Origin of the sequence: Micromonospora sp. NPDC047670 (assembly GCF_043204915.1) — a bacterium.
Classification (GTDB): domain Bacteria; phylum Actinomycetota; class Actinomycetes; order Mycobacteriales; family Micromonosporaceae; genus Micromonospora.
The window spans coordinates 282,307-338,829 of record NZ_JBIDDA010000007.1 but is presented as its reverse complement, the minus strand read 5'-3'; the positions used below and the strand labels follow the sequence as shown (position 1 = coordinate 338,829).

53 protein-coding genes and 1 tRNA gene (2 of these 54 cut by a window edge) are annotated in these 56,523 nt (G+C 73.9%); 31 read left to right on the top strand and 23 right to left on the bottom strand.

Annotated features, from left to right (window positions below; all coding sequences use genetic code 11):
• Positions 1–924 carry the 3' portion of a globin domain-containing protein gene (locus ACGF7U_RS19905; RefSeq protein ID WP_393108578.1) on the top strand. The gene continues 195 nt to the left of window position 1, outside the view, so 924 of the gene's 1,119 nt are visible here — the last part of the coding sequence; its start codon lies beyond the left edge, outside the window; it ends in the stop codon at positions 922–924.
• A 212-nt stretch (positions 925–1,136) separates the two neighbouring features.
• Here ACGF7U_RS19905 and ACGF7U_RS19900 read toward each other — a convergent pair whose 3' ends face one another.
• Positions 1,137–2,654, bottom strand: coding sequence for a peptide deformylase (locus tag ACGF7U_RS19900; protein WP_393108576.1), 1,518 nt, complete (start codon positions 2,652–2,654; stop codon positions 1,137–1,139).
• Positions 2,655–2,936: 282 nt separating this feature from the next.
• Here ACGF7U_RS19900 and ACGF7U_RS19895 point away from each other — a divergent pair, with 282 nt between their 5' ends.
• Positions 2,937–3,719 (top strand): IucA/IucC family C-terminal-domain containing protein, encoded by a 783-nt coding sequence (locus ACGF7U_RS19895; RefSeq protein WP_393108668.1) that lies wholly within the window; start codon positions 2,937–2,939, stop codon positions 3,717–3,719.
• A gap of 13 nt (positions 3,720–3,732) precedes the next feature.
• On the opposite strand, the gene ACGF7U_RS19890 is transcribed toward ACGF7U_RS19895, so the two are convergent.
• Positions 3,733–5,553: a hypothetical protein gene (locus tag ACGF7U_RS19890; protein ID WP_393108574.1), complete on the bottom strand. Its 1,821-nt coding sequence runs from the start codon at positions 5,551–5,553 to the stop codon at positions 3,733–3,735.
• Positions 5,554–5,765: 212 nt separating this feature from the next.
• Here ACGF7U_RS19890 and ACGF7U_RS19885 point away from each other — a divergent pair, with 212 nt between their 5' ends.
• Positions 5,766–6,476: a class I SAM-dependent methyltransferase gene (locus ACGF7U_RS19885; RefSeq protein ID WP_393108572.1), complete on the top strand. Its 711-nt coding sequence runs from the start codon at positions 5,766–5,768 to the stop codon at positions 6,474–6,476.
• 105 nt (positions 6,477–6,581) lie between these two features.
• On the opposite strand, the gene ACGF7U_RS19880 is transcribed toward ACGF7U_RS19885, so the two are convergent.
• Positions 6,582–7,115, bottom strand: coding sequence for a YbhB/YbcL family Raf kinase inhibitor-like protein (locus tag ACGF7U_RS19880; protein WP_393108570.1), 534 nt, complete (start codon positions 7,113–7,115; stop codon positions 6,582–6,584).
• A gap of 152 nt (positions 7,116–7,267) precedes the next feature.
• Here ACGF7U_RS19880 and ACGF7U_RS19875 point away from each other — a divergent pair, with 152 nt between their 5' ends.
• Positions 7,268–7,975: a hypothetical protein gene (locus tag ACGF7U_RS19875; RefSeq protein WP_393108568.1), complete on the top strand. Its 708-nt coding sequence runs from the start codon at positions 7,268–7,270 to the stop codon at positions 7,973–7,975.
• A gap of 140 nt (positions 7,976–8,115) precedes the next feature.
• Here ACGF7U_RS19875 and ACGF7U_RS19870 read toward each other — a convergent pair whose 3' ends face one another.
• Positions 8,116–9,015: a 2-hydroxyacid dehydrogenase gene (locus tag ACGF7U_RS19870; protein ID WP_393108566.1), complete on the bottom strand. Its 900-nt coding sequence runs from the start codon at positions 9,013–9,015 to the stop codon at positions 8,116–8,118.
• Between the two features lie 84 nt (positions 9,016–9,099).
• Positions 9,100–9,576, bottom strand: a complete 477-nt coding sequence (locus tag ACGF7U_RS19865; protein WP_393108564.1) for an Rrf2 family transcriptional regulator — start codon at positions 9,574–9,576, stop codon at positions 9,100–9,102.
• Between the two features lie 79 nt (positions 9,577–9,655).
• Here ACGF7U_RS19865 and ACGF7U_RS19860 point away from each other — a divergent pair, with 79 nt between their 5' ends.
• Positions 9,656–10,408: a hypothetical protein gene (locus ACGF7U_RS19860; protein ID WP_393108562.1), complete on the top strand. Its 753-nt coding sequence runs from the start codon at positions 9,656–9,658 to the stop codon at positions 10,406–10,408.
• Between the two features lie 139 nt (positions 10,409–10,547).
• Here ACGF7U_RS19860 and ACGF7U_RS19855 read toward each other — a convergent pair.
• A tRNA-Ser gene (locus tag ACGF7U_RS19855) sits at positions 10,548–10,636 on the bottom strand.
• Between the two features lie 84 nt (positions 10,637–10,720).
• Here ACGF7U_RS19855 and ACGF7U_RS19850 point away from each other — a divergent pair.
• Both ACGF7U_RS19850 and ACGF7U_RS19845 read left to right on the top strand, forming a co-directional pair.
• Positions 10,721–11,272 carry an AAA family ATPase gene (locus ACGF7U_RS19850; protein WP_393108560.1) on the top strand — a complete coding sequence of 184 codons (552 nt, stop codon included), beginning with the start codon at positions 10,721–10,723 and terminating at the stop codon, positions 11,270–11,272.
• A 9-nt stretch (positions 11,273–11,281) separates the two neighbouring features.
• A complete protein-coding gene (locus ACGF7U_RS19845) occupies positions 11,282–12,259 on the top strand; it encodes an NAD(P)H-quinone oxidoreductase (protein WP_393108558.1) in 978 nt (325 codons plus the stop codon).
• A 92-nt stretch (positions 12,260–12,351) separates the two neighbouring features.
• Here ACGF7U_RS19845 and soxR read toward each other — a convergent pair whose 3' ends face one another.
• Positions 12,352–12,816, bottom strand: a complete 465-nt coding sequence (soxR, locus tag ACGF7U_RS19840) for a redox-sensitive transcriptional activator SoxR (RefSeq protein ID WP_393108556.1) — start codon at positions 12,814–12,816, stop codon at positions 12,352–12,354.
• A gap of 46 nt (positions 12,817–12,862) precedes the next feature.
• Between soxR and ACGF7U_RS19835 the strand changes: the two genes are divergently transcribed.
• Complete coding sequence (locus tag ACGF7U_RS19835; protein WP_393108554.1) at positions 12,863–13,606, top strand: transketolase; 744 nt, start codon at positions 12,863–12,865, stop codon at positions 13,604–13,606.
• Between the two features lie 2 nt (positions 13,607–13,608).
• Complete coding sequence (locus ACGF7U_RS19830; RefSeq protein ID WP_393108552.1) at positions 13,609–14,505, top strand: transketolase family protein; 897 nt, start codon at positions 13,609–13,611, stop codon at positions 14,503–14,505.
• 10 nt (positions 14,506–14,515) lie between these two features.
• Here the strand turns inward: ACGF7U_RS19830 and ACGF7U_RS19825 are convergent, their stop codons facing one another.
• Positions 14,516–15,223 (bottom strand): glycosyltransferase family 2 protein, encoded by a 708-nt coding sequence (locus ACGF7U_RS19825; protein ID WP_393108666.1) that lies wholly within the window; start codon positions 15,221–15,223, stop codon positions 14,516–14,518.
• A gap of 122 nt (positions 15,224–15,345) precedes the next feature.
• Between ACGF7U_RS19825 and ACGF7U_RS19820 the strand changes: the two genes are divergently transcribed.
• Positions 15,346–17,634, top strand: a complete 2,289-nt coding sequence (locus ACGF7U_RS19820; protein ID WP_393108550.1) for a hypothetical protein — start codon at positions 15,346–15,348, stop codon at positions 17,632–17,634.
• 154 nt (positions 17,635–17,788) lie between these two features.
• Complete coding sequence (locus ACGF7U_RS19815) at positions 17,789–19,387, top strand: ricin-type beta-trefoil lectin domain protein (protein WP_393108548.1); 1,599 nt, start codon at positions 17,789–17,791, stop codon at positions 19,385–19,387.
• Between the two features lie 137 nt (positions 19,388–19,524).
• Here the strand turns inward: ACGF7U_RS19815 and ACGF7U_RS19810 are convergent, their stop codons facing one another.
• The 6 genes from ACGF7U_RS19810 to ACGF7U_RS19785 all read right to left on the bottom strand — a co-directional run bounded on the left by ACGF7U_RS19810 (position 19,525) and on the right by ACGF7U_RS19785 (position 26,117).
• Positions 19,525–20,115, bottom strand: a complete 591-nt coding sequence (locus tag ACGF7U_RS19810) for a hypothetical protein (protein ID WP_393108546.1) — start codon at positions 20,113–20,115, stop codon at positions 19,525–19,527.
• A 56-nt stretch (positions 20,116–20,171) separates the two neighbouring features.
• Positions 20,172–20,807: a response regulator gene (locus tag ACGF7U_RS19805; RefSeq protein WP_393108545.1), complete on the bottom strand. Its 636-nt coding sequence runs from the start codon at positions 20,805–20,807 to the stop codon at positions 20,172–20,174.
• Positions 20,808–20,875: 68 nt separating this feature from the next.
• Positions 20,876–21,388, bottom strand: a complete 513-nt coding sequence (locus ACGF7U_RS19800; RefSeq protein WP_393108543.1) for a hypothetical protein — start codon at positions 21,386–21,388, stop codon at positions 20,876–20,878.
• A gap of 128 nt (positions 21,389–21,516) precedes the next feature.
• A complete protein-coding gene (locus ACGF7U_RS19795) occupies positions 21,517–23,127 on the bottom strand; it encodes a glycoside hydrolase domain-containing protein (RefSeq protein WP_393108541.1) in 1,611 nt (536 codons plus the stop codon).
• A gap of 203 nt (positions 23,128–23,330) precedes the next feature.
• Positions 23,331–24,929, bottom strand: coding sequence for a glycoside hydrolase domain-containing protein (locus ACGF7U_RS19790; protein WP_393108539.1), 1,599 nt, complete (start codon positions 24,927–24,929; stop codon positions 23,331–23,333).
• Positions 24,930–25,115: 186 nt separating this feature from the next.
• Entirely contained in the window at positions 25,116–26,117 is a 1,002-nt protein-coding gene (locus ACGF7U_RS19785; protein WP_393108537.1) for a phosphotransferase, read from the bottom strand.
• Between the two features lie 144 nt (positions 26,118–26,261).
• Between ACGF7U_RS19785 and ACGF7U_RS19780 the strand changes: the two genes are divergently transcribed.
• Positions 26,262–26,915, top strand: a complete 654-nt coding sequence (locus ACGF7U_RS19780; protein ID WP_393108535.1) for a class I SAM-dependent methyltransferase — start codon at positions 26,262–26,264, stop codon at positions 26,913–26,915.
• Between the two features lie 24 nt (positions 26,916–26,939).
• Here ACGF7U_RS19780 and ACGF7U_RS19775 read toward each other — a convergent pair whose 3' ends face one another.
• The gene (locus tag ACGF7U_RS19775; protein ID WP_393108533.1) at positions 26,940–28,112 is read right to left on the bottom strand and encodes a thiolase family protein; all 1,173 of its coding nucleotides are present in this window, start codon (positions 28,110–28,112) and stop codon (positions 26,940–26,942) included.
• 88 nt (positions 28,113–28,200) lie between these two features.
• Here ACGF7U_RS19775 and ACGF7U_RS19770 point away from each other — a divergent pair, with 88 nt between their 5' ends.
• On the top strand, positions 28,201–28,632 hold the full coding sequence (locus ACGF7U_RS19770) for a PH domain-containing protein (RefSeq protein ID WP_393108531.1): 432 nt from the start codon (positions 28,201–28,203) through the stop codon (positions 28,630–28,632).
• Positions 28,633–28,640: 8 nt separating this feature from the next.
• On the opposite strand, the gene ACGF7U_RS19765 is transcribed toward ACGF7U_RS19770, so the two are convergent.
• Positions 28,641–29,555, bottom strand: coding sequence for a rhomboid family intramembrane serine protease (locus tag ACGF7U_RS19765; protein WP_393108530.1), 915 nt, complete (start codon positions 29,553–29,555; stop codon positions 28,641–28,643).
• 94 nt (positions 29,556–29,649) lie between these two features.
• A complete protein-coding gene (locus tag ACGF7U_RS19760; RefSeq protein ID WP_393108529.1) occupies positions 29,650–30,180 on the bottom strand; it encodes a peptidylprolyl isomerase in 531 nt (176 codons plus the stop codon).
• Positions 30,181–30,264: 84 nt separating this feature from the next.
• Between ACGF7U_RS19760 and ACGF7U_RS19755 the strand changes: the two genes are divergently transcribed.
• Positions 30,265–31,077, top strand: a complete 813-nt coding sequence (locus ACGF7U_RS19755; RefSeq protein ID WP_393108527.1) for a hypothetical protein — start codon at positions 30,265–30,267, stop codon at positions 31,075–31,077.
• Positions 31,078–31,152: 75 nt separating this feature from the next.
• Here the strand turns inward: ACGF7U_RS19755 and corA are convergent, their stop codons facing one another.
• From corA to ACGF7U_RS19735, 4 genes are all read right to left on the bottom strand, one after another.
• Positions 31,153–32,301 carry a magnesium/cobalt transporter CorA gene (corA, locus tag ACGF7U_RS19750; protein WP_393108525.1) on the bottom strand — a complete coding sequence of 383 codons (1,149 nt, stop codon included), beginning with the start codon at positions 32,299–32,301 and terminating at the stop codon, positions 31,153–31,155.
• 357 nt (positions 32,302–32,658) lie between these two features.
• A complete protein-coding gene (locus tag ACGF7U_RS19745; protein ID WP_393108523.1) occupies positions 32,659–33,753 on the bottom strand; it encodes a PLP-dependent aminotransferase family protein in 1,095 nt (364 codons plus the stop codon).
• A gap of 106 nt (positions 33,754–33,859) precedes the next feature.
• Entirely contained in the window at positions 33,860–34,318 is a 459-nt protein-coding gene (locus ACGF7U_RS19740; protein ID WP_393108521.1) for an ester cyclase, read from the bottom strand.
• A gap of 92 nt (positions 34,319–34,410) precedes the next feature.
• Positions 34,411–34,803: a cyclic nucleotide-binding/CBS domain-containing protein gene (locus tag ACGF7U_RS19735; RefSeq protein WP_393108519.1), complete on the bottom strand. Its 393-nt coding sequence runs from the start codon at positions 34,801–34,803 to the stop codon at positions 34,411–34,413.
• Between the two features lie 116 nt (positions 34,804–34,919).
• Between ACGF7U_RS19735 and ACGF7U_RS19730 the strand changes: the two genes are divergently transcribed.
• The 8 genes from ACGF7U_RS19730 to ACGF7U_RS19695 all read left to right on the top strand — a co-directional run bounded on the left by ACGF7U_RS19730 (position 34,920) and on the right by ACGF7U_RS19695 (position 44,014).
• Positions 34,920–35,369, top strand: coding sequence for an NUDIX domain-containing protein (locus ACGF7U_RS19730; RefSeq protein ID WP_393108517.1), 450 nt, complete (start codon positions 34,920–34,922; stop codon positions 35,367–35,369).
• On the top strand, positions 35,366–36,136 hold the full coding sequence (locus ACGF7U_RS19725; protein ID WP_393108515.1) for a hypothetical protein: 771 nt from the start codon (positions 35,366–35,368) through the stop codon (positions 36,134–36,136). The genes ACGF7U_RS19730 and ACGF7U_RS19725 overlap by 4 nt, the downstream gene beginning before the upstream one ends.
• A 79-nt stretch (positions 36,137–36,215) precedes the next feature.
• The gene (locus tag ACGF7U_RS19720) at positions 36,216–36,947 is read left to right on the top strand and encodes a sugar phosphate nucleotidyltransferase (protein WP_393108513.1); all 732 of its coding nucleotides are present in this window, start codon (positions 36,216–36,218) and stop codon (positions 36,945–36,947) included.
• On the top strand, positions 36,935–38,002 hold the full coding sequence (locus ACGF7U_RS19715; protein ID WP_393108511.1) for an iron-containing alcohol dehydrogenase family protein: 1,068 nt from the start codon (positions 36,935–36,937) through the stop codon (positions 38,000–38,002). The genes ACGF7U_RS19720 and ACGF7U_RS19715 overlap by 13 nt, the downstream gene beginning before the upstream one ends.
• Positions 37,977–38,699: a CDP-alcohol phosphatidyltransferase family protein gene (locus ACGF7U_RS19710; RefSeq protein WP_393108509.1), complete on the top strand. Its 723-nt coding sequence runs from the start codon at positions 37,977–37,979 to the stop codon at positions 38,697–38,699. The genes ACGF7U_RS19715 and ACGF7U_RS19710 overlap by 26 nt, the downstream gene beginning before the upstream one ends.
• 209 nt (positions 38,700–38,908) lie before the next feature.
• Positions 38,909–39,466: an RNA polymerase sigma factor gene (locus ACGF7U_RS19705; RefSeq protein WP_393108507.1), complete on the top strand. Its 558-nt coding sequence runs from the start codon at positions 38,909–38,911 to the stop codon at positions 39,464–39,466.
• Positions 39,463–40,686, top strand: a complete 1,224-nt coding sequence (locus tag ACGF7U_RS19700; protein ID WP_393108505.1) for a CU044_5270 family protein — start codon at positions 39,463–39,465, stop codon at positions 40,684–40,686. Before ACGF7U_RS19705 ends, ACGF7U_RS19700 begins: the two co-directional genes overlap by 4 nt.
• A gap of 22 nt (positions 40,687–40,708) precedes the next feature.
• Positions 40,709–44,014 carry a S8 family serine peptidase gene (locus ACGF7U_RS19695; RefSeq protein ID WP_393108503.1) on the top strand — a complete coding sequence of 1,102 codons (3,306 nt, stop codon included), beginning with the start codon at positions 40,709–40,711 and terminating at the stop codon, positions 44,012–44,014.
• Positions 44,015–44,225: 211 nt separating this feature from the next.
• Here the strand turns inward: ACGF7U_RS19695 and ACGF7U_RS19690 are convergent, their stop codons facing one another.
• Positions 44,226–45,494, bottom strand: a complete 1,269-nt coding sequence (locus ACGF7U_RS19690) for a glycosyltransferase family 4 protein (protein WP_393108502.1) — start codon at positions 45,492–45,494, stop codon at positions 44,226–44,228.
• A 24-nt stretch (positions 45,495–45,518) separates the two neighbouring features.
• Here ACGF7U_RS19690 and ACGF7U_RS19685 point away from each other — a divergent pair, with 24 nt between their 5' ends.
• From ACGF7U_RS19685 to ACGF7U_RS19670, 4 genes are all read left to right on the top strand, one after another.
• Positions 45,519–46,379 carry an Fpg/Nei family DNA glycosylase gene (locus ACGF7U_RS19685; RefSeq protein ID WP_393108500.1) on the top strand — a complete coding sequence of 287 codons (861 nt, stop codon included), beginning with the start codon at positions 45,519–45,521 and terminating at the stop codon, positions 46,377–46,379.
• A gap of 264 nt (positions 46,380–46,643) precedes the next feature.
• Positions 46,644–48,215 (top strand): sugar transferase, encoded by a 1,572-nt coding sequence (locus ACGF7U_RS19680; RefSeq protein ID WP_393108664.1) that lies wholly within the window; start codon positions 46,644–46,646, stop codon positions 48,213–48,215.
• Positions 48,216–48,254: 39 nt separating this feature from the next.
• The gene (locus tag ACGF7U_RS19675) at positions 48,255–49,505 is read left to right on the top strand and encodes a sensor histidine kinase (RefSeq protein ID WP_393108498.1); all 1,251 of its coding nucleotides are present in this window, start codon (positions 48,255–48,257) and stop codon (positions 49,503–49,505) included.
• Between the two features lie 26 nt (positions 49,506–49,531).
• Positions 49,532–50,293, top strand: a complete 762-nt coding sequence (locus ACGF7U_RS19670; RefSeq protein ID WP_393108662.1) for a LytR/AlgR family response regulator transcription factor — start codon at positions 49,532–49,534, stop codon at positions 50,291–50,293.
• Positions 50,294–50,364: 71 nt separating this feature from the next.
• On the opposite strand, the gene ACGF7U_RS19665 is transcribed toward ACGF7U_RS19670, so the two are convergent.
• A complete protein-coding gene (locus tag ACGF7U_RS19665) occupies positions 50,365–51,183 on the bottom strand; it encodes a hypothetical protein (protein ID WP_393108496.1) in 819 nt (272 codons plus the stop codon).
• A 423-nt stretch (positions 51,184–51,606) separates the two neighbouring features.
• On the opposite strand from ACGF7U_RS19665, the gene ACGF7U_RS19660 reads away from it, so the two are divergent.
• The 5 genes from ACGF7U_RS19660 to ACGF7U_RS19640 form a co-directional block, all read left to right on the top strand.
• Positions 51,607–51,957, top strand: a complete 351-nt coding sequence (locus ACGF7U_RS19660) for a hypothetical protein (RefSeq protein ID WP_393108660.1) — start codon at positions 51,607–51,609, stop codon at positions 51,955–51,957.
• Between the two features lies 1 nt (position 51,958).
• Entirely contained in the window at positions 51,959–53,599 is a 1,641-nt protein-coding gene (locus ACGF7U_RS19655; RefSeq protein WP_393108493.1) for a cation acetate symporter, read from the top strand.
• 116 nt (positions 53,600–53,715) lie between these two features.
• Complete coding sequence (locus ACGF7U_RS19650) at positions 53,716–54,480, top strand: ABC transporter ATP-binding protein (RefSeq protein ID WP_393108491.1); 765 nt, start codon at positions 53,716–53,718, stop codon at positions 54,478–54,480.
• Complete coding sequence (locus ACGF7U_RS19645) at positions 54,465–56,165, top strand: ABC transporter permease (RefSeq protein ID WP_393108489.1); 1,701 nt, start codon at positions 54,465–54,467, stop codon at positions 56,163–56,165. The genes ACGF7U_RS19650 and ACGF7U_RS19645 overlap by 16 nt, the downstream gene beginning before the upstream one ends.
• A gap of 100 nt (positions 56,166–56,265) precedes the next feature.
• Positions 56,266–56,523, top strand: the 5' end (the start) of a protein-coding gene (locus ACGF7U_RS19640; RefSeq protein ID WP_393108487.1) for a SigE family RNA polymerase sigma factor. It continues 297 nt past the right edge of the window; only the first 258 of its 555 coding nucleotides appear in the window; the start codon lies at positions 56,266–56,268; its stop codon lies beyond the right edge, outside the window.

Genomic DNA, 56,523 nt, shown 5'->3' with positions numbered 1-56,523 from the left:
CCGGAGAGCTTCGACGAGTACCTGCGCTCGCTGGGTCGGGACCACCGGAAGTACCACGTCGAGGCGACGCACTACGAGACCATGGGCGTCGCGCTGCTGGACGCGCTGCGCAGCACCGCCGGCGACGGCTGGAACCTGGAGTACGACCAGGCGTGGCGGGACGCGTACGCGGCGATCTCGGAGAAGATGCTGGCCGGCGCGGCGGCCGACGACAACCCACCGTTCTGGCACGCGGAGGTGCTGACCCACGAGCGGTACGGCACGGACACGGCGGTGCTGACCTGCCGCGCGTTGCAGCACCCGCTGCCCTGGAAGGCCGGCCAGTACGTCAGCGTCGAGGTGCCCCGTCACCACCCCCGGGTGTGGCGCACCTACTCGGTGGCGAACGCCCCGAACGACGACAACCTGCTGGAGTTCCACGTCCGTACGCCCCCGGGGGCCGGCTGGGTGTCGGGGGCGCTGGTCCGCCGGGTGAAGCCGGGTGACCTGCTCCGGGTCGCGGCACCGATGGGGTCGATGACGCTGGACCGCTCCTCGGAGCGCGACGTCCTCTGCGTGGCGGGCGGGGTCGGGCTCGCCCCGATCAAGGCGCTGGTGGAGGAGTTGGCGAGCTACAACCGGACCCGGTGGGTGCACGTCTTCTACGGCGCCCGTACGGAGGCGGACCTGTACGGCCTGGCCGGGCTCCGGGAGCTGGTGGCGGCGCACCCGTGGCTGTCGGTCACCGCGGCGTGCAGCGAGGACCCGGACTTCGACGGCGAACTGGGCGACATCTCCGACGTGGTCAGCCGCTACGGGCCGTGGACGGCGCACGACTGCTACGTCTCGGGTTCGGCCCGGATGGTCCGGGCCACGCTGCGCGTCCTCGCCGAGGACGGCGTGCCGCCGCAGAACACCCGCTACGACACCTTCGGCAACCTCTAGAAGCGTTCCTCCCCCCATACCGGGGCGCGTGCCCCTGCCCCCTGGGGCACGCGCCCCGGTCCCCGACGGGCGGACCGGCACCGCCCTGCCCGACCACGTCCGCCCGGCCGTCCCTCCCACCCGGGCGGACGTGGTCGCGCCCGGGAGGCCGCCGGCGCAGGGGGCCGCCCGTCCCGCGAGGCGGGTCGTGCATCCGCACCAGCGCGTGAGGGTCAGTAGCGCCAGGGGTGGCCGGTCTCGCGGTACTCCTCGACCGGCACCAGCGGCACGCCGGGCGCCATCCGGTCCACGTAGAGCCGGCCCTCCAGGTGATCGATCTCGTGCGCGACGAGCCGGGCCATGCCGAACTCGAACGAGGTGATGATGCGGCTGCCGTCGTACTGGGCGTGCTCCACGTCGATCCGGAGCGGCCGGGGCACCAGCCCACGGTGGTCGAAGAAGGAGAGGCAGCCCTCGTACTGCTCGTCCGTGTCGGGGGAGGCGTCGACCACCCGGGGGTTGAGCAGCACGACCGGCTCGGCAGACCGGTCGGGAGGCCGGACCACCGCCGCGGCCCGGCCGAGGCCGAGCTGCGGGGCGGCGATGCCCACGCCCTTGCTGAAGGGGTGCAGCTCGTCGAGGCGGACCAGGGCGGCCGAGAGGCGGTCGACCACCTCCCGGGCCACCTGCTCCTCGCGGGGCAGGTCGAACGGGCGCGCCGGCTGGCGGAGCAGGTCGGTGCCGCGCTGCACGATGCCGATGCCGCGCATCCGGTCGCTGGGCCGGACCCGCCCGACCTCCTCCGGTTCGGCGTCCGGCCGGGCGCGGAACCGCCACTGCAAGCGGTAGCGCGCGTTGAGCGGCGGGTCGTCGGTGGTCCAGTCGAAGATCACCCGGTCGCCGTCGTCGCGGCGGGTCACGGGGGTGCGCAGCGGGCCCTCCTCCGCCGAGAGCGAGGTCTCCGCGCCCCAGACCTGCGGGTCGAGGGCCACCGGGAGGTCCAGGCGGACGGCCATCTGCCGGGTCGGCAGCCGGACGGCCCGCTGGAACCAGGGGCCCCACTTGTCGTGCCCGACGCAGTACGCGTACTCGATGGTGGCCCGGTCCCCGGGGTAGAGCGGGAAGCGCCGGTCGGCGTTCTCGAAGAGCAGCCAGATCTCCTTGAAGGCGTCCCGGTCGTGCTTGGCCCGCCAGTGCATCGCCTCCCGCTCGCCCCCGTCCTCCCGGTATGCCTGCAACCGCAGCTCGGCGAAGGTGAGCGGGTGCTCCCGGTGGTGCCGGTTGGACCGCCCGGGATCGTTGGGGTACCGGTCGACGGCGACCCGCACGAGGTAGCGGGTGACGGGCTCGGTGCCGGCGTTGTACAGCTCCCGCCGGATGACGCACCGGTACGCGTCGTCGAGGTGGGTGAGGGTGGCGAGTTCCCGCTCGACGATGAGCCCGGTGCCGGGCGGCATCCACTGCCCGGGCAGGGGCGGATCGCGGTGGGCCCGTTCGGCGCGGGCGTGGCGCAGCTCGTCGTACTCCTTGAAGCGCTGCCAGATCGCGCCGCTGGCCTCGAGTACGGCCTCGGCTCGACGCGCGAAGTCCTCGGTGGGCCGGTGCCGCCGCCCTTCGACGTGGCTCACGTACGAGGGGTCGAATCCCATCAGGGTGGCGAGTTGCTTCTTGGACAGCCCCCGCCCCGTGCGGTGCCGGGCTAGTTCGGCAGCGAAGGAGTCGGCAGCCCGATCGAGCGGTGAGGTCGTCATCAGCTTCCTCGTGGCCGGGAGTATCAAGTTTCACGTTCTGTGGCCGCGCGCACACGACAAGTGCCGCCTTGCCGACACGAACCTTGACAGAAAGCGACGCGTGTCGATACTGCGCCCGCGTTTCCCGTCCCGACCCCCGGGTAGTCACCCGTACTGCCGGAGTGACCCTCGCCTCGGGTATCCGACACAGGTGAGGCTTCCCTCAGCCGCCGGACTGTGGTTAGGGTAGCCTTAGCTCAGTAAGGGCGCTTCGGACGGGGGATGAGTCGGATGACAGCGGTGATGCCGGGGCGCGAGATCGCCGCCGCGCCGCTGGCCCCGGTCAGCACCGCTCTGCGGGCCATGTTCGGCACCGACGACGTGCCCGGCCTCGCACCCGGCCTGCTGGTGACCGACGAGTTCGGCTGGAGCCCGGCCAGCACGCTGGTCGACGGCACCCGACTGCCGGAGTTCCTGCACTCGGCCACCCTGCGCTGGGGCGGCACCCCGCACGCCTGCGCCGCGCTGGCCTGGAAGTCGTACAGCTACTGGACGGCGCTGCCCGCGGTGCTCGGTTGGGCCTCCGCGCGGCGGGTGCCGCTGCTCGACCCGGCCGACGTCCTGATCCACTTCGAGGACCACCGCCCGCTGCTCACCATGGGTCTGCGGCGCTCGACCACGGTCGCGGTGCTGCCCAGCGACCCGCTGGCGCTCTCCGGGCTGCCCGAGGTGCGGGTCGTCGCCGACGAGGCGGAGCTGCTCCGGGCACTGCGTGCCTCGCTGCTCGACGCCCACCTGGCACCGATGATCGCGGCGATCCAGGCCGAGGTCCGGATCGGCGCGCGGACCCTGCTCGGGTCGGTCGCCTCCGGCATCGCCCACGGCATCCTCCGGGCCGCCGACGGCCTGCCCGGCTCGTCGGTCGAGACGATCGAGACGCTGCTCGGCGCGCTCGATCTCGCCGACCTGGTCGAGCTGGTGCCCGGCCCGACGGGCGAGCCGACCGTGCAGCGCCGCACCTGCTGCCTCGCCTTCACCCTCCCCAAGCCCAAGATCTGCCAGGGCTGCTGCGTCCGCCAGCCCTGACGCACCGGTCGCGCTAGTCGGTGAGCGGGCGCACGTCCCAGAGCCAGACCCCGCCGGTGTACGTGGGGCGGACGCCCGTCAGCTCGGTCATGCCCCGGCGCAGCGCGTCGGCCTGCCGGTGCGACCCGAGGACCACCGCGCCCGCCCGCCAGTACCGCAGATCCCCGACCGCGTCGACCCGCGCCTGCGGGGTGATCGGCGGCACCGCACCGGTCCGTCGGATCTCGGCGAAGAACTCGCTCGTCGGCCGGGGCGGGGCGGAGAACAGGGCGACCCGGTTCCGCCCGGGGCGGGTGTCCGGGCCGAGGAAGTAGCCGCGGGCGATGGGCATGTCCAGGCCGGTCCGCGCCGACCAGCGCAACGGCTCGGCGTAGTGGGTGTCGGGCAGCGGGAGGGTCACGATGCTCCGCCCGCCTGCCACGTACGGCCGCCAGGCGCCGGAGGTGACGAAGGCGGGGACGGGGTCGAGGCGGGTGGTGGGCAGCGGGGTGGGCAGGATCGGCAGCAGCGCCATGGCGAGCACGGTGGCGGCGGCGAAGCGGATCTGCGGGCGGGCCCGCGGGTGTCGGGCGGCCAGGACGCGCACGTGTTCCGCCCCGTGGGCGAGCAGCACCCCCACGATCGGGGTGATCGCCAGCGCCCACCGGGTGGGCACCACCGAGTGCAGGATCGGCAGGCCCTCCAGCGCCGCCCAGGGGCCGGGCACCCCGGTCCCCCTGCCGTTGAGCTGGACCTCCCGCCCGAGGGAGAGCAGGCCGAAGAGCAGCGCGAGCACGGCCATCCCGCGCACCACGACGTGCCGGCGCAGCCACCAGAGCAGGGCGACGACGAGCACCACCAGCGGCCAGCCGAAGAAGGCGTTCTCCTCGGTCGGGTTCTTCGCCAGCCCTTGGGCGGTGCGCGCGTCGCCGGCCAGGGACTCCCGGGAGAACGCCACGAACGACGCCAGGTCCGTGGAGTAGCCGCGGATCAGCCGGGACAGCCCGTGGTACGCCCCCGGCCCGAAGAACTGGACGTAGAGCGGGTACGCCAACAGGATCAGCGCCACCACGGCGGCCGTGCCGAGGCCGGCGAGGAACGGCCGCGCCCGGCGGCGCAGTTCGGGCCGCCCGAGGGCGAGCGCCCCGACGACCACGCCCAGCCCGATCGCGGTCATCAGCAGCACTTCGAGGTTGATGAAGGCCTGCCAGACGATCACCAGCGCGAGCAGCACCCCGTTGCGGACCCAGCGCCCCGGCTCCGCGAGCCGCAGGGTCCGCCAGATGATCAGGGGCACCACGAACTGCGAGACGATGTTGGGGTGCGCGTTCGCGTGCGACACCATCGCCGGGGCGTACGCGCAGAACGCCGCGCCGAGCCAGGCCGGTCCCCGGGAGCCGACGACCACCCGGGAGAGCAGGAAGTACCAGGCCGTCGCCGTGGCGATCATGCCCAACGTGAGGAAGAGCAGAAATGACGCCCGGGTACCGAGCAGCAGCGTCACCGGCGTCATTGGCAAAGATACGGATAGAACGGACGTATTGGCCATCAGATTGACGCTGTCCGGGACGTTCATCCGGTCCGACGTGAAGGGATAAGCAAAATCGGTCACCACGCGCGCGCCGTGCGCCATCATCCACTCGAACTGGGACTGGTCCGTACGGTTGTCCCGGATGCCGTGCGACGGGCGCAGCCAGAGCCGGGCGGTCACCCAGAAGCCGAGCGCGGCGAAGCTGACCACGGCGGCGACGTCCGCCCGCCACCCCCGCCACGGCCATAACCCCCGGTCGGACCCGCCCTCCGACGCCCCGGGTGCGGGCGCGCCGGCCGGGAGGTCCGATTCAGGAGTAGTCATAACGATTCGTAGAGTAGTCAGGCTATGGCGCCACCGTGACATGTTTCGGGGTATTGCCGTACCATGTGCCGGGTTCGCCGACCGCCGATCACGTGCCCACCCCCGACCGCAATTCGGCCACCAAGGTGCCCCGATTCTTCTGCCCTCAGCGCGGATGATTCACTCTGTCGGTCCAGGCGCGGGTCGAGTTTCATATCGTGAGGAATCGACGCATGGCAGAAATCACTGGGGATCAGCGCGTGCAGTCCGAGGTCCTGGAAGGCCTCGCGACCGCTGTCAACCACCGGCGCTGGTTCGTCGAGCTGGCCGTGCCGTACCTCGGTGACAACCCGATCGAGATCGGCAGCGGGCTCGGCGACTACGCGCTGGAGTGGGCGGAGCGGCTGCCCCGCTTCACCGCCACCGAGGCGGACCCGGACCGGCTCGTCTCGTTGAAGGAGCGGCTGGCCGACCAGCCCCGCATCGAGGTCCGGCAGATGCTGCTGCCGCACTCGGAGCGGGGCGACTACAGCGCCGCGGTGTCGTACAACGTGCTGGAGCACATCGAGGACCACGTGGGCGCGCTGCGCAGCATGCGCGACCTGGTCCGGCCGGGCGGCAACGTCATCATCATCGTGCCGGCGTTCCAGTTCGCGATGAGCCCGGCGGACATCGCCACCGGCCACGTGCGCCGCTACACCAAGAAGACCCTGGCCGACGCGATGACCGCGGCCGGCCTGACGGTGGAGAAGATCCACTACGCGAACGCGCTCGGCCTGATCGGCTACTTCATGGCGACCAAGGTCTTCCGGCTGATGCCGAAGGAGGGCCCGATGGTCAAGGTCTACGACACTTTCGTGCTCCCCGCCACCAAGGCGGCCGAGCAGCGCGTCCGCCCTCCGTTCGGACAGTCCGTCTTCGCCGTGGCCCGCGTCCCCTCCTGACCCCGTCCCCGTCCCGCGATCTCGCACCGTCGGCCCTCGTTCCGCGGCTTCCACCCTCTTGTGCGGGGGCAGCACGTGCGAGATCGCGGGGACGGGATAGCGGGGTCAGTCCTTGAGTTGGTAGGTGGGGCGGATCACGGCGCGGGCCAGGGTGTGGAAGGCCAGGTTGAAGCCGACGTACGCGGGGGTGGCGTCGGGGGTGACGTCGAGGCGCTCCACGTCGAGGGCGTGCACGGCGAAGACGTAGCGGTGCGGGCGGTCGCCGGGCGGCGGGGCGGCGCCGCCGTAGCCCTGATCGCCGTAGTCGTTGCGGACCGTGAAGCCGCCGCCGAGATCCTCCGCCCCCGCTCCCCGCGGCAGTCGCGTCACGCTCGCCGGCAGGTTGACCACGACCCAGTGCCAGAACCCGCTGCCCGTCGGCGCGTCCGGGTCGAAGCACGTCACCACGAAGCCCTTGGTCTCGGCCGGGAAGCCGGACCAGGCCAGCTGCGGCGAGACGTTGTCGCCCCCGACGCTGCCATGGGCGTACGCGGCGTCCATCGGCTCGCCGTTCTGCACGTCGTCACTGGTCAGGGTGAACGACGACACGGTCGGCAGCAGCTCGTACGGGTCCGGGGCGATCGGTCGTTCCAGGATCATCGGGACGCGTCCTTCCGGTGAGCGGGGTTGTCCTCCGCCCTTCATACCCCGCGAACGCCCGCGCTCGAACCGGAAGGGCCCGGCGTCCCGTACGGAGACGACTTCGACCTGGCTCGACGCGGCACACGCACCGTGGGCAAGAATGCCTCCCCATGGGCCTTGATCTCTACGTCGGACCACTGACCCGCTACCACCTCGACGACTGGCTGACCATCACCCAGCAGATCGGCGCGCGCGAGGGGTACGACGTGCGCGTCCTCCGGGCGCACGAGGAGGAGGACGGGGAGACCGACCCGGACATGGTCCAGAGCGCCGTACGAGAGTGGCAACAGTGGCTCGGGGAGGCGCTCGGCGGCCCCGTGGACTGGCCGGAGGACCCGTCCCAGCCGTACTGGACCGACAAGCCCGACTGGGACGGGTTCGGCGCCGTCCTGCTGCTCGCCGCGTACGACGAGCGTCCGGACCTGTGCCCGAGCCCTCGGGACAAGCAGGACAGCGCGCGCGAGTTCGCCGACGCTCCCGCGTACCAGGCGGCCTCGGCACAGCCCGAGCGCTACCTCAGTCTGCTGTCCGGGGTGGAGTGGTGGTTGCCGCTCGCCGAGGATCCGCTCGTGTTCGAGGCATCCCGACCGACGGGGCAGCCGACCCGGATGGCTTCGACCGATCGGCTGGTCGCGGAGCTGCGCCTGCTGGACGAACGAGCCGGTGTCCTCGCCGGGTACGACCCGGCCGAGCTGCGGCGAGGGCTGTTTACCGACGACCCGACAGTGGCGGAGGTCGCACGGTTCGGCCTCGCGGTGATGCTCGATCTCGCCGAGACCGCGACCAAGCACCGTCAGCCCCTTCTCCTGGACTACTGACCGCACCACCCGACCGCCACCACGACGCCCCTTGGCCAGCGTTCAGGCAGGTCAGGGGCGTTGTGGGTGGTCGGCGGCGGATGTGGGGGTCGAACCGACCAGGGGACGTCGCCGCCCCTACCCCCGGCGGGATCCGAGGGTCACGGCCCGACGACGACGTTCGCGAGCGGCTCACCCGCCGCGTACCGCCGGACCTGGTCGACCAGCAGCCGGCGGGCCCGGGGCGCCAACGCGGCGGTCAGGCCGCCGACGTGCGGGCTGATCAGGACGTTCGGCGCCGACCACAGCGGGTGGTCGGCGGGCAGCGGCTCGGGTTCGGTGACGTCCAGGGCGGCGTGCAGCCGGCCCGCGCCGAGTTCGGCGAGCAGCGCCCCGGTGTCCACCACCCGCCCCCGTGACACGTTCACCAGCAGGGCGCCGTCGGCCATCCCGGCGAGGAAGTCCTTGTCCACCAGGCCCTCGGTCTCCGGGGTCAGCGGCGTGGCCAGGATGACCACATCCGCTCGTGGCAGCATCTCCGGCAGCTCGGAGACCGGCCGTACGCCGGGGCGGGCGCTCCGTGCCACCCGGCTGATCTCCACCTCGAACCCGGCGAGCCGGCGCTCGATCGCGGCGCCGATCGAGCCGTACCCGACGATCAGCACGTGGGCGTCAGCCAGCCCGGTCGACCAACCCGGGACCCAGCGGCCCTCGCTCCCCGCCCGGACGAAGTCCGGCAGCCGGCGCCGGGCGGCGAGGGTGAGCGCCACGGCCAGCTCGGCGGTGGCCGCGTCGTGCACGCCCCGGCCGTTGGCCAGGGTCACGCCGGGCCGCAGGTACGGCAGGACATGGTCGTAACCGGCGGTCACCGTCTGCACCACCCTGAGTCGGGGCATCCCGGCGATCGGCTCGCAGAAGCGCGGATCGATGATCCCGTACGGAACCGCGTAGAACTCGACGTCGTCCAGATCTTCGGGGAGGGGTCGAGTGCCGTCGTACAGCGCGACGTCCAGATCGCCGAGCTCGGCCACTGCGTCGGGGTGAGGGATCAAGTAGCGCACGGCGACCATCATGCTGGATCGGGCCGAGCCGCCACGTCGTGTGCCAACCTTGATCAGGAACTCGGCGGGGGCCGGGGTCAGCGATCAGGCGCTGCGCGGTAGCGGCACACCGGCCCACGGAACGGGCAGCGGGTGCCGCCGCAGCAGCGTGTCGAGCACGTCGCCGATCGTGTGCCGGGACAACTCGCCGGCGACGGCCCGGGCCACGCGGTCGTAGATGTCCTCCAGGACCGGCGCGATGCCGTACCCCACCGGACAGTCCTGGCGGGGCTGATGCGGGTGCAGCGCGAACACCGCCCCCGGCTCGACGACCGCGTACACGTCGGCAAGGGTGATGCCGGCGGCTGGCGCCCCCAGCGACCACCCGCCACCGGGACCGACGTCGGTGGTGACCAGCCCGGCATCGCGCAGTGGGCCGAGGGCGCGGCGGACGGCGGCCGGATTGCTGTCCAGGCTGGCGGCGATCTGGTCACTGGTCAGCCCGGTGTGGCCGTGCCGTTCTGCCAGCGCGAGCCAGCACAGGGCATGAACGGCCACGGTGAGACGACTGTTGCCGGCCATGGCGTCTCCGTCCGGGGTTGCGCTTCTGGTCCCCACCACGATAATACGTAACACTTCCTGTTACAGATAAGGGGCTGACGTGCGATCCTCCGACTTCGCCAGCTGCGCCGTGGTGGAGATGCGGCGCTACGCGCTGCGACCCGGCCACTTCGACGAGCTGCAACGGGTCTTCCAGCCATGGTTCGTCGCGGGCCAGGAGCAGGCCGGAATGCGGCTGGGCGGGCAGTTCCGGGATCGGGACGACCCCGACCGATTTGTCTGGTTCCGCGGCTTCGCCTCGATGGACCAGCGCCGCGAGGCGCTGGAGTCCTTCTACTTCGGGCCGGTGTGGCAGGCGCACCGCGACGCGGCCAACGCCACAATGATCGACAGCGATGACGTGCTCCTGCTGCGCTCGACCGAGCCGGCGCACCGTCCGGGGACGCCGGTGGCCCCCGCACAGCCGGGACCGACGGCTGACCCGACCTGGGCGGTCGCCCAGGTGTGGTCGCTGCCGGCCGACGCCGGCCCGGAGGCGTGGCTGGCCACCGCCGGGCACGCGGTTCTCCAGCGGGTTCTCGGCGTACCGGTGGCCATGTGGCGCACCGAGCCGGCGCAGAACACGTTCCCGCGGCTACCGGTGCGCGACGGCCGCTTCGTGGTGTCGCTGGCGGTGTTCGAAGACGGGGAGCAGTGGTCCCGGGCCGCGGCCCGGCTCGACGACGACCCCGACTGGCGCCGGATCACCGACCGCCTGTCGGCTGCCGGGGTGACGAGCGAGGTGAACCACCTGCAGCCGACGGCCACCTCCAGCCACCCGGCGCCGGTGGCCGCACCGGCCGATCAGGCGTAGTCCGGCCGGGCGGGCGCACGACACGACCAGTGAGCCGGAGCGGGAGCCACTCAGAGCGGACAAACCACCCGAGCGGACGCCACACCGTCCCTTGACCAGCGCAGGCGCCGGCCAAGGGACGGTGCTGCCGGCCAGGGAGCGGAGGGTGTGGGATTCGAACCCACGAAGGACATCGCTGCCCTTACCGGTTTTCAAGACCAGCGCCATCGGCCACTAGGCGAACCCTCCCGGACCGCGCCCCACGGGGGTACGCGACCGTCCCTAGTCTGCCACGAGGGCGCACCGGGCGAGCGGGCACGGAGCCGGGCTGACATGATCGACGGTATGTGGGAGACCCCGTCCGTCGTACTGATCACCGGCATCATGGCTGCCGGCAAGTCCACTGTGGCCGAGGCGCTGGCCCGGCGGCTGCCCCGTTCCGTGCACCTGCGCGGGGACGTCTTCCGGCGGATGGTGGTGAGCGGCCGGGAGGACATGAGCGCCGAGCCGTCGGAGGAGGCGTGGCGGCAGTTGCGGCTGCGCTACGACCTCGCCGCGGCGGCGGCGGACGGCTACGCTACCGCCGGCTTCACCGTCGTGCTCCAGGACGTGATCCTCGGCGCGGACCTGCCGGCCATGGTCGACCGGATCCGGCACCGGCCGCTGGCGGTGGTCGTGCTCGCCCCGAACGCCGAGGCCGTCGCCGCCCGCGAGGAGGCCCGGGACAAGACCGGCTACGGCGGCTGGCCGGTGGCCGACCTCGACGCACGGTTCCGCGCGGAGACGCCCCGGATCGGGCTCTGGCTGGACACCTCCGCGCAGACCCCGGCGCGGACGGTGGACGAGATCCTGGCCCGGGCGTGGACCGACGGGCGGGTGGGGTAGACACAGGGCATGCGCGCGATGACGATCCCGGAGCCCGGCGGACCCGACGCACTGGTCTGGAGCGAGGTGCCCGACCCCGAGCCCGGCCCCGGCGAGGTGGTCGTCGACGTGCGGGCGACCGCGGTGAACCGCGCGGACCTGCTGCAACGGCAGGGGCACTACCCGCCGCCGCCGGGCGCGCCCGCGTACCCCGGGTTGGAATGCTCCGGCGTGATCAGCGCGATCGGGCCCGACGTGACCGGCTGGGAGGTCGGCCAGGAGGTCTGCGCGCTGCTGGCCGGCGGCGGTTACGCGGAGCGCGTGGCCGTGCCCGCCGGGCAGTTGCTGCCGGTGCCGGCCGGGGTCGGCCTGGTCGACGCGGCGGCGCTGCCCGAGGTGGCCTGCACGGTCTGGTCGAACGTGGTGCAGCTCGCCCGGCTCGCGAGGGGCGAGACGCTGCTGCTGCACGGCGGTGCCAGCGGGATCGGCACCTTCGCGGTCCAGCTCGGGGTCGCGCTCGGCGCCACGGTGGTCGTGACCGCCCGGGCGGCGAAGCACGAGCGCCTGCGGGAGCTGGGCGCGGCGCACACGATCGACTACCGCGAACAGGACTTCGTCGAGGAGGTCCGGCGGGTCACCGACGGCCGGGGCGCCGACGTCATCCTCGACATCATGGGCGCCGCCTACCTGCCCCGGAACGTGGCGGCGCTGGCCGCCGACGGGCGGCTGGTGGTGATCGGCATGCAGGGCGGCCGCAAGGGCGAGCTGGACCTCGGCGCGCTGCTGGCCAAGCGGGGCACGGTCGCGGCCACCGCGCTGCGGTCCCGGCCGCTGGACCAGAAGGCCGCGATCGTCCGCGGCGTCCGCCAGCAGGTCTGGCCGCTGGTCGAGGCCGGGGCGGTCCGGCCGATCGTGGACCGCCGGCTACCGCTCGCCGAGGCGGCGCAGGCGCACCGCCTGGTCGAGTCCAGCGACCACGTCGGCAAGGTGCTGCTCACCCTCGGCTGACCCGCGATCCGGCCGGCGCCGGAGCCCGGTGCCGGAGCCCGGACCCGCCGCGCCGGCACGGTCGCACCGGCGCGGCCGGGGCGACGGGCGCGTCAGGCGGTCGGTGCCGCGTCCGTGGCCGGGCGGGGGAGCATCAGCCGGGCGCCGGGGCCCTCCCCGGAGAGCGAGTCGTCCGGGTTGTAGAGGGTGCAGCGCCGCAGGGACAGGCAGCCGCAGCCGATGCAGCCGTCGAGGTCGTCGCGCAGCTTCGTCATCAGCCGGATCTTCTCGTTGAGTCGCTCCCGCCAGGCCGCGGAGAGCCGCGCCCAGTCCTCCGCGCTGGGGGTACGGGAGGCCGGCAGCGACTCCAGCGCCTCCCGGATCTCCTCCAGCGAGATGCCGACCTGCTGGGAGATCCGGATGAACGCGACCCGGCGCAGCTCGGTGCGGGCGTACCGGCGCTGGTTGCCGCCCGTGCGCTCGGCCTGGATCAGCCCGAGCCGCTCGTAGTAGCGCAGCGCCGAGGGGGCCACGCCGCTGCGGGTGGAGAGTTGGCCGATGGTCAGTAACTCGTGCATCACGTCGCCTTGAGTTGAAGCCGACTTTAACTTGCAGACTAGCGGCATGATCACGACGACCGCCAAGGCGGGTCGGCTGACGACCGCCCCGCCGCCCCACGACCCGACCACGCCACCCCTGCCGGGTCCCGTCGCGCCGCTGTACGAGCGGGTCCGCGCGGGCCGGGAGTTCGGTGCCAACGTCCGCTCCACGGTCGACGTGCTCTGGGTGCTCTACGACCGGATCCTGCGGATCACCCCGGAGACCGTCGAGGACCCCGAGCGGGACCGCTTCCTGCTCTCCAAGGGGCATGCCGTCGCCGGCTACTACGCCGTGCTCGCCGCCAAGGGCTTCGTCCCCGCCGACTGGCTGGACGACCAGGGCGGGCCCGACAGCCGGCTCGGCGACCACCCCGACCGGACGCTGGTGCCGGGGGTCGAGATCGGCTCCGGCTCGCTCGGGCACGGGCTCGGGCTCGGCGTCGGCACCGCGCTCGGGCTGCGCGCCCAGGGCCTGCTCACGCCCCGGGTCTTCGTGCTGCTCGGCGACGCGGAGCTGGACGAGGGCTCCAACCATGAGGCGATCGCGTACGCGGGGACGACCGGCCTGGGCAACCTGACCGCCATCGTGATCGACAACGGCTCCGCCACGCACGGCTGGCCGGGTGGCGCGGCGGCCCGGTTCACCGTCAACGGCTGGACCGCCGCCACCGTCGACGGGCGCGACCACGACGCCCTGCACACCGCCCTGACCGGGCAGGACAACCACCGGCCGCACGTCGTCGTCGCGGTCGTCGACCAGGGGGAGTGACCGTGCGGGACCGCTTCATCGACACCACCACCGCCCTGCTGGCGGAGGATCCGCGTACGGCGCTGGTGCTGGCCGACATCTCCGCCGCCGCGTTCGAGCCCGCCGCTCGGCGGCACCCGGACCGGGTGCTCAACGTCGGCATCCGGGAGCAGCTGATGGTGGGTGTGGCCGGCGGACTCGCCCTGACCGGGCTCCGGCCGATCGTGCACACCTACGCCCCGTTCCTGGTCGAGCGCGCGTACGAGCAGCTCAAGCTGGACCTGGACCACCAGGGCGCGAGCGCGGTGCTGGTCAGCGTCGGCGCGTCGTACGACCGGGCGGCCGCCGGGCGCACCCACCTGTCGCCGGCCGACGTCTCGCTGGTCGACGCCCTGCACGGCTGGACCGTGCACGTACCCGGCCACCCCGACGAGGTGCCGGCGCTGCTGCGCGACGCGGTGGCCGCCGACGGGTCGGCGTACCTGCGACTCTCCACGCTGCACAACGACCGGCCGTACGGCGGCGACGGCGCGCTGCGGGTGCTCCGGGACGCGGGGCCGGGCGCGCCGCTGTTGGTCGCGGTCGGCCCCGTGCTGGACGCGGCGCTGGCGGCGGTGGCCGACCTGGGCGTCACGGTGGCGTACACCCACCGGCCCCGGCCGTTCGACGTCGCGGGCCTGCGGACGCTGGCCGGCACCGAGGTCATCCTGGTCGAGCCCTACCTGGCGGGCACGTCGGCGCGGGTGGTGTCGGCGGCGCTGGCCGACCGGCCGCACCGGCTGCTGGCCCTCGGCGTGGGCCGCGAGGAACTGCGCCGCTACGGCTCGGCGGAGGACCACACCCGCTGGCACGGCCTGGACGCCGCCGGGCTGCGCCGCTCGGTCAGCGGGTTCCTGGAGCCGGCGTCGGCGCGCGGCTGACGGGCCGGGGTCAGCGGGTCGGGGCGCCCAGGGGGCGGCGGCGGGTGCGCTCGCGGCCGAGGATCCAGAGCGCCTCGACGCCGTCCTTCCAGGTGATCTTCTTGCCCTCCTCGCGGCCCCGCGCGCGGTAGCTGATCGGCACCTCGTAGGGGCGGATCCGGCGGCGCAGCAGCTTGCCGGTCACCTCCGCCTCCATCCCGAAGCCGCGCGAGCGGACGTCGAGCGAGCGGTAGAGCTCGATCGGCATCAGCTTGAAGCAGGTCTCCAGGTCGCCGATGTAGGAGTTGAACAGCACGTTCGCGGCCATCGTGACGCCCTTGTTGCCCATCACGTACCAGAAGCTGTAGGCGCTGTGGCTGCCGAAGGTGCGGTTGCCGTAGACCACCGTGGCCCGCCCGTCGAGCACCGGGTCGAGCAGCTTGGGGATGTCCTGCGGGTCGTATTCCAGGTCGGCGTCGAGGATGACCATGTAGTCGCCCTCGGCGTTGTCGACCGCCGTCTTGATGGCCGCGCCCTTGCCGGCGTTGCGCTGGTGGGTGATGACCCGCAGGCGCGCGTCGTCGGCCCGGCCGAGGATCTCACCGGTGCCGTCCCGGCTGCCGTCGTCGACCACGACCAGCTCGATCTCGCACGGGTAGTCGACCGCCAATGCCTGCTTGAGAGCATCCGCGATGCGTTCTTCCTCGTTGTAGACCGGCATGAGGATCGAGAGCTTCACGGGAATCTCCACGGTGGCGACAATACGTCGGCCCTAGCCTAGCCTGGCTGGTCAGCGACGCGGCGACCAGCACCGCGGGCATCGACCGTGGCGGCCCCAGGGAGATGGTGTTTACTTCCGCCATGTCGGCAGCCGGCTACCCGCTCGCCCTGGCCCCCGTCGCCGCGATCGGACTGCTCACCGTCGCCCTGCGGCCCACCACGCAGACCGTGGCGCCGCTGCGCCTCGCGCTGGTCCGGGCCGCGCTGGTCACGGGCGCGTTCGCCGTGCTCACGGTGGAACTGCTCGGCGCGCTGCGGCTGCTCACCCTGCCGGCGTTCGCCGTCGCCTGGCTGTTCTTCCTCGCCGCCTCGGTGACGGCCGCCGGGCGGCGTCGCCGCCGGGACGCCGCCCGGCGGGCGAGCGCCGCCGGTTCGGCGCGGGGCCCGGCGACGCCGGCGCAGGCCGTCGCCGCGCCGCGCCGCGCCCTGGTCGGCGCGACCACCGGCCCGGCCCCCGGCGCCCCGGCGCCGCCGCCGGCCCCCGGCGCGCCGGATGCCGCCACGGCCCGCCGTCCCCGCTGGTCGGCCCGCCTGGCCGACGCCTGGCGTACGGCGGGGCGGGGCGAGCGGCTGCTCGCCGGCACGGTCGGAGGGCTGCTCCTGGTCGAGCTGCTGATCGCCCTGCTGGCCGAGCCGAACAACTTCGACTCGCAGACGTACCACCTGCCGAAGGTGGAGCACTGGGTGGCCCAGGGCGACCTCGACTTCTGGCCCACCGCCATCCACCGGCAGGTGACCATCCCGCCCGGCGCCGAGTACCTGCTGCTGCACCTGCGCCTCTTCACCGGCGGGGACGCGCTGCACCACCTCGTGCAGTGGGCGGCCGGGATCGGCGTCCTGCTGGCGGCGACCCGGATCACCGCCCAGCTCGGTGGGGGCCGCCGCGCCCAGCTGCTGACCGCGTTCGTGCTGGCCACCACGCCGATGGTGACGCTCCAGGCGACCAGCACCCAGACCGACCTGGTCTGCGCCGCCTGGGTGGCCTGCGCGGCCACGCTGGCACTGGACGGGCTGGGTCGACGCACCGGGGTCGGGACGATGCTCGGGCTGGGGGCGGCCACGGGACTGACCGCGGTGACCAAGACCAACGGCCTGATGGCGGTCGGGCCGCTGCTGGTGCTCTGGGGGCTCGCCCAGCTCCGGCTGGCGCGGGCCGGCGCGGCACCAGCCGGGGCGACGCCGCAGGGGGCCGGGTCGGCTCCGGAGCGGCGCGGCGCGGCGGGCGCCCCGGCTGTCGGTGGCGTCCGTGGGGTCGCCGCGCCCGGCGGCCTCCGGCCCGGCCGCCAGGTGGCCCGGACGGTGACCGGGTCGGTGCTGATCCTGCTGGTCGCGGCGGTGGTGGTCGGGCCGTTCCTGGCCCGGGTGACCGCCGAGTTCGGGCACCCGCTCGGCCCGCCCCGGCTGCGCGAGTCCGTCCCCATGGAGCGGCACGACCCGCCCTCGGTGCTGGTCAACGCGCTGCGCATCGCGCACACGGCGTTCGACACCCCACTCGCGCCGCTGCGCCGGGCGGGCGCCGGGGCGATCGTCGCCGGCGCCGAGCTGATCGGCGTCGACCCCCAGGACCGGGCCATCACCTTCGGGCAGGAGCGGTTCCCGGTGCCGTCCTGGTATCCGGACGAGGACCGGGTGGCCTTCCCGCTGGCCGGGGCGCTGGCGCTGGTCGGGGCGGCGTTCGCGCTGGCCCGACCGGGCCGGGTCAGCCCGGCGCAGGCGGGGCCGTTGCGCGCGTACGCGGTGGTCGTGGTGGTGGCCGTGCTGCTGCACACCGCGATGGTCAAGTGGCAGCCGTGGGGCAACCGCCTGCTGCTCTACGCGCTGGCGCTGGCCGTACCGCTGGCGGGGCTCTGGCTCGACGCGCTGTTCCGCCGCCGGGCGGCCGCGCGGGACGGTGGCATGGCGGGCCGGCGACCGGTGGCGGCCGGGCTCGCGGTGGCCGTGCTGGCCACGTCCGCGCTGGCCGGGGTGCTCGCGGTGTCGTACGGCTTCCCGCGCCGGCTGGTCGGCGCGGGCTCGGTCTTCACCACCTCCGAGTGGGAGACCCGGTTCCTGCGGCGTCCCCAGTGGGCGGAGGAGTTCCGCTGGGCGGCGGACGCGGTCCGCGCGACGGGCGCCCGCCGGATCGGCCTGGTGCAGCAGAACGACAACTGGGAGTACCCCTGGTGGCTGCTGCTGCGCGACGCGGAGGGCCGCCCGCCGGAGCTGGTGGCGCTACAGTCCGTGCTGCCCGACCGCCCGCCGGCCGACCCGGCCTCGGTGGACGCGATCGTCTGCACCGGCAGCCGGCCGGCGTGCGTGAAGCTGGTGCCCGCGGGCTGGCGCGTCGAGTTCCGGGGCTACGCGGGCTACGCCCTGCCGCCCGGGCGCTGACCCGGGCCGCCCCGGCACCGCCCGGCTTGCCTGGATCGCCCGGTTCTGCACTCCGCGCGCAAGGATTCCGAGACGCATTCACATCTTTCGAAGCGAGGGTTACCTTCTGGTAACTCGATCGACGTCCCGCGATCGAGCCGAAAGGAGTGCGTCGATGCGTGGTTCCCCTGCCAGGCGCGAACGCGCGACCCGACGACGGGTGCTCACCGCCGTCGCCGCCGCGGCTCTCGTCCTGCCGATGCTCGCCGGAACGGCCTCCCCCGCCACCGCGGCCGACCGTCCGGCCATCCAGCCACTCCCCAGCAACCTGGAGGCGATCCGCGCCGCCGAGGCCACCGCGCTCTACGGCGCGCCCGCCGTCCGTCCCATCGAGCAGCGCCGCACCGCGCTGATCACCATGGGCGACAGCGAGATCTCGGGCGAGGGGGTGGGCAACTACGTCCCCGGCACCCACGAACCCGGCAACTGGTGCGACCGCTCGTACGACCAGGCGGTCTTCCGCACCGGCATCCCCGCCGACGAGAAGTACAACATCGCCTGCTCCGGGGCGACGCCGTGGAACCTGATCCGGGGCGGGCCCACCCAGCACAACGAGCTGAACCAGGGCGACCACCTCGCGATCAAGGCGCGCAACACGCACATCAAGCTGATCTGGGTGGTGGTCGGCGCGAACGGTGACGGCACGATCCAGTTCGGCCCGGTCGCCACCGACTGCACCATCCGCCGGGTCTTCTTCCAGGGCCCCTGCTACCCCACCTACACCGACCAGTGGACGGTCCGCACCGACGGCAGCCGGCAGGCGGTCGAGGACGCGCTCACCGACATCCGGCAGACCATGACCGACGCCGGCTACCTGCGGTCGGACTACGAGCTGGTGCTCATGTCGTACCCGAGCCCCGGCAGCCCGGACGTCGAGGACAACCCGAACTTCCCCGGCTGGTACGCCGGCGGCTGCCTGCTCTACCTGGCCGACGCGGCGTTCGCCCGGAACAAGGCGGTGCCGCTGTTCGAGTCGGCGCTGCGGGCGGCGGCGACCAACACCGGCACCCGCTACCTCGACGCCAGCCGGCTGTTCCACGGGCACGAGGTGTGCACCGACAACCCCGCCGTGCGCGGCCTCTACATCGAGATCGGCGTCTGGGACGAGAACGCGGCGCGGCAGTCGTTCCACCCGAACAAGCGGGGGCACGGCATGTTCGCCCAGTGCGTCACCCAGTTCTGGAACGCCGGGCAGCAGCGCGCCACCTGCGTCGACCCGGCCAGCACCGGCAACGGCGTGCTCTACCCGGGGCTGTTCGAGTTCAAGCAGCTGCGCAACGCCGCCACCGGCACCTGCGTGGACGGCAAGGGGTACGACTCGCGCAACGGCACACCGCAACAGTCGTACGGCTGCCACGGCGGGCGCAACCAGGGCTTCTGGTACGACCCGGCCCGGCAGTCGCTGCACTCGGAGCTGTCCCACGACCGCTGCCTGGACGTCTCCGGCGGCACGCTGAGCTCCGGTACGGCCGTCAACATCCATGACTGCCACGGCGGCGCCAACCAGCAGTTCGTGCTGGCCGGCAACCAGATCAAGGCGGCCGGCGCCACCAACCTCTGCCTGGCGTTCGACAACCCGTGGCTGGGCACCCCGCGGTTGCGGCTGGCGACCTGCTCCACCAGCACCCGCCAGCAGTGGTCGTTCGAGTCCCGCAACTTCGCCAACCCGGTCGGGTACGGCCACGACGACTTCATCGGCTCCCGGGTGTACTGAGCCGGGTGCGGCCCGCCGTTCCCGGCTCGGGCGGTCGGGGTCGATCCACCCGCCGTACACCGCACTCTCCGCGAGCGGAGCGGCCGTCTCCCGCCGGGACGGCCGCTCCGGGCGTCCGACCCGGACGAGCGCGACGGTTACCGCTGCTGGACGGGGACGACGATCAGTCGTGCGATGCCGTTGTCGCCGTCCTTGGCGCCGGCCACCCCGACCGTGGTGCCGACCTTGATGTCGGCCGACCGGATCGTGGTGCGCCGCTCGACGACGCGCAGCTTGTCGCCGAAGGTCCAGGTCATGGTGAAGCCGTCGGCGGACCTGACGGTCATCGAGTCGCCGTCGACCGCGGTCACCTCGCCGCGCTGCACGGCGATCGTCTTCGTGCCGCCGTCCCTGGTCTTCACCACGGCCTCGCCGTGCAGGGTGTTGCGCCGCAGCAGCACCCGGGCCTTCCGGCGCTCGCGCCCCTCGTCCGCCCGCTCGCGCCGCGGCTTCTCCCCGCTCGCGGCCGGCGGCGTCGGCGAGGCGGGGGCGGCCACCGAGTCGACGTCCAGGTCGCCGGCGTCGAAACCCAGCGCGGCGAGCGCCTGGCCCTCCGCGCCGAGCGGCCGAGCAACCTCGACGCCGGTGTCGCGGGCCGGCTGACCCGCCACCTCGGCCGCGCCGCACCCGCCGAGCCCCAGCGCGACCGCCGTGAGCAGCGTGCCGGTGGCGATTCCCCAACGTGCCATGAGTCTCCCTCTCGTCCGTGTGGAGCCCAGCCTCGCGCCCTTCGGCGAGCGGAGGGTCAGGCCGATGTTCGGGTCCGGTAAGGATCCGGGGGCAGCCGGACGGTGAACGCGGCCCCGCCCTCTCGGGCGTGCCCGGCCGCGATCTCCCCACCGAGCCGGCGGACCAGGCCGGCGGCGAGCGCCGGCCCCAACCCGCTGCCCACCTTGCGCACCCCCCGGTAGCGCTGGTGCAGGGCGCCGCGCTCGAACGCCACCGCCAGGTCGTCGTCGGTGAAGCCGGGCCCGCCGTCGCGGACCTCGACGACGCCGCCCACCGCCGGGTCCGCGCCGGCCGCCCGGACCGCGAGCACGACGGGCGCCCCGGGCGGTGTGACGTAGTCGTCCGCGCCCAGTTCCAGCCCGACGACGCGGTCCACCTCGTCGTCGCGGGCGGTGAGGAAGATGACCGGGGTCCAGTCGCCGGCCGCCCGCAGCCGCCGGCAGACCTCCGTGCCGGCCAGGCCGGGCAGCGCGATGTCGAGGACGCAGGCCACCGGGCGCAACCGGCGCGCGGCGGCCAGGCCGGCGGCGCCGTCCCGTTCCAGGTGTACGCCGAACCCGTCCCGGGTCAGGTAGAGCCGGACCAGGTCGGCGATGGCCGGCTCGTCCTCCACCACGAGGACGAGCCCGCGGGCCGGGGCGTCGACGGTCACCGACCCATGATTGCCGACGCCGCGGCGCGGGGCGGGTCAGCGGATGTTCGGGTTCGGTAAGAAGGCGGTCAGCGCACCACGGCGGGGCGGAACGCGGCGGGGCGCGCGACCGCCGGCACCTCGCCGATGGTGGCGACGATCCGCTCCCGGGGCGTCCGCAGCCGGGTGCGGAAGGCGTGGTTGAGCAGCGCGTCGAGCTGCCACACCTGCTTCGGGTGCCGGGTGCGGATGAGGAATCGCTCGCGGATCCCGTCGATCGCGGTGGCGGCCAGTTCGACCGAGTGCAGGCGCGGGTCGGGACTCCAGGTGACGTTGCTGAGTTCCCGCAGCTCGGTGTTCAGGTGCAGGCGCAGCCGGTGCAGGACCCGGGTCTGCTGGGTGACGACCAGCCGCCGGTGGGTCAGCAGGAGGAGGTACTCGCCGGCCACCGGGCGGTCGGGCCGGCTGCACCGGGTGACCAGGATCGTGGCGTCGCCGGAACCGACGCAGCGGCGGAAGACCGGCATGTGCCGACTGGCGGTCTGCACCGCGAGTCCGGCCTCGGCGGCGGCGGGGAGGAACGTTCGGGAGAAGACGTCCATGCCCTGCCCAACGAGGGGCGACCTGGAGTGACGTGGGCCACGTGCAAATTGCAGAACTTCCACGCGCGCGCGTCGCACCGCCTGTCCGACTTCCGGCCCGCCTCGCGCGACGGGCCCGGTCGGGCGGCTCAGAGCAGCGGCTGCATCGCCCCGAACCCGCTGCCCAGCCGGGCCGGGGTGAGCCATCCGCCGCCGTTCCACCGGTACCGCAGCACGTTGCCGGTCGACTGCTGCACCGCGATCAGCTCGGGCCGGCCGTTCCGGTCGAAGTCGCCGAGCTGGACCAGGTCCCGCATCCCGCCCCAGCCGGCGCCCACGTCGAGCCGGGTGCCGAGGAGCCCGTCCGGGCCCCCCGGGTGGACGTGGAGGCGGCCCGTGGCCTTGTCCCGGGCGAGCAGGTCGAGGCGTCCGTCGCCGGTGAAGTCGGCGCCGCCGTTCAGCTCGTCCAGCGCGTTCCAGCCGGCGCCGCCGAGCGCGACCCGGCTGCCGAAGCCGGTGCCCCTGCCCGGGTAGAGCCAGAGCACGCCGGTGGAGGTCTGCACCGCCGCGAGGTCCTGGTAGCCGTCGCGGTTCCAGTCCCCGACGGGCGTGATCTCGCGCATGCCGTTCCACCCGCTGCCGACCTTCACCCGGGTGGTCACGCCGGAGCCGTTGGCCGGGTAGAACCACAGGTAGCCGGTCGACTTCTCCCGGGCCAGCAGGTCCTCGCCACCCGCCCGGTCGAAGTTGCCCGCGCGGACGATCGCGTCCATCCCGTTCCAGCCCGCGCCGAGCGAGAGTCGACCGCTCAGGGTGACGCCGTTGCCGCCGTAGACGTACAGCCGGCCGGTGGCCGGCTCGCGGTAGCCCAGGTCCGCCCAGCCGTTGCCGGTGAAGTCGCCGAACCCGGCGGCGGGCAGCGGGGCGACGTCGAGGTGGTTGCTGTCGACGTTGATGGTCACCCCGCCCCACGTCTCGTGGTGGTCGCCCCGGTACTGCTTCATCCGCTGCTTCGGCATCCAGTACGACTCGGGCAGCGCCTCGTCCGTCACGGTCTGCACGCCGTCCCACCGGGCGAAGTCCAGGTAGTCCGGCCTGCCGTGGCCGACCCGCTCGTACGCGGAGACCTGGTCCGTCAGGCCGCCGGAGGCCACGTCGGTGTAGAAGCCGGAGAAGTAGCCGTGGTCGTGCAGCCGGATCGTCCAGGCGTGGGTGAAGGTCTGCACCGCCGCCGTGCAGGTTGCGTCTCCGGCCGGGTACTTCTCCATGTTGTAGAAGACGGTGCTCTCCCGGGGCAGCCCCAGCTCGCGCGCCCGCGCCGCGGCGTCGTCGGCGGCGGCCCGGCCCTGCGCGGCGGCCTGCGCCGGGTCGATGCGCGGCTTGCTGGTGCTGCGGCAGGGCGCCTGCGGCCCGACGTAGAGGGGGAAGAAGCGCCAGCCCGCCGCCGCCTGGGTGGCCACCCACTCCCGGGTCAGGTTCGGCTGTGCGCAGGCCCGGCCGTTCCCACCGATGTAGATGCCCACCGCCCGGTACGGCGAGGCCAGCCACGCCTTCATCGCGGCGTTCGACGGCGCGGTGCAGGTGTCGAAGCCCAGGCCGGTGAAGGTGCCGGGGTGCGGCCCGGTGTAGCCGGCGGCCTGCGCGGGGCCGGCGGCGGCGGTCAGGGCGGCTCCGGCGGCGAGCACCGCGGCCGCCGTCGCGGCGAGGGCCCGCCGGGCGGTACGGCGCAGCCCGGTGGGCGGAGCGGAATGGCGCGTCACGAGTCCCCGATCCCCGTTCGTGGATGGCCGGCGGGCGGACGCGGACGCGTCTCCGACTCGACACCGGCGCGCCGATTGTGCCGGGACGTCCGTCCGTTGTCGATACCCCCACCCGGGCCGGCCGGCGACCGCCCGACCCCTGCCGGCGGCCACGGCGACGACGGCCGGGTCCGCCCCACGGGGGCGGGCCCGGCCGGGGCCGCTCAGAGCAGCGGCGTCATGGCGCCGAACCCGGTGCCGATGCGGAGGGGCGACGCCCAGCCGGCGCCGAGCCAGCGGTACAGGTAGACGTAGCCGCTGGACTGCTGCACGGCGACCATGTCCGGCCTGCCGTCCCGGTCGAAGTCGCCGAGCTGGACGAGGTCGCGCATGGTGTTCCAGCCGGCGCCGACCTGGGTGCGGGTGTTGGGCGCGCCGGCCCGGCCCGGGTAGAGGAACAGGTATCCGGTGCTCTTCTCCCGCGCGACCACGTCCGGGTAGCCGTCCTTGTTGAAGTCGCCGCCGGCGTTCAGCTCGTCCACCGAGTTCCAGCCGGAGCCGAGCAGCACGCGGCTCGGGAACGCCCCGCCACCCGTGCCCGGGTAGAGGTAGAGCGCGCCGGTGGAGCTCTGCACCGCCAGCAGGTCCTGGTAGCCGTCGCGGTTGTAGTCGCCGATCGGGGTGATCTCCCGAACGCTGTTCCAGCCCGCGCCAAGCCTGATCCGGCCGCTGATCCCCGACCCCGTGCCCGGGTAGAGCCACAGGTAGCCCGTCGCCTTCTCGCGGGCGATGACGTCCTCGCCGCCGGCCCGGTCGAAGTTGCCGGCCCGGACGATCACGTCCATGCCGTTCCAGCCGGCGCCGAGCGTCACCCGGCCGCTGAGGGCGGTGCCGTTGCCGCCGTAGACGTGCACCTGGCCGGTGGCCGGGTCGCGGTAGCCGAGGTCCGACCAGCCGTTGCCGGTGAAGTCGCCGAACCGGGTGGCCGGCAGCGGGGCGACGTCGAGGTAGTCGCCGTCGATGTTGATGGTGACCCCGCCCCACGTCTCGTCGTGCGGGCCCACGTGCTGCTTGATCCGCCGCTTCGGCGCCCAGTAGCCGGCGGGGATGCCCGGGTCGGAGACCGTCGCCACGTCGTCCCAGCGGGCGAAGTCGAGGTAGTCCGGGCGGACGTAGCCGGGTGTGTCGTAGGCGGCGACCTGATCGGCGACGCCGCGCGCCATGCTGCTGTAGAAGCCGGAGAGGTAGCCCTGGTCGTGCAGCCGGGCGGTCCACGCGCTCATGAACGTGAGGACCGCACTGGTGCAGGCCGCGTCGCCGCCGTCGTAGTCCTCCATGTCGTAGAAGAGGACGCTCTCCCGGGGCAGGCCGAGTTCCACCGCCCGCGCCACGGCGTCGTCGGCCTCGGCGCGGCCCTGCGCCGCCGCCTGGGCCGGGTCGATGCGCGGCCGGCTGGTGGCCAGACAGGGGGCCTGGAGGCCGACGTACATCGGAACGAGGTGCCAGCCCGCCGCCGTCTGGGCGGCCACCCACTCGGCGGTGAGCGCGGGCTGTTCGCAGCCGCGGCTGACGCCGCCGAAGTAGATGACGACCGCCCGGTACGGCGAGTGGGCCCGCCACGCCTGCATCTGCGCGCTGGTCGGCGCGGTGCAGGCGTCGAAGCCCAGGCCGGTGTAGGTGCCGGGCTGCGGCGCGACGGCGGCGTGGGCCGGGCCGGTGACGGCCGTCAGCGCGAGGCCGGCGCCGAGAACGGTGGCGGCGGTGCCGGCCAGGGTCCGGCGCGCGGCACGGCGCGGCCCCGCCGACGAGAGTGTGAATTTCACGTTTCCCCGATCTGTCCCGTGGGTCGGACGGCCGGCGGGCGGACGCTGCCCGTCCCTCGCGCTGCGCCGGCCCGCTGATTCTGACCACAGTCGACGGCTCCTGTCGAGGTCGTCGCCGGTTCCGGGCGGGCCGGGAGTGTCGCGGACGGCCCTCGGGGCGGGTGCCGACGCGCTCCGACCGGGGGCTCAGACCGGGTCGGGCTCGAACAGTTCCGTCAGCCAGCCGGGCACCGCGGACGCGTACCGCGCCCGGGCCGGGTCCGGCGTGGTCAGGGCCCGGCGCCAGGAGAGCGACCGGCTCACCCGGGTGACGCGGACCGCCAGCCGGGCCACCTCCCGCAGCGTCGCCCGGTCGTGCCGGTCCGACCACGGCTCCAGGTACGCGTCGCGCAGCCGCGCCAGCGCCGGGTCGCCGGCGGGCAGGTCGAAGGCGTGCGCGACCGAGTTCAGCGTCACCAGCAGGGTGCCGAACGGGTGGGCGATCGAGGCGTCGCCCCAGTCGAAGAACCGGTGCCCGTCGTCGCCGACGAAGACGTTGCCGTCGTGCAGGTCGTCGTGCTGGACGCTGGGCGCGACGCCCGAGTCGGCCAGCCGCCGGCACTGCTCGGCGAACTCGGTCCGATGGGCGCGCAACCGCTCGTACGCCTCGACGTCGAGCCCGTCCTCCGTCCCCAGCAGCAGCGACTCCTCGTCGTCCAGCAGCGCCTCGAACAGCTCCGGCAGCGCCTCCGGCCGGTGGTCGGGCACGCCGATCGCGAGGAGTTCGCCGACCCGGGGCGCGACCGTGCGCTGGAGGTCGGCGTACTCCGGCAGGACCCGCTCCCAGCGGAGCAGCAGGCCGCGGTCGCCGCCCACCGCGTCGCGCAGCGAGCGGCCCCCGTCGGGCAGCAGCGACCAGCCGCGCCCGGCGTCGACCGCGATCGGGTCGAGCACCCGCCCCGGGGCGAGCCGGGCCAGCGCGGCCAGCAGCGCCGCCTCGTGTCGGGTGCCCGGATTGTTCGCCTTGAACCAGGCGTCCCCCGCGTCGGTGGGCACCCGCCAGACCAGGGACCACGGCCGGACCCGGGGCTCGACCGGCCCGACGACCCGCCGGCCGTGCCGGCCGAGCCGGTCGCCGACCCAACTGAGGGCGGTGTCCCGCCAGTGCGGGTCGGTCCAGTCGGCGGAAGGCGTGGCGGCAATGGTCACGCCGCGGAATGTAGCCCCGCCGCCGGCACCGGGGCGACACCTTATCGTCCGGCGCACCCCGTGGCCGGTGGCGATCGGCGCGCCCCGGCCGGTCCGGGCGATGCTCGTCGCCGCCGTCGGCGGGAACGGCTAGCCTTCACCGCCATGCCGGAAGCCTCGTTCCTCGCCGCCACCCGCGACTCCTACGACACCATGGCCGCCGACTACACCGAGTGGCTCCGTACGGACATGGACGGCAGGCCCCTCGACCGGGCGCTGCTGGCCGCCTTCGCCGAGGCGGTGCGGGCCGGCGGCAACGGTCCCGTCGCCGACGTCGGCTGCGGGCCCGGCCGGATCACGATCCTGCTGCACCGACTGGGGCTGGACGCGTTCGGCGTCGACCTGTCGCCCGGGATGGTCGCGCTGGCCCGGGAGACGTACCCGCGGCTGCGGTTCGAGGTGGGCTCGATGCTCGCGCTGGACCTGCCGGACGCCTCCCTCGGCGGGCTGCTCGCCTACTACTCCATCATCCACGTCCCGTGGGACCGGCGGCCCGAGGTCCTCGCCGAGTTCCACCGGGTGCTCGCGCCGGGCGGGCAGCTCATGCTCGCCTTCCAGGTCGGCGACGATCGCCTGCACCTCGACGAGGCCTTCGGCAAACCGATCTGCGCCGACTGGTACCGGCAGCGGCCGGACGAGGTGGCCGCGCTGCTGCGCGAGGCCGGGTTCGACCTGTGGGCCACGGTCGTGAAGGAGCCCGAGGGCACGGAGAAGACCCCGCAGGGCTTCGTGTTGGCGCGCAGGCCCGCCGGGGAGTAGCTCCCGCCTCCCGGTCGGCGGGCCTCAGAGCAGCTCGACGATGGTGGCGTTGGCCATGCCGCCGCCCTCGCACATGGTCTGGAGGCCGTAGCGGATGTTGTTGTCCCGCATGTGGGCGAGCATGGTGGTCATGATCCGGGCACCGGACGCGCCGAGCGGGTGACCGAGGGCGATCGCCCCGCCGCGCGGGTTGAGTCGCTCCGCGTCCGCCTCGGTCTCCGCCAGCCAGGCCAGCGGGACCGGGGCGAACGCCTCGTTCACCTCGTACACCCCGATCTCCTCGATGCCCAGCCCCGCGCGGCGCAGCGCCTTCGCGGTGGCCGGGATGGGCGCGGTGAGCATGGTGACGGGGTCGTCCGCGGCGACCACGGCGGTGTGGACGCGCGCCAGCGGGCGCAGGCCGTGTCGGCTGGCCCACTCGCTCGTGGTGACGGCGAGCGCCGCCGCGCCGTCGGAGATCTGCGAGGCGGAACCGGCGGTGACGACGCCGTCGGGGCGGAACGGGGTGGCCAGCTCGCCGAGCTTCTCCAGCGAGGTGTCCCGCCGGATGCCCTCGTCGGCGGCGAACTTGCCGCCGTCGGCCAGGGCGACCGGGGCGATCTCGGCGTCGAAGGCGCCGGCGTCCTGCGCCACGGCGGCCTTCTCGTGGCTGGCGAGGGCGAACTCGTCGAGCTGGGCGCGGGAGAAGCGCCAGCGCGCGGCGATCAGCTCGGCGCCGACGCCCTGGTTGAACGGCAGCGGCGCGTCCTCGGCGAAGCCCTCGACGCCCCGGTAGCGGTCGCGCAGCTGGTCGCTGAAGGGCGATCCGCCGGCCACGCTGGAGCCCATCGCGACCCGGGTCATCGACTCGACGCCGCCGGCGACGACCAGGTCGGCCTGGCCGGAGAGCACGGTCGCGGCGGCGAAGTGCAGGGCCTGCTGGCTGGAGCCGCACTGCCGGTCGAGCGTGGTGCCCGGCACCGACTCGGGCCAGCCGGCGGCCAGCACGCCGTTGCGGGCGACGTTCCACGACTGGTCGCCGACCTGGGAGACGCAGCCCCAGACCACGTCGTCGACCTGGGCCGGGTCGATCCCGGTCCGCTCGGCGAGGGCGCGCAGCACGTGGGCCGAGAGGTCGACCGGGTGCACGGCGGCCAGGCTGCCCTTGCGCCGCCCGACCGGGGTGCGTACCGCGCCGACGATGACTGCGTCACTCATGACTACTCCCCGGTAACTTCGGCTGCCACCGATACTACGTCCTCGGCGGGCCGCCGTCCTCCCCCGGGTGCGCTGGCATGCTGGACGGATGCGCCCACACCCGTCCCCCACCGCCCGGCAGTGGCGGGTGCCGACCGGCCTGCCGGCGCTCAAGCTGGCCGGCGCGGTCGCGCTCCTCGCGCTCGCGCTGCTCCTCGACGAGGGCGACCCCGTCCAGTTGGGGCTGGCGGTGGTCGCGGCCGCCGCGCTGGCCGGCTGGGCCGCGCGCGACCTGGTGGCGCCGGTCCGGCTGGCGGTCGACCCGGAGGGGATCACCGTCGTCCGGGGCTTCGCGGGGTACCGCCGGCTGCCCTGGTCGGTCGTCGAGCGGGTCGCCGTGGACCGCCGCGCCCGGCTGGGTCTGACCAGCGAGGTGCTGGAGATCGACGCGGGGGAGTCCCTGCACCTGTTCGGGCGCCTCGACCTCGGCGCGGACCCCGCCGAGGTGGCCCAGGTACTGCGCGAGGCCCGCCCGCACTGAGCGGGCGGTCAGCCGCCGAGGATCGCCGCGGTGCGGACCAGGGCCAGGCCGAGCAGCGCCGCCAGGATCACCGCGCCGCCGGCGAGCTGCACCAGCGTCCGCCGGGACCGCGGGGCGTACGCGAACACGAGCGCCATCAGCCCGCCGACCACCAGCCCGCCGAGGTGCCCGGGGATCGAGATGCCGGGCACGGTGAACGTGAAGACCAGGTTGATCACCAGGACGGGGAGCACCTGGGAGATGTCCCGCCCCAGCTTGCGTTCGATGACCACCAGCGCGGCGAAGAGGCCGAAGATCGCCGTGGACGCGCCGGCGGTGAGCTGGTTCTGCGCGCTGAACAGGTAGGCGGCGACGTTCCCGCCCAGCCCGGCGACGAGGTAGAGCGCCGCGAAACGCAGCGGCCCGAGGCTGGCCTCCAGCGACCGGCCCAGCACCCACAGCGCCCACATGTTCAGCAGCAGGTGGACCACGCCGTAGTGCAGGAACATCGCGGTGACCAGGCGGTACCACTCGCCCTCGGCGATGCCGCCGACCGTGCCGTCGGGGAAGAGCGCGCCGCCGAGCACCGCACCCCAGTCGGTCAGCGGGGTGCTGCCGCCCATCAGGCCGCCGAAGCCGGAGCCGCCGACCGCCGCGTCCCCGCCCCGGTCGGAGGCGATGGAGAGCAGCATCAGCAGCACGTTCAGTGCGATCAGCGCCTTGGTGACGTAGCCGTGCCGGCCGGCGGCACCGCCACCGAAGGCGGTGCGCGCCGGCCGCACGCTACGGCGTCCCTCCGCCACGCACTCCGGGCACTGGAACCCGACCGACGCCTCCCGCATGCAGTCCGGGCAGATCGGCCGGTCGCAGCGGGTGCACCGGACGTACGTCTCCCGGCCGGGGTGCCGGAAGCAGACCGGCGCGGTGGGCGGCGACTCGCTCACCGCGCCCGCCCGCCGACGCGGGCCACGCGGCCCATCCACCGGTCCCGGCCCTCGGAGCGCTCAGTCATGTGGGCAAAGGTACCTCGCGGGCGCCTCAGGCAGCGGTGCGCTCGATCTCGACCCGCTCGATCACCACGTCCTGCAGCGGCCGGTCGTTCGGGCCGGTCGGGGTGTTGGCGATCGAGTCCACGACCTTCGCGGACTGCTCGTCGGCCACCTGACCGAAGATGGTGTGCCGGTTGTTCAGGTGCGGCGTCGGCGAGACGGTGATGAAGAACTGCGAGCCGTTGGTGCCCGGCCCGGCGTTCGCCATCGCCAGCAGGTACGGCCGGTCGAAGCGCAGCTCCGGGTGGAACTCGTCGGCGAACTTGTAACCCGGGCCGCCGCGGCCGGTACCCGTCGGGTCACCCATCTGGATCATGAAGCCGCTGATCACCCGGTGCGAGACGGTGCCGTCGTAGTACGGCCCGCTGCCCGGCTGACCCGTGCGCGGGTCGGTGTATTCGCGGTTGCCCTCGGCCAGGTCGACGAAGTTCTTGACGGTCTTCGGCGCGTGGTTGGGGAAGAGCTCCAGCCGGATCGGGCCAGCGTTGGTGTGCAAGGTGGCGTAGACAGCCTCGGCCACGGGTACTCCTCACTCGTTGGTCAGTTCCATGCGGATCCTCCCATGTGCCCGATCTGGCAGTGCGGAGGCATCCGAAGGTGGAGGATGACGAAGGAACAACTCCCAGGAGGTGGGACCGTGTTTGGAATCGGGCGGCGTAAGACCCAGGGGCAGCTGGCCAAGGCGGAGCTGAACCAGGGCCTCGGTCACCTGAGGCAGGCCGCGACGTACGCCGCGAAGGGTGCCGGCGCCACCGTCGCCCCGCGGGTCCAGGCGGCCCGGGGCGCCGTCGCGCCGACGGCCGTCCTGGTGCGCGACCGCGCGTCCAGCGGCTTCGCGTCCACGGTCGCCGCGCTCGCGCCACTGGCCCTGGCCGTCCGCAAGGCCCAGGCCGAGGCGGCGGGCAAGGCGGTCACCAACAAGAAGGCCGCCGCAGCCAAGCGGGCCGCGGTCACCAGGAAGGTCAAGGCGAAGAACATGAAGGCTTCCCGGAAGAAGAACTCCCGGCGCGGCGGGTCCATGATGACCGGTCTCCTCGCGGCCGGCGCGGTGGCCGGCGTCGCCGCGATGGCGATGCGTCGCCGCCGCGAGCAGCAGGAGTGGGCCGAGTACGACCCGACCCGGACGCTGGAGCCGATGCGCGACGAGGTGGAGACCATGGAGATCCGGACCCCGGTGACGGACGCCTCGACGCTGTCGAGCGGCTCGGGCGTGGCCGGCGGGCCGACCGGCGCCGGCAGCTCGGCGGTGGCCGGCGGCGACAGCGCCTCCACCACCACCCCCGGCAAGCAGCCGACGGTCCACGCGACGGACAAGGTCCCGTCGGTGGCCGAGGGCGCGAAGGACGTGTCGGGCCGCCCGGCGGACGACCTCACCGAGGCGCTGGGCAAGGGCGCCAAGACCAACGGGCGTCGCTGACCCGAGGTCCCCGGAAAGCGCCGGCGAAGCGGGTCACCCGCGCCGCCGGCGCTTCCGCGTGCCCGGGGGTGGCGGTCAGAGCCAGCCGTTGCGGCGGAACCAGCGGTAGAGGGCGAGCGAGATCGCGAGCATGAGGGCGAGCACGACCGGATAGCCGTACGTCATCCGCAGCTCCGGCATGACGTCGAAGTTCATCCCGTAGATGCCGGCGATGGCGGTCCAGACGGCGGCGATGGCCGCCCACGCGGCGATCTTGCGCATGTCGTTGTTCTGGTCGACCGTGACCTGGGCCAGCCGCGCCTGGAGGATGGAGTTGAGCAGGTCGTCGTAGGAGTTGACCTGCTCGACGGTGCGGCTGAGGTGGTCCTGCACGTCGCGGAAGTAGCGGCGGATCTCCTTGGGCACGTCGCGGTTCATCTGCGCGGTGAGCGTCATCAGCGGCCGCTGCAGCGGCGCCACCGCCCGCTTGAACTCCACCAGTTCCCGCTTCATCTGGTAGATCCGCTGGATGCGGCCGCTGGACTGGCGGTCGAACACCTCGGTCTCCAGCGTGTCCAGGTCGTCCTCCAGCCGGTCGGCGACCTCCAGGTAGATGTCCACCACCCGGTCGGTGACCGCGTACGCCACCGCCCACGGCCCGTGGAGCAGCAGGTCCTGCTTCGTCTCCAGGTCGGCCCGGACCGGGGCCAGCCGGCAGGCGTCCCCGTGCCGCACGCTGATCAGGAAGTTCGGGCCGATGAAGAGCATCACCTGGCCGGTCTCGACGACCTCGGAGTTCTCGGTCAGCTCGTCGTGCTCGCAGTAGCGAGCGGTGCGCAGCACCAGGAAGCTGACCTCGCCGAACTGCTCCAGCTTGGGGCGCTGCTGCGCCTTGACCGCGTCCTCGACCGCCAGCTCGTGCAGGCCGTAGGTGGCGGCGATGGCGGTCATCTCGTCCAGCTCCGGCTCGTGCAGGCCGAGCCAGACGAAGCCGTTCTCCTCGCGGCGGGCGGCGTCGAGCGCCTCGGCGTACCGCCAGTCGCCGGGCTGCCGACGGCCGCCGACGTAGAGGGCGCAGTCGACCACGGCGCTGCGCCGCGGGCCGGCCGGCGCGGGAACCCGCTGCGGAGCGTCGGAGTTGAGCCGGCGGGTCATCGCCCGCACGGGCGCCGCCCAGTCCAGGGGCCTGAGCACCCGTCCGCCGTTCGGCGAGGCCGCCCGCCCCTGCCGCCCTCGGTCCGTCATCACGCCCCCTCCCCGTGCGCTGCCGCGGCTAGCAGGGTACGCCGCCGTCGACGGTCACCGCCGGTGACGATCGGCCGCCGGGGGTGGCGCCGGGCGGGCCGGGTCGCTTCGGGGGGTGAGGGGACGACACGGCCCACCCGGCGCCCTTTGGGGGCGGGGGTTGTGCTGGTCGCGTCGCTCCGCGTGCCGCCGGCCGGGCCGGGCCGGGCTCGCCGCCGGGCGCGGTCCGGGCCGGCACCGACGGTGAACTCCGCTACACGTGGTAAGTGACGCTCGCAGCATTGTGGGCCGCCGGCCGCTCCGGCGGGAGACCCGGAACGGCCGGCATCGCCGAACTGTCAGAAATCTGACAGAAATTCAGCCTCGTACGGCCGCCATGGCCTCCGCCAGCCGCCGGACGCCCTCGTCGATGCGGTCGGCCGTCACCGCCGAGTACGCCAGCCGCAGCGCGTGCCGCCCGCCGTCGACCACGAAGTCGCTCCCCTTGACCACGGCGACCCCGCGCTCGGCGGCCGCCGGGGCGAGCTTGTCGACCTCGACGTCCTCGGGCAGCTCGACCCAGAGGAAGTAGCCGCCGTCCGGCTCCACGAACCGCGCCTCCGGGATGTGCCGGCGCAGCGACTCGGCCAGCACCCGGGCCCGCTCGCCGAGCGCGGCGCGCACGGTCTCGATCGAGCGCTCGATGTCGCCCGAGACGCAGAACTGGTGCACGATCGCCTCGGAGACCATGCCGGGCGAGATGTAGAGGCTGGTCGCCTTCTTCGCGATGTCGGCGATCAGGTCCGCCGGGCCGACCAGGTAGCCGACCCGCACGCCCGGGCAGACCGTCTTGGTGAAGCTGGAGGCGTGCACCACCACGTCGCGGGTGTCGAGCGAGAGCATCGACGGCAGCGCCTCGCCGCGGAAGCGGATGTCGGCGTACGGGTCGTCCTCGAAGATCGTGAACTCGTACTCGGCCGCGAGGTCGAGCAGCTCGCGGCGCTTCTCCAGGCTCAGCGTCACGCCGGCCGGGTTCTGGTAGTTCGGGATGACGTGCGCCAGCCGGGGACGCACCCCGGACTCCAGCAGCTTGCGCAGCTCCGCGGTGTCCAGACCGTCCGGCTGGATGGAGACGCCGTGCAGCTCACTGCCCAGCCGCTGGAGGTTGAGCAGGGTCCGGTCGTACGTCGGGCGCTCGACCACCACCGCGTCGCCGGGGCGGACCAGGTGGTCGAAGAGGAACGCGTCGGCCTGCAACGACCCGTTGGTGATCAGCACCTGGTCGGCGGAGACCCCGTGCTTCTCGGCGATCCACTTCCGCAGCGGAAGGTAGCCGACGGAGGTGCCGTACGCCGTGACCCCGGCGGGGTCGGCGTCGAACGCGCGGACGGCGGCGGCCTTGAGCCCCTCGACATCGACGATGTCCAGCGAGGGAGCGCCACGGGCGAAGGAGATCAGCTGCTCGGCGGTCATGGCTGTTCAGCGTACGGAAGGCGGCGGGGCGCGCGCCGACGGCACGGCGATGTCCGCATCCTGAGCCACCGGGACGGGTGACCCGCGTCGGCCGGTCGGCGAAAGATCAGACCGGAAGGCCGAGCGGGTCGTGCTGCGCCTCGCGGGAAAGCCCGTCCACGTGCAGTCCTAGCGCCGCGATGAGCTGCCCCCAGTCGAAGTAGGACCGCCAGGCCGAGATGCGGCCGCGGCGCACCCGGACGACGTCGGCCACGTCCCAGCTCACCACCCGGCCGGTCGGCGCGACGGTGCCGAACGGGGTGTGCAGCACCCCGGCGTGGGTGCCGGTCAGCCGCTGCTCGACCGCCGCGCCCCCGGCGGTCTGCACCGACCCGAGCCGCTCGACGGACAGGTCCGGGAAGGCACCGGTCCAGGTGCGCAGCAGGGCGGGCAGCTCGATCGGGCGCACCGTGACGCCGGGCATCGAGTAGAAGGCGTCCGCCGCGTAGAGGTCCGGCAGCCGGGCCACGTCCCGCCGCAGGAGCATCGCGTACTGCTGCTCGACCAGCCGATCCGCGCCGCGCATGAGGACCTCCCCCGCGGGTCGCGGCCCGTCCGCGCCCGCATGGGGATCCTTACCCGTCGATCCGCCCGCCACACCCGCGACGGACCGGCCGCTCAGCTCGCGTCGACCATCCGGCTGGCCGCCCAGACCCGCATGATGTCGCGGACGGAGATCACCCCGGCGACCTCACGCCCGTCGAGCACCACCAGGTGCCGGAAGCCGCCCCGGGCCATCGCCGCGGCCGCCTCCTCCACCGTCCAGTCCGGCCCGGCGTAGACCACGTCCCAGGTCAGGTGGGCACCCGTCCGCTCGACGTCGCAGTCCAGGCCCGCGCCGATGGCGTTGAGCACGTCGCGTTCGGTCATGATGCCGACCCCCTCGGAGTCGGGGTCGATCACGACCGCCGACCCGACACCGCGGGCCGACATCATCCGGGCCGCCTGACGGAGCGTGTGCTCCGGGCCGACCACGAGAACCTCGTTGGACATCGCTTCCCGAACCTGCATCACGCATCACCCCTGTGGGACGGTGGCACCCGGTAGGGGACATGGTCCGCCCCGGATGTTTCGGGGACAAGAGCCGGGCATCGCCGCGACGCCCGACCGCTCGCTACTGTCGTGACGTGTCCACCGAGCCTCTGCGCTGCGCCGGCGCGCTGATCGTCGACGACGAGGGCCGCCTCTTCGTCCAGCGGCGGTCTCCCGACCGACGAATATTTCCCAACTGCTGGGACATCGTCGGCGGCCACCTCGAACCGGGCGAGGACGTCGGGGACGCGCTGCGCCGGGAGGTGACCGAGGAGACCGGATGGACCGTGTCGCACGTGCTCGGCCACGTCGGCGAGTACCGCTACGTCGCCGACGACGGCCTGGAACGGGTCGAGAGCGACTGGCTCGTCCGGGTCGACGGCGACCTGGCCCGGCCGACCCTGGAGGCCGGCAAGCACACCGAGTTCCGGTGGCTCGCCGCCGACGAGCTCGACCTGCTCGACGAGCACCGCGACGTCAACGACGGCCTGATCCGGCGGATCGCGGAGGAAGCCTTCGCCGCCCTGCGCTCGATCGGTCTGTGAACGACACCGTCGAGCTGGCGCCGCACCGGTTCGCCGGCCTGGTCGCACCGGCGATCGACCGGGCCTTCGTCGCCGGCATGCTGGCCGGCCGCGACGGCGGCGGGGCGGAGCTGAGCCAGCGGTACGGCGGGCCGGCGGCCACCGGTTTCCTGCTGGAGTTCCGCACCCGGCTCGCCGCGCCCGGCGGGACGGTCGACGAGGCCGGCTTCGCCGCGGTCACCCGCTACCGGGACCCCGTCGACTGCCGGCGGGCCCTGGACAAGCAGGTGGCGTACGGGATGATCCACCGCGGCCCCGACGGCGGTCTCTCCGCCACCGAGCGCGGGCTGGCCTTCCTCGCCGAGATCTGGCAGGTGCACGCCGAGGTGACCGAGGAACTCTGGGCCGGGCACGACGACCGGGTGCTCCGGCTGGTCGAGGCGCTCGGCCGGGTGCTCACGTACGCACTGGTGCTGGCCGAGGAGGAGGGCGCCGACGCCGGCGCCGCGTTCACCGCGATGGCCCCGCCGCACGAGCCGGACGGCACCCCGCCCGGGGTGCTGCTGCTCAACCGGCTGGGCACGCTGCGTTACCACCGGGCCGACGCGCACGCCGCCGCCTGGACCGCCGCCGGGCACACCGCCGCGAGCGTCGCCGCCCTGCCACCCGGGCCGGAGCAGCTCGCCATCGAGCTGGAGACCGACCGGCGGGCCGCCGGCCCGTACACCGTGCTGACCGCCGAGGAGCGGCTGGCGATGCTGGCGGACCTGGCGGCGCTGCCCGGCTGACCCGGTTGGCCGCAGGAGCGCCGTCACGCGGGGCTATCCTCCAGCGGTGACCGGGAGTCGTACGAGGGAGGACGCCTCAATGATCGGGATGGTGCTCGCGGCCGGGGCGGGGCGCCGGCTGCGCCCGTACACCGACACCCTGCCGAAGGCGCTGGTGCCGGTGGACGGTGAGACCACCATCCTGGACATCGCGCTGCGCAACCTGGCCGAGGTGGGGCTCACCGAGATCGTCATCGTGGTCGGCTACGCGGCCGACGCGGTGCGCGAGCGGCAGGCCGGCCTGGAGAAGCGATACGGCGTCACGCTCACCCTCGTGCACAACGACAAGGCCGAGGAGTGGAACAACGCGTACTCGCTCTGGCTGGCGCGGGAGCACTTCGCGCGGGGCGTGCTGCTGGTCAACGGCGACACCGTGCACCCGGTGAGCGTGGAGAAGACCCTGCTGGCCGAGCGCGGCCCGGGCATCCTGCTCGCCGTGGACACGATCAAGGCGCTGGCCGAGGAGGAGATGAAGACCACCTTCGACGCGGCCGGCCAGCTCACCCGGATCACCAAGATCATGGATCCGGGCGAGGCGTACGGAGAGTACATCGGCGCGACGCTGATCGAGCCGCACGTGGCCGACGCCCTCGCCGACGCGCTGGAGGCGACCTGGCGGCGCGACCCGAACCTCTACTACGAGGACGGCTACCAGGAGTTCGCCGACCGCGGCGGCGAGGTGCGGGCCGCGCCGATCGGGGACGTCTCCTGGGTCGAGGTCGACAACCACGCCGACCTGGCGCGGGCGCGGGAGATCGCGTGCCGCTACTAGCCCGTACGGTCAACACCCCGCTCGCGATCGAGGTCCGGCGGGGGGCGGTGGCCGACCTGGGGCCGCTCCTGGCCGACCGGCGAATCTCCGCCGGCGGCGACGTCGCGGTGGTGGTGGGGCCCGGGCAGGGCGAGCGGATCGTCGAGCTGTGCCGGCCCAGCCTGGGCTCGGCCGACGTGTTCACGGTGGCCGGGGGCAGCCTCGACTCCGCCAACGAGCTGGGCGACCAGCTGCGCCGCCGCAACTACGACGCGGTGGTCGGCATCGGCGGCGGCAGGACCATCGACACCGCGAAGTACGCCGCCAGCAGGTACGGCATCCCGATGGTGACCGTGGCGACCAGCCTGGCCAACGACGGCATCGCCTCGCCGGTGGCCTCGCTGACCCACGAGGGCGGCAAGGGCTCCTACGGCGTACACATCCCGATCGCCGTGATGGTCGACCTCGACTTCGTGGAGAACGGCCCGGACCGGCAGACCCAGGCGGGCATCGGCGACGCGGTGAGCAACCTGAGCGCCTGCGCCGACTGGGAGCTGGCCCACCAGGTCCGGGGGGAGCCGATCGACGGCCTGGCGGTGACCCTGGCCCGCACCGGCGCCGAGGCGCTGATCAACCATCCCGGGAAGATCACCGACGACGGCTTCCTCACCACGCTGGCCGAGGCGCTGATCCTGGGCGGCATCTCGATGTCGATCTGCGGGTCGAGCCGGCCCGCGAGCGGCGGCGACCACGAGATCTCGCACGCCATCGACCGGCTCTTCCCCGGCACCGGCTCGCACGGCGAACAGGCCGGCGTCGGGGCGCTGTTCTGCACGTTCCTCCGGGGCGACCTGGAGCGGTTCGGGCAGTTGGCCCGCTGCCTGCACCGACACGGGCTGCCCACCGGCCCGGCGGGCCTCGGGCTGACCGACGAGCAGTTCGTCCAGGCGGTCGACTTCGCGCCGCAGACCCGGCCGGACCGCTTCACCGTCCTCGAACACCTGGCGATGTCGCCTACCGAGATCCGGGAGCGGCTGGCAGACTACGCCGGTGCAATCCGCGACCACCTTGGCTGAGCCCCGCCCCACCGTCGCCGACTTCCACCGGGTGAACCGGGGCGGCGGCCTGTTCAGCGAATCGGTCAGCCAGTGGCTGGGCGCGGTCTTCGCGCTCGTCGCCCAGCGCCTCGGGCTGCGCCCGACCGCGCTGACCATCACCAACCTGGTGCTCGGCCTGGCCACCTCGGTCACCGTGGTGGCGCTCGCCGGCCGGGTCGCCGCCGGCGAGGTGCCCGCGTGGGCGGTCGGGCTGCTCGCCCTGGTGGGCTGGCAGGTCGCGTACGCCCTGGACTGCGCCGACGGTCAGCTCGCCCGGGTGACCGGGCAGGGCAGCGCGGCCGGCGCCCGGGTCGACGTGCTCTGCGACGTGGCCGCCCAGATCGCCCTGGTCGCCGCGCTGGCGGCGACGGCGGTGGCGCAGGAGCCGTCGACGCCGAGCTGGCTGGTCGCGGTATTCGCCGGCACCTGGATGGTCAACCTGGTCACCTCGGTGATGCAGGCCGGCCCGAACGCGGCCAGCATGGTCACCTCGACCTCGCTGCCCGTACGCCTGGTGAAGCTGGTCCGCGACTACGGCGCGGTGATCTTCGCCGCCGGCCTGGTGCTGATCTTCGCCCCCGCCCTCGCCCTCTGGGTGGTGGTCGCGTTCACGATCGTCAACGGCGGCTTCCTGCTCGCCAGCATCGCCTTCTCCGCCCGCGCCTCGCTGCGCTGAGGGTGCGGAAGGGCCCCTGTCGACGCTTCGTCGGTAAGGGGTCGCCGCACTGGCGTTGCCGATGACGGGCGGCCTGGTGATGCGGCCCGCGGCGGCGTTCCCGTTCGTGAGCTTCGTGCTCCTCGATGTTCGTCGGTAAGAAATCGGTTCCTCCGCTCGCTTCTCGGTGACGGCGCACCTTCCCGCGCAACCAGAAGGAGTAGGAGCCATTGACAGCAGCCGAAGCCGATGCTGAAGCGACCCGCCGGTTCACCGCGATGTACGCCGCACACCACGCACAGGTGTACGCGTACGCGGTGAGCCGGGTCGGACGCCAGCTCGCCGACGACATCGCCAGCGAGACCTTCCTCGTCGCGTGGCGCAAGCTGGCCACGGTGCCGGCGGCGCCCCTGCCGTGGCTGCTCGGCGTGGCGCGCAACGCGGTACGCGAGCGCTACCGCGACGAGGACCGGCAGGCCAGCCTCGCCGCCGAGTTGCGGGCCTGGGTCGACGAGGCGAGCGAGGACGTGGCGACCGGGGTGGCGGAACGGGCCGGGGTGCTCGCCGCCCTCGCCCGACTCAGCGAGGACGACCGGGAACTACTCACCCTGATGGCCTGGCACGAGTTGTCGAGCCGGGAAGCCGCCCGGGTCGTCGGCTGCTCCACCGCGACCTTCTTCGTCCGGCTGCACCGAGCCAGAAAGCGACTACGCGAGGCCCTCAGCGGGACGCCCCAGGTCGCCATTCGTAACCCGATCGCCCTTCGCACCGAGGAGTACAGCCGATGATCACACCACGGAACGAGATGACGACGCTGGCCGGCGCACGCCCGCGCCGGCTGGACCCCGAACCTGGCTCCCGGCCGGATCCCGCCCTGTTCACCGCTCATCCGCAGCCGACGGCCGGCCGGGTGGCACGCCGACCGAGCCGCCGCCTGGTCCTGGCCGGTGTCGCACCGACCGTGGCGGTGGTGGCCGCCGGCGCGATCTTCCTGACCGTCGGTAGCACCAGCGGGGGGGCCGGGCCGGAGGGCGGGCTCGCCGTCAACACACCGACGGTCACCCCCACCTCGGCCGCCGACGGCCCCGCCCCGCGCACCGCCCGCGAGTTGCTGCTGGTCGCCGCCGAGCGCAGCGCCACCGCCGACGCCGCGACCAGCGGCCGCTACCGGGTCGTCGAACGGGAACACGGCAGCCTGTTCCAGGTCGGTCCGAAGGATCGGCGCTACCAGGTCGTGAGCCGAACCAGCATCCGCGACTGGCACCCGACGTCGCCGAGCGAGGTCGGGGTGTCCGTCAGTCGCGAGCTCGGCGCCGCGCCGTTCAGCGCCGACGACCGGGCGGCCTGGCAGGCGGACGGTTCGCCGACGCGGTGGGTCGAGCCGTCGGACCCGCCCCAGAGCGAGCCGACGGTCATCAGCGGCACGCCAGGGCCGGAATTCGTCCGCAGGGCCACCAGTCCGGAGCCGGCCGCCCGCGAAGCAAAGGGACCCGGTCCCACCGATGACAGGGAGACGTACTACCTCGCCGGCGGCCCGATCACGGCGGCCGGCCTGGCCGACGTGCCCACCGATCCGGCCAAGCTGAAGGCATGGCTGTCCAAGCGACTGAACGCCAGCGAGATCGAGTCGGCCACCGACTTCGGCCTCTTCTCGAGCGCCAAAAACCTGGTCTTCGACCTGCCGGTGTCGCCCAAGGTGCGGGCGGCCGCGTATCAGATGCTCGCCGACGTTCGCGGGGTGACCTCGCTCGGCGCGGTCACCGACCAGCGGGGGCGGGCCGGGATGGCGGTCGCCTTCGCCCGCAAGGGTGACGGCGGCAACTGGGTCCAGACCCGACTGATCATCGACCACCGGACCGGCCAGGCGCTCGCCGAGGAGTCCTGGGACCTCGGCACGGGCTCCGCGCCCAAGGGCCCCGGGACGTTCACGGGCTACACGCTCGTGGTGAGCGCGGCCTACACCAATGACGACCCGCCAGCCGTCACCCCCGAGCAGAAGCGGCGGTGACGCGTCGATGACGAGGAACTCCATGCGGCTACTGCGACGCACGGCCGGCGGCACGGCCACTGCGGCGGTCGTCGCCGGACTGCTGGTGGTACCCGCGCCGGTCAGCGCCAGCACGGTCGACGGCGCGCCCACGGCCAGGGTCGCGCCCCGAACGGTGACCCTGGTGACCGGCGACCGGGTGACCCTGGTGCACGACGACGCCTACACGATCCAACCCGGTGCGGGACGTGCCGGGATGGCCTTCCAGACCCGGCGGGTCGACGGCCACCTGAGCGTCGTCCCGGCCGACGCGGTCGCGCTGCTCGGCGCCGGACAGCTCGATCCCCGCCTGTTCGACGTGACCACCCTGCTCGAGTACGGCTACGACGACCGCAGGACGGACCTGCCGCTGATCGTCACGAGCGATCGGGCGAAGGGGGCGGTGCCGACCGCCGGGGCCCGGGTCGACCGGGAACTGCCGAAGCTCAACGCGACAGCGCTGCGACAGGACCGACGCCAGGGCAGCGCGTTCTGGCGGGGCCTGACCGGCGGGTCGAAGGCACCCCGCACCCTGGCCGCGTCGGTGCGGAAGTTGTGGCTCGACGGCGTGCGTCAGCCCACCCTCGACGTCTCCGTGCCCCAGGTCGGCGCGCCGGCCGCCTGGCAGGCCGGGTACACCGGCTCCGGGGTCTCCGTCGCGGTGCTGGACACCGGCATCGACGACACCCATCCCGACCTGGCCACGACCGTGACCGCCCGGGCCAACTTCACCGAGGGCGAAGAGGACGGCCGCGACCTCGTGGGGCACGGCACCCACGTCGCCTCGACCATCGCCGGCAGCGGATCGGCCTCCGGCGGCAGGCACCGGGGCGTCGCCCCGGGCACCAAGCTCATCGACGGCAAGGTGTGCGCCTCCTTCGGCTGCCCCGAGTCGTGGATCCTCGCCGGCATGCAGTGGGCCGCCGCCGAGCAGCACGCCAAGGTGGTCAACATGAGCCTCGGCGGCTGGGACAGCCCCGGGATCGACCCGCTGGAGCAGGCGGTCGACACGCTGACCGACCGGTACGGCACGCTGTTCGTCATCGCCGCCGGAAACGACGGCCCGGGCAGCGGCACGGTCAACTCACCGGCGAGCGCGGACGCCGCGCTGGCGGTGGGCGCGGTCGACAAGTCCGGCAAGCTGGCGAGCTCCTCCAGCCGCGGCCCCCGCCGGGGGGACGCCGGCCTCAAACCGGACATCACCGCACCCGGCGTGTCGATCGTCGCCGCCCGGAGCGGGGACGCCGCGGAACTCGGCGCGCCCGGGGACGCGTACGCGTCGCTCTCGGGCACCTCGATGGCCACCCCGCACGTGGCCGGGGCGGCGGCGATTCTCGCCCAGCGGCATCCGGACTGGACCGCCGGGCAGCTCAAGGCGACGCTGATGGCCTCGGCGAGACCGGCCGAGGGGATGACCCCGTTCGAGCAGGGCACCGGCCGCCTCGACGTGGCCGGGGCGCTGAATCGGACGGTGGCCGCGACGCCGCCGAGCCTCAGCTTCGGCACCCGGCTCTGGCCGCATCAGGACGACGAGGTGCTGACCCGGAAGGTCGCGTACCGCAATGCCGGCACGGCACCGGTCACCCTGGCGCTGACCGTCGACAACGGCTCGGCCGCTGCCGGCACGTTCGCCGTCGACCCGGCCACCGTCACCGTGCCGGCCGGCGGCGACGCCACGGTCACCGTCACCGCCGACACCAGGGTGGCCGGCCCGGACGGGGTGCTCACCGGCGCGCTCGTCGCGACCGGCGGCGGGCAGAGCGTGCGGGCTCCGCTCGCGGTGGACAGGGAGGTCGAGAGCTACGACCTGACGCTGCGGCACATCGACCGTGACGGCGCCGCGTACGGCTATCACCGCACCACCTTCAGCGGCCTGGACGACGGTGGCTGGCGCGAAGTCCGCGGGAATGGCTCCGACGGCACCGGGACCATACGGCTCCCGGCGGGCCGGTACCTGATGGACAGCTTCTTCTCCGGCCAGGGCGAGTGGATGACGCTGCTGACGCAGCCGGTGCTGGAGGTGACCGGCCCGAAGACGATCACCCTGGACGCACGACTCGGCAGGGCCAGCGCGGTCACTGTGCCGCGGCCCGGCGCCACCCAGGTGCACGCCGAGATCGAATACACCCAGGAGACGGCGCGGGGCCTGCTGCAAGGCGGAGTGGGCATCTACGGCGGCGACTTCTCCCGCCTCTACACCGCCCAGGTCGGCGACACCGCACCGGCCGACGGTTTCGTCTCCGAGCTCAGGGGCACCTGGGCCGAGGTCGGCCCGGACGGCAGCTCGGCGAACAGCCCGTACACCTACTCGACGACCCACTACGTCGAGGGCCGGATGCTCTCCGGGGTGCGGCGGACGGTCAGCCCGGACGATCTGGCTGCCGTGTCGACCCGGCACCTCTCCGCCGACGCGGGAACCTACGGCTTCTGGTACGCCACCAGCCGCCGGCCCGGGCAGGAGCGGATCTCCGGCGCGACGGGGATCCGCTACGACCTGCCGGCCAGTGTCACCCACTACTACACCACCGAGGGTGGAGTGGAGTGGCGCTCGGCGATCGCAGAACACACCGGCGCGGACGAGCCGATGGGCACCCTCAGCCAGCCCTACGTCCACCACGCGCCGGGGACCCACCAGCGGACCTGGAACCAGGCGGTGTTCGGGCCGATCCTGGTGAAACCCGTGCACGGCGCGCTGAACACGTGGATGGGCGTCGTCCGCGACCGCGACACGATCTCCGTGGACCTGCCGTTGCACAGTGACGCCGCCGGCAACGTGCAGTTCGGCGGGGACTCCGGAAGCACGGTCCTCTACCGCGACGGGGCCAGGGTCGGCGAGGCCGACCGGGGCGGAGTGGGCGCCTTCACCGTTCCGGCCGGGGAGGCGGCGTACCGGTTGGAGACCCGCGCGGAGCGCGGCGCGCCGTACTCCCTCTCCACCCGGATCGACGCGGCCTGGACGTTCCGGTCGGCGCACGTCGACGGCTGGGCCGCGCTGCCGCTGTGGAGCGTGCGGTACGCGCCGAAGCTGGACGACCGGCACACCGCGCCGGCGGGGCAGTCCTTCAGGGTGCCGGTGACCGTCGCCGCACAGCCCGGCGCCCCGGTCGGCCGGATCCGCACACTGACCGTCGAAGTCTCCTACGACGACGGCGCGACCTGGGCCAACGCGACGATCGTGAACGGGGCCGCCCTGGTGCGGCACCCGACGGGCAGCGGATTCGCCTCGCTGCGCGCCACGGCCGGCGACAGCAGCGGCAACACCGTGACGCAGACCATCCTGCGCGCCTACCGGTACGGCGCCGCGTCCTGACGCGGCGGGCGACGCTGCGCGCCCCACGCGTCGGGCCCCGCCGGCCGTGAGCTGAGCGGGGCCCGCCGAGCGGGCTGACCGGACAGTTCGGCCCGGACCGTCAGGTCCGGGCCGAACTGCGTCGCGCCGGCCGGACTCGATCTTCCCCGTCGGCTGCCGTGGGGACGCCTGGTCACGGTCCTCGACTCCGCCCTCCCGGCGAGCGACGTGGCTAATGGGGCGCGACGGTGGCCGAGACGTCCGCGTACACGTCGATCAACCGGCGGGTCACCACGTCCGGATGGAAGGTGCGCTCGTAGCGGGCGCGCGCCGCCGGGGCCAGCCGCGCCGCGCCGGCCCGGGCCACCGGCAGGGCGGCGGCCATGGCATCCGGCTCCGGGCGCACCACCCAGCCCGCCTCGCCCGCCTGCACGCCGGTCGGCAGCGCGACTTGGCCCTCCCCCGGCGCGGCCGTGGCGACGGCGGCCGCGCCCGTGCCGGCGGGCTCGCGCGGGGCATCGGCCCCGAGCAGGTACGGGATGCCGCCGAGGGCGGTGCCGAGCACCGGCCGGCCGGCGGCCAGCGCCTCGATGATCACGGTGGGCAGCACGTCGTGCCAGGTGGAGGCGGCGATGATGACCGCGCTGGCCTCGATGGCGGCGCGTACGCCGGCGCGGTCCAGCGGCCCGAGGTAGGTCACGTCGGCGCGCTCGGCGGCGGCGGCCTCGGCCAGGGGGCGCAGTTCGCCGTCCCCGGCGATGCGCAGCGGGCCGAGCGCGCCGTCCGGGTGCCGCCGCCAGGCGTCCAGCAGCAGGGCCAGCCCCTTCTCGGGGGAGAGCCGCGCCATGTAGAGGAAGCCGTCGCCGAGCGGCGCGGGCGCCCCCGGGTCGGGGATCCCGTTGGGCTTGACCACGATCCGCTCCGCCGGGATGCCGTAGTCGCGCAGGTGGTCGGCGACCGCCGAGGTGAGCGCGACGAACCGGTCCACCGAGCGCCAGGTGCCCCGGTGCACGGCCAGCGTGGTCGCCATCAGGGCGCTCTGCGCCCGGGAGCCCCGGTAGCAGCGGTGCACGATCGCCGGCACGCCCAGGGCCCGGCCCCGGCAGTCCTGGCAGATCATCCCGTCCCGGAAGTAGAGCCCGGAGGAGCAGACCTGACGGTAGTTGTGCACCGTCTGCACCACCGGCACCCCGTGCCGGTGCGCGGTCCGCACCACCCAGGGCGAGATCAACGGGTACGGGTTGTGCAGGTGCAGCACGTCCGGGCGGTGCTCGGTGATCAGCCGGCTCAGGTCCTCCTGCGCGCGGGGCGCCCAGATCGGGGAGATCGGCAGCAGCGCCTTGGCCGTCTTCGGCATCGTCGGGATCTCGTCCGAGCTGCGGATGAACGGCAGCACCTCGACGCCGGCCGCGGTGAGCTGGGCGATCTCCGCGTCGACGATCGTGTTCTCACCGGACGGCTGGGCTTCCCGGTACCGGTTGTGCGCCACCACGATTCTCACGGGAAAGAAGGCTACCGTTGGCTGGTGCCCGAACTACCGGAGGTTGAGGCGCTCGCCGGTTACCTGCGCGAGCGCGCGGTGGGCCGGCGCGTCGACCGGCTGGAGGTCGCCGCGATCAGCGCCCTGAAGACGTACGACCCGGCGCCCACCGCCGCCGCCGGGCGGCCGGTGGTGGACGCCCGCCGGCACGGCAAGTTCCTCGACGTGGTGCTCGACGGCGACCTGCACCTGGTGGTCCACCTGGCCCGGGCGGGCTGGCTGCACTACCGGGAGGCGTTCGGCTCCGCCGTCCCGCTGCGCCCCGGCAAGGGGCCGATCGCGCTGCGGGTACGCCTCGACGACGGCTCCGGCTTCGACCTGACCGAGGCCGGCACCCAGAAGAGCCTCGCCGTCTACCTGGTCACGGATCCGGCGACGGTGCCCGGGGTGGCCCGGCTCGGCCCCGACGCCCTCGCCACCGACCAGGCCACCTTCGCCGAGCGGCTGCGCGGCCGCAAGGGCCAGGTCAAGGGGGTGCTCACCGACCAGACGGTGCTGGCCGGCGTCGGCAACGCGTACTCCGACGAGATCCTGCACGCGGCGAAGCTGTCCCCGTTCGCGCTGACCCACCGGCTGACCGACGAGCAGATGGCGACCCTGCACGCGGCGACCCGGCAGGTGCTCGGCGACGCCGTGCGCCGGTCGGTGGGGCAGAAGGCGGCCGAGCTGAAGGGCGAGAAGCGCTCGGGCCTGAAGGTGCACGCGCGGACGGGGCAGCCCTGTCCGGTCTGCGGCGACACGGTCCGCGAGGTCTCGTTCGCCGACTCCAGCCTCCAGTACTGCCCGACGTGCCAGACCGGCGGTAAGCCGCTCGCTGACCGCCGGTTGTCGCGGCTAGTACGGTGAGTGACGACACTGCCGACTACGCAACGGAATCGGCCATCGCGCGCCGAACGTCTGAGTTGCGGCTCTACCGGGCCCGCCATCCATCGGTATAGTGGCTCGGTCCCCGGCTTCTGAAAAGGCGCGGAGCCGGCCAGACGCCAAGCGGCACCACACCGGCGCAATGTCCCTCGGGTCCGCGTACGGGTCGGCACCGCGTGGGAGACTGGGACGGTGGGCGACCCGGGCCCTCACGGCGAGTGAGCGGCACGTGTCATGCGGGAGGACATGGGTGAGGTGACGACAAGCCTCCAGCGCCCGGTAACCAACACAGGCCGGAGCAAACTCGTGCGGCACGTCGACAGCTTCGAGATCCAGCCGCCGGCGTCGCCGTCCCACAACGGCGTGCCCCGATCCGCGTGGGCCCGGGCCCGCCGCCGCGTCTCGCGCTGGCACCGGCCCTACATCACCCTCCTCCTGCTGCTGGACTTCGCGGCCGCCGCGGCCGCCAGCCTGATCGCCATCGAGACGTTCGACCAGTCGCGGGCGGGCTTCTACAACGCCGAAGAGGACCCGACCTGGTTCCACACGGTGGCGTTCGTGCTGCTGCCGCTCGGCTGGGTGGTCAGCCTCTGGGCCAACCGGGCCTACGACCGGCGCTACCTCGGCCTGGGGCCGGACGAGTACAAGCGGGTGATCCGCGCCGGCGTGGCCGTGGCCGCGACGGTCTCCTTCCTGGCCTTCGCCACCAAGACCGACCTGTCCCGCTACACGGTCGGCACCGCCCTGCTCGCGGCGCTGCTGCTGATCCTGCTGAACCGGATGCTCTGCCGCTTCGTGCTGCACGTGGTCCGGCGCAACATCGGCCAGGCCGGGCACCGGATGGTGCTGGTCGGCACCCTGCCGGAGTGCCTGGAGGTCTACACGGCGGTCACCCGCAACCCGGCCGCCGGGCTGATGCCGGTCGCCATCCACGTCACCGACGGCTACGCGGCGGCCCGCGGCATGGAGACCCCGGTCCCGGTGTACGCGGGCCGCGACGTCCTCGCCCTCGTCCGGGAGGTCGGCGGCGACACCATCGCCGTCTGCGGCTCCGCCAGCGCCGAGCCGGGCGAGCTGCGCCGGCTGGCCTGGCAGCTGGAGGGCTCCGGCGTCGACCTGGTCGTCGCCCCGCAGCTCACCGACATCGCCGGGCCCCGGGTGCACATCCGGCCGATCGAGGGCCTGCCGCTGCTGCACGTCGAGGAGCCGACCCTGTCCGGGCCGGCGCTGCTGGCCAAGAACCTGATGGACCGGGTGGCCGCCGGGCTCGGCCTGCTGCTGCTGATCCCCGTCTTCCTGGCCATCGGGATCGCGATCCGCGTCTCCGACCCCGGCCCGGTCTTCTTCCGCCAGCCGCGGGTCGGCCACGAGGGCCGCACCTTCCGGGTCTGGAAGTTCCGCACCATGTACGTGGACGCGGAGGACCGGCTGGCCAGCCTGGTCGACCAGAACGAAACCGACGGCATGCTGTTCAAGATGAAGCAGGACCCCCGGGTCTTCCCGGTGGGCCGCTTCCTGCGGGCCTCGTCCCTGGACGAGCTGCCCCAGCTGATCAACGTGCTCAAGGGCGAGATGTCGCTGGTCGGGCCGCGCCCGCTGCCCGCCGACGACGGCGACTTCCTCGGCGACGTGCGCCGGCGGCTCCTGGTCCGCCCGGGCATGACCGGGCTGTGGCAGGTCTCCGGCCGCTCCGACCTGTCCTGGGACGAGGCGGTCCGACTGGACCTCTACTACGTCGACAACTGGTCGCTGGCGTACGACCTGAGCATCCTGTGGCGCACCGTCGGGGTGGTGCTCGCCCGAAAGGGCGCGTACTGACCCCTTGGCGTGCGGGCCGACAGGGGCCAGGATCGCTGCGTGGGTGGCAACCTCTCGGCCGTCTTCGGCGTCGTCTCGCTGGTCACCGCGCTGGCCGCGGCCCTGTTCGCGGTGCTGCGGCTGCGCGGGCGGCGGGGCATCGCCACGGCCACCCAGCGGGCCACCTACGAGGTGCTGCACACCGCCGGGCTGGCCGCCGAGCCACTGCGCGCCGGCCTGGGCGCGACGAACGCGGCGAAGGCCGTACGCCACCTGCGGGCCCTGGTGGGGGCGGCCGGGCTGGCGCTGACGGACCGGGACACACTGCTCGCCCTGGACGGGCGCGGCGGGCACCACGCCGACCAGCTGGTCGCGGCAGCGCGGCGGGCCGTGGCGACAGGCCGCTCCACCGTCCTCGGCGACTCGGAGTTGCAGTGCGACCGGGTGGACTGCCCGGTGCGCGGCGCGGTGGTCGCCCCGCTGACCGGGGCCGACGGGCGCACGGTCGGCGCGCTGGTCGCCGTCGCCGACGGCCAGCCGGCGCCGGGCCTGGTGCAGGCCACCCTGGAGACGGCGCACTGGGCCGGCAACCAGCTCGCCCTGGCCGAGCTGGACTCCTCCCGCGAGCGGCTGGCCCGCGCCGAGGTGCGCGCCCTGCGCGCCCAGATCAGCCCGCACTTCATCTACAACGCGCTGACCGCGATCGGCTCGTTCGTCCGCACCGACCCGGACCGGGCCCGGGAGCTGATCCTGGAGTTCGCCGAGTTCACCCGCTACTCGTTCCGGGCGCACGGCGAGTTCACCACGCTGGCCGAGGAGCTGCGCTCGATCGACCGCTACCTGACCATCGAACGGGCCCGGTTCGGCGACCGGCTCCAGGTGCGCCTCCAGATCGCCCCCGAGGTGCTGCCCGTGACCCTGCCCTTCCTCTGCCTGCAACCGCTGGTCGAGAACGCCGTCCGGCACGGGTTGTCCCGCAAGCCGGGCACGGGCATGGTGAGCATCGAGGCCCGGGACGCGGGCACGGAGTGCCACATCACCGTGGAGGACGACGGAGTGGGGATGGATCCGACCGCGCTGACCGCCGGCATCGCCGAGCTGGCCGGCGCCACCGGGGACCCGGGCGACGCTGTGCGGGCCGGCGTCGGAGACGACTCGGGCCAGCACGTCGGCCTCTCCAACGTCGACGAGCGGCTCCGGTCGGTCTTCGGGGACGGCTTCGGCCTGGTCGTCGAGACGGGTCTCGGCTCCGGCACGAAGGTGAGCATGCGGGTGCCGAAGTTCCACCCCGGCGTACGGGCGGGCTCGTGAGCGAGCGGGCCGACCGGACCGGCGCGGTGAACGCGTCCGGTTTCCTCCGGGTGCTGGCGGTCGACGACGAGCCGCCGGCGCTGGACGAGTTGGCGTACCACCTGCGGGCCGACCCCCGGGTGGCCCGGCTGCACACGGCGGGGGACGCCACCGAGGCGCTGCGGGTGCTCCGCGACGGCGACGTGGACGTGGTCTTCCTCGACATCCGGATGCCGGGGCTGGACGGTATGGAGCTGGCCCGGGTGCTGCGCCGGTTCGCCCGGCCGCCGGCGATCGTCTTCGTCACCGCGTACGACGACGGGGCGGTGGACGCGTTCGACCTGGGCGCCACCGACTACGTCCGCAAGCCCGTACGCGCCGAGCGGCTCGCCGAGTCGCTGCGCCGGGTGATCGGTTCGCGGGTGGTGCCGTCGCACCCTGCGGCGCTGGCCCGGGCTGAGGAGGACCCCACCATCCCGATCGAGCTGGCCGGCACCACCCGGATGCTGCCCCGCTCGGCGGTGCGCTGGGTGGAGGCGCAGGGCGACTACGCCCGCCTGCACACCGCCGACGGCTCGCACCTGGTCCGGGTGTCGCTGGCGACCCTGGCGGAACGGTGGGCGGACGCCGGGTTCGTCCGGATCCACCGGTCGTACCTGGTGCAGCTCAGGCTGATCGCCGAGCTGCGGCTGGTCAACTCCGGCTACGTCGTGGTGATCGACTCGGCGGAACTGCCGGTCAGTCGCCGGCACACCCGGGAGCTGAAGGACAAGCTGGTCCGCGCGGCCAAGCAGGACTGGAACCGCTGACCCCGGTGGCGCACCGGCGGCTTCGCACCGGCCGTGGCCGCTCCCGGAACGCCGCGACGGCCCGACCACGGTCAGCTGGCGATCCTGCCGGAGACGTTCAGGGCCACCGCCCTGGCCTCCTCCATCCCCAGCGGGGCGTCGGGCTGGACCGGCCGCCCCGGCTCGATCCCGGAGTCGTTCGAGACGTCGAGGCGGAGCCGACCGACGTCGGGCAGCTCGACGTCGACCCGGTGGCGGACGATCCCGCCCGCGCCGACGCTCGTCTGGATCTTCGTCCGCACGCCGTCCGGCTCCCGCGACGCCTCGCACATCGCGCCCCGACGCCGGTCCGCGTCGCGGCAGGACCAGTCGAACGGGGCGGGCGCCCCGGCCGGGTCGAGGTTGATCGTCACGTGGAGCGTGCCGTCGCGGCCCTGGTGCACCAGCCGCGTACCGACCGTGGCGGAGTTCCGGCTGCCGTCCCGCCCCTCCCGGTGGAGGTGACCCGGAAGCCAGCGGTCCCGCGGCCCGGTCCAGGTCGGTGCGGGGACGCTCTCGCGCAGTGCCTGGTCCACCGCCGCGACCAAGCGCTCCACCGTGGCCTTCGCCGACTCCGTCCGGATGCGGCCGGAACCGACGGAGTGGCCGACGACGGGCGACGCGGCGTTCACGGGCCGGGCCCCGATGGCGGGCGCGGCCACGACCATCGGGGCGACGCGACCGCCACCCTCTCCCTGGTCGATCGCGGCGACCGCGCCGAACCCGGCGAGCCCCGACAACACCAGCGCGACGGCGAGCCGCTTGCCGACGATCCTCTCGATCCCCACGACCTTCCGACGGAAGGTGCGCGCGAAAAGGTTGTACGGCTCCGGGGCCGAGGGCGGGCCGGGCTGGCGGTGGGCGGTTTCCATGGCGATCCTCGTCGGTCGGCGGAAGGTCGCCACTGTCACGTCGGGCGGGCACGCATCGCTGCATCCGATCTCCGTTCGCCGGCCGTCACCCACCTCTCCCACTCGCCGGCGGGGGCAGAAGGCCCGGTGACGACGGTTTCCACGGAGTTGTCCACAGGACTGACGCGTTATCCACAGGTTGTGCACAGCCTGGTGTCGACTGCTCCGTCGCGCCGGCCCGCGGCGGGGCGGGACGCCGGCCGGCACCCTTGACATTCCCGCTGATCAGGCGAGACTGCCGGGGTGGCCGCCGCCGACGATCGCCCCCCGGCGGCCCGGACCGCAGGCCGGCCCGGGCCGCCGGAGCAGCCACGGCCGGGGGCGCCTGGGCAGCCCCGGGCGGGCGTATCGGGACCGGCCTCCGCCCCCCAGCCCCGGGCGCGGATCGTGCTGGCCGAGGTGTCCCGCCGGGAGGACCGGGCGGAACGCACCCGCGCCGAGCTGGCCCAACAGACCCGGGTCGGCGACGCGCTCGTCCGGGGGCTGGTCCGCGCCCAGCTCGCGCTGGCCCTGCGGCTCTCCCTGGTGGTGGCGATCGGGCTCGGCGGGCTGCCGTGGCTCTTCGCCATCGCGCCCGACGTCGGCCGGATCACCGTGCTCGGCGTCAACCTGCCCTGGCTGCTGCTCGGCGTGGTCTCGTTCCCGTTCCTGATCGCGGTCGGCTGGGCGTACGTGCGGCTGGCCGAGCGGAACGAGCAGGACTTCACCGACCTGGTCCAGCGGCCGGAGCGCTGAGGTGGGCAACGGCTTCGTCGTTCCGGCGATCGTGGCGGTCACCCTGGTCACCGTCGGCATCGGCTTCTACGGGCTGCGGCTGGCCCGGACCACCTCCGACTTCCTGGTCGCCTCGCGGGCGATCAGCCCGACCTGGAACGCCGCCGCGATCGGCGGGGAGTACCTGTCGGCGGCGAGCTTCCTCGGGGTCGCCGGGCTGATCCTCAAGTACGGCGTCGACGTGCTCTGGTACCCCGTCGGTTTCGCCGCCGGGTACCTCGCCCTGCTGCTCTTCGTGGCCGCGCCGCTGCGCCGCTCCGGCGCGTTCACCCTGCCGGACTTCTGCGAGCTGCGGCTCGGGTCGCGTCGGCTGCGGACCCTCGCCACCGTCTTCGTGATCTTCATCGGCTGGCTCTACCTGGTGCCGCAACTCCAGGGGGCGGGGCTGACGCTGGCCACGGTGACCGGCTCGCCGTACCCCCTGGGGGCCCTGCTGGTGGCCGTGGTGGTCACCGCGAACGTGGCGCTCGGCGGCATGCGCGCGATCACCTTCGTCCAGGCCTTCCAGTACTGGCTCAAGCTGACCGCGCTCGCCGTACCGGCGATCTTCCTGGCGTTGCAGTGGCAGGCCGACGCCCGCCCGGCGGTGACCCCGCCCGACGGGCCGACGTTCCGGACCGCGACCACCGTGGTGGTCGAGCACCGCGCGACCCTCACCCTCCCCGACGGCCGGACAGTCGAGGTACGCCCCGGCGACGAGCTGTCGTTCGCGGCCGGTGACCCGGTGCCGGAGGTCTCCGGGGTGGCCACCGACGCGGCCGACTGGCTGCTGCCCAGCACCGCCGGGGACGACGACCGGGGCCTGTTCGCCACCTATTCGCTGATCCTGGCCACCTTCCTCGGCACCATGGGCCTGCCGCACGTGCTCGTGCGCTTCTACACCAACCCCGACGGCGCCGCCGCCCGGCGCACCACGCTCGTGGTGCTCGCCCTGGTCGGCGCGTTCTACCTGCTGCCCACCATCTACGGGGTACTCGGCCGCGTCTACACCCCGCAACTGCTGGTCACCGGCCAGACGGACGCGGTGGTGGTGCTGCTGCCCGGCGCGGCGCTCGGCGACGGCACCACCGGCCGGCTGCTCGCCGCGCTGGTCGCGGCCGGCGCGTTCGCGGCTTTCCTCTCCACCTCCTCCGGGCTGCTCACCAGCGTCGCCGGGGTGATCTCGACGGACGTGCTGGGCCGGGGCTCGGTTCGCGGCTTCCGGCTCGCCACGGTGATCGCCGGTACCGTGCCGGCGGTGCTCGCGCTCAACCTCGCCGGGCTGGACGTGTCGCAGGTGGTCGGGCTGGCCTTCGCGGTCGCCGCGTCCAGCTTCTGCCCGCTGCTGGTGCTCGGCATCTGGTGGCGCGGGCTGACCGACCTGGGCGCCGCCGCCGGCATCCTGGTCGGCGGCGGCGCGGCGGTCGGGGCGGTGCTGGTCACCGTGCTCGGCCCGCCGCTGTCCGGCTGGCCGGCCACGCTCACCGCGCAGCCCGCCGCCTGGACGGTGCCGCTCGCCTTCACCGTGATGGTGACGGTGTCGGTGGCGACCCGCCGCCGGGCGCCGGCCGACGTCGGGGCCACCATGCTCCGCCTGCACGCCCCGGAGGCGTTGCGACTGTGAAGAGCGCCCGCCGTCCGCGACGATGACGCGGGCCGTCCGGGGTACGTCTCGGGGATGACCGGGGATCATCCTGCGGCCGGACCGGTGGCTGGCCGACGCCGGATACGGTCGGACGCATGACTGCTGAGCACCCGGCTCTCTCCCTGCGTGGCCTGGCGAAACAGTTCGACGGCAAGGTCGCGGTGGCCGGTGTCGACCTCGACGTCCCGGCCGGCTCCTTCTACGGTCTGCTCGGCCCGAACGGCGCGGGGAAGACGACCACCCTGTCGATGGCGGTGGGCCTGCTCCGGCCCGACGCCGGCGGGGCGTGGGTGCTCGGGCGCGACGTCTGGGCCGACCCGGTGGGCGCGAAGCAGTTGCTCGGCGTGATGCCGGACGGCGTACGGCTCTTCGACCGGCTCAGCGGCGCGGAGCTGCTCGCGTACCACGGCCTGCTGCGCGGCATGGACCCGGCGGTGGTCGACCAGCGGGCGGCGGAGCTGCTGGACGTGCTCGCGCTCGCCGACGCCGGCCGGACCCTCGTGGTCGACTACTCGGCGGGCATGAAGAAGAAGATCGGCCTGGCCTGCGCGCTGCTGCACGGGCCCCGGCTGCTCGTGCTCGACGAGCCGTTCGAGGCGGTCGATCCGGTCTCCGCCGCGCTGATCCGGGACATCCTGCACCGGTACGTGACCGGGGGCGGGACGGTGGTCTTCTCCAGCCACGTCATGGAGGTCGTCGAGCGGCTCTGCTCGCACGTGGCGATCCTGGCGGCGGGCACCATCAAGCGGGTCGGCGCCATCGAGGAGGTGCGCGGCGGGCGGCCGCTGGAGCAGGTCTTCGTTGAGGTGGTCGGCGGCCGTACGGCGACCGGCGAGGAGCTGGCGTGGCTGTCGCGGTGAGCGCCCCGACCACCCCCGCGACGCCGGCCCGGCGGGTCTCCGCCCGGCACTTCGTCCGCCTCAAGCTGCGGGTGATGGGCAACAACTTCCGGGGCCAGGGCTGGCGGGTCGCCCTCTTCGTGGCCGGCGTGGTGGGCGGGCTCTGGGCCGCCGGCACCGGCTTCTTCCTCTTCGCCGCGCCCGGCCTGGCCGACGAGGGCCGCTACGCGCTGATGGTCGCCGCGTTCGGCGGTGGCCTGACCGTGCTCGGCTGGCTGCTGCTGCCGCTGGTCTTCTTCGGGGTGGACGAGACGCTGGACCCGGCCCGGTTCGCGCTGCTGCCGCTGCCCCGCCGCACGCTCGTCACGGGGCTGTTCGCCGCCGCCTTCGTCAGCGTCCCCACGATCGCGATGCTGCTGGCCCTCTGTGGCCTGGTGGTCACCGCCGGGGCGCTGGGCGGCTGGTCCGCCGCCGCGGTCATGGCGGTCGGGGTGGCCGCCGGGCTGCTGCTCTGCGTCGCGGCGGCCCGGGCCGTCACCAGCGCGTTCGCCACCGCGTTGCGGTCGCGCCGGGTCCGTGACCTGGCCGCCGTGCTGCTCGCCGTGCTCGCCGCGCTGCTCGGGCCGTTGCAGTTGCTGGGCGTCGCCGCGCTGGGCGACGCCGACTGGGACCGGCTCGACGGGGTGGCCGAGGTGGTCGGCTGGACGCCGTTCGGGGCCCCGTGGACGGCCGGCATCGACGTCGCCGAGGGCCGCCCCTGGGCCGCCCCGGTGAAGCTGCTGATCACGGCGGTCAGCATCGTGGCGCTGCTGGCCTGGTGGTCCCGCTCGCTCGAGTCGGCCATGGTGGGCGCGGCCAGTGCCGGCCCCGCCCCCGCCCGGCGTGGTGTGACCGGCGGCGCGGTCGCCCAACTCTTCCCGAGGGCCGTCGGCTGGGCCCGCCGGGACCGGTTCGGCGCCCTGGTCGCCCGGGAGGCCCGCTACTGGTGGCGGGACGCCCGACGCCGGGCGAACCTGATCACCGTCGCGGTCGTCGGCCTCTTCGTGCCGGTCATGGTCAACCTGGGTGGTTCGGGCTTCACTGTCGACAGCGCGGAGGGGTTCACGGCCAGTCCCGACTCGTCGCCGCTGCTGTCCAGCCTGTCGATGCTCTTCGTCGGGCTGCTCGCCGCCGTCACCCTCGCCAACCAGTTCGGCTTCGACGGCAGCGCGTACGCGGCGAACGTGGTGGCGGGCGTGCCCGGCCAGGTGGAGCTGCGCGCCCGGATGACCGCGTTCTCGCTCTACGTGCTGCCGATGCTGGCGGTGATCTCCGTGGTCGTCGCGGTGGTCATCGGCGAGTCCGGCTGGATCGGGCTGATGGCGGGCACGCTGTTCGCCACCTACGGCGCGGGGCTGGCGGTGAACTGCTTCGTCTCGGTGCTCGGGGCGTACTCGCTGCCGGAGACGAGCAACCCGTTCGCGATGAACAGCGGCGCCGGGCTGGCGAAGGGCTTCCTCACCCTGCTGGCGATGCTCGCCACGGCCGTGGCGGCGGTGCCGATGGTCGTGGCCGCCGCGTTGCTCGGGGACGTCTGGCTCTGGCTGGCCCTGCCGCTCGGCGCGGCGTACGGGGTGGGCACGGCGCTGCTCGGCGCGTACCTGGCCGGCGACGTGCTGGACCGCCGCATGCCCGAACTGCTCGCCACGGTGACCCCGCGCCGCTGAGAACCGACGCCGTCGGGCCGCAACCCGCGGCACCCACACGGGGTGTGCTGGTCAGACACCGCGCCGTCCGGCACGGTGAACCAGCAGGGGAGGCGCCATCGTGATGGTGCGACAGCACGACCCCGGCGGCGTCCGGGAAGGGCTGTCTCCCACGGCCACGGGGGCCGTGGGAGACAGCTTCGAGGAGTTCTACGCGGCCAACTTCCAGGCGCTGACGCTCCAGTTGTACGCGTACACGGCCGACGTGGGCCAGGCGCAGGACGCGGTGCAGGAGGCGTTCAGCCGCGCCTGGGCCCGCTGGGACCGGCTGGTCCGTTACGAGCGGCCGGCGGCGTGGGTGCGCACCGTCGCCATGAAC

Bases quoted from the DNA above. Each gene is read 5' to 3' on its own strand.
- ACGF7U_RS19900 (WP_393108576.1), bottom strand. From the start codon at position 2,654: ATGACGACCTCACCGCTCGATCGGGCTGCCGACTCCTTCGCTGCCGAA.
- ACGF7U_RS19895 (WP_393108668.1), top strand. From the start codon at position 2,937: ATGCCGGGGCGCGAGATCGCCGCCGCGCCGCTGGCCCCGGTCAGCACC.
- ACGF7U_RS19890 (WP_393108574.1), bottom strand. From the start codon at position 5,553: ATGACTACTCCTGAATCGGACCTCCCGGCCGGCGCGCCCGCACCCGGG.
- ACGF7U_RS19885 (WP_393108572.1), top strand. From the start codon at position 5,766: ATGGCAGAAATCACTGGGGATCAGCGCGTGCAGTCCGAGGTCCTGGAA.
- ACGF7U_RS19880 (WP_393108570.1), bottom strand. From the start codon at position 7,115: ATGATCCTGGAACGACCGATCGCCCCGGACCCGTACGAGCTGCTGCCG.
- ACGF7U_RS19875 (WP_393108568.1), top strand. From the start codon at position 7,268: ATGGGCCTTGATCTCTACGTCGGACCACTGACCCGCTACCACCTCGAC.
- ACGF7U_RS19865 (WP_393108564.1), bottom strand. From the start codon at position 9,576: ATGGCCGGCAACAGTCGTCTCACCGTGGCCGTTCATGCCCTGTGCTGG.
- ACGF7U_RS19850 (WP_393108560.1), top strand. From the start codon at position 10,721: ATGATCGACGGTATGTGGGAGACCCCGTCCGTCGTACTGATCACCGGC.
- ACGF7U_RS19845 (WP_393108558.1), top strand. From the start codon at position 11,282: ATGCGCGCGATGACGATCCCGGAGCCCGGCGGACCCGACGCACTGGTC.
- soxR (WP_393108556.1), bottom strand. From the start codon at position 12,816: ATGCACGAGTTACTGACCATCGGCCAACTCTCCACCCGCAGCGGCGTG.
- ACGF7U_RS19835 (WP_393108554.1), top strand. From the start codon at position 12,863: ATGATCACGACGACCGCCAAGGCGGGTCGGCTGACGACCGCCCCGCCG.
- ACGF7U_RS19820 (WP_393108550.1), top strand. From the start codon at position 15,346: ATGTCGGCAGCCGGCTACCCGCTCGCCCTGGCCCCCGTCGCCGCGATC.
- ACGF7U_RS19815 (WP_393108548.1), top strand. From the start codon at position 17,789: ATGCGTGGTTCCCCTGCCAGGCGCGAACGCGCGACCCGACGACGGGTG.
- ACGF7U_RS19810 (WP_393108546.1), bottom strand. From the start codon at position 20,115: ATGGCACGTTGGGGAATCGCCACCGGCACGCTGCTCACGGCGGTCGCG.
- ACGF7U_RS19800 (WP_393108543.1), bottom strand. From the start codon at position 21,388: ATGGACGTCTTCTCCCGAACGTTCCTCCCCGCCGCCGCCGAGGCCGGA.
- ACGF7U_RS19780 (WP_393108535.1), top strand. From the start codon at position 26,262: ATGCCGGAAGCCTCGTTCCTCGCCGCCACCCGCGACTCCTACGACACC.
- ACGF7U_RS19775 (WP_393108533.1), bottom strand. From the start codon at position 28,112: ATGAGTGACGCAGTCATCGTCGGCGCGGTACGCACCCCGGTCGGGCGG.
- ACGF7U_RS19770 (WP_393108531.1), top strand. From the start codon at position 28,201: ATGCGCCCACACCCGTCCCCCACCGCCCGGCAGTGGCGGGTGCCGACC.
- ACGF7U_RS19755 (WP_393108527.1), top strand. From the start codon at position 30,265: ATGACGAAGGAACAACTCCCAGGAGGTGGGACCGTGTTTGGAATCGGG.
- corA (WP_393108525.1), bottom strand. From the start codon at position 32,301: ATGACGGACCGAGGGCGGCAGGGGCGGGCGGCCTCGCCGAACGGCGGA.
- ACGF7U_RS19745 (WP_393108523.1), bottom strand. From the start codon at position 33,753: ATGACCGCCGAGCAGCTGATCTCCTTCGCCCGTGGCGCTCCCTCGCTG.
- ACGF7U_RS19740 (WP_393108521.1), bottom strand. From the start codon at position 34,318: ATGCGCGGCGCGGATCGGCTGGTCGAGCAGCAGTACGCGATGCTCCTG.
- ACGF7U_RS19735 (WP_393108519.1), bottom strand. From the start codon at position 34,803: ATGCAGGTTCGGGAAGCGATGTCCAACGAGGTTCTCGTGGTCGGCCCG.
- ACGF7U_RS19720 (WP_393108513.1), top strand. From the start codon at position 36,216: ATGATCGGGATGGTGCTCGCGGCCGGGGCGGGGCGCCGGCTGCGCCCG.
- ACGF7U_RS19700 (WP_393108505.1), top strand. From the start codon at position 39,463: ATGATCACACCACGGAACGAGATGACGACGCTGGCCGGCGCACGCCCG.
- ACGF7U_RS19695 (WP_393108503.1), top strand. From the start codon at position 40,709: ATGCGGCTACTGCGACGCACGGCCGGCGGCACGGCCACTGCGGCGGTC.
- ACGF7U_RS19680 (WP_393108664.1), top strand. From the start codon at position 46,644: ATGGGTGAGGTGACGACAAGCCTCCAGCGCCCGGTAACCAACACAGGC.
- ACGF7U_RS19665 (WP_393108496.1), bottom strand. From the start codon at position 51,183: ATGGAAACCGCCCACCGCCAGCCCGGCCCGCCCTCGGCCCCGGAGCCG.
- ACGF7U_RS19650 (WP_393108491.1), top strand. From the start codon at position 53,716: ATGACTGCTGAGCACCCGGCTCTCTCCCTGCGTGGCCTGGCGAAACAG.